The sequence below is a fragment of the Hymenobacter translucens genome (assembly GCF_020685205.1).
In the GTDB taxonomy this organism is placed as follows: domain Bacteria; phylum Bacteroidota; class Bacteroidia; order Cytophagales; family Hymenobacteraceae; genus Hymenobacter; species Hymenobacter translucens.
This window is the reverse complement of the sequence record NZ_JAJERB010000007.1, coordinates 1-56252: the sequence shown is the minus strand read 5'-3', so window position 1 is coordinate 56252 and position 56252 is coordinate 1. Positions and strand designations below refer to the sequence as shown.

The window sequence follows — 56252 nt, the reverse complement described above, 5'->3', positions numbered from 1 at the left end:
GCACTTCGTCTTTGAGGTTAAGCGGCACTTTCTGGTCGATCAGGAAGTCGCTGAGCTTCTTTTTGCCTTTCAGGCCGATGGGCATAAACCAGTCGCCTTCCTGCCAGCGGCGCACCGTGAGCGGAAACTGCAGGCGGTCGGCGTCCAGCGCGGCCACGTTCTTGCCCCGGGGTAGGTCGAACCCTTCGGCAGCAGCTTCCTCGGCCCGCAGGCGCAGCCCGTCGGCGTCCAGTTCCGCCTGCCCGGCCATCAGCTGATGGGTTCCGAAGCCGGTCAGGCGACGGGGCGTAATCACCAGCTCGTCGCGGTCCTTGACCAGCAAATGGGTCGGCGACTCAAACTTCCGTCCGGCCGGCGCCTTGAACGCCGCTACAATGTCCTTGACGACCAGATACGAGAAGTTGAATGGCCGCAGCAGCTCGTGCAAAACCAGCGCGGTGGCGGCCGTGCCCTGCAGGGTGGCGATGTTGAGGTAGGTGGCTTCCTCGGCGGTACGGCGGGCCTGGGCGGCCGTGTCGGCCACGTAGCGGCGCAGGATTTCCTCGGCCCCGCCTACCCGCTCGGCGGTCAGCTGCAGGCTATGGTCGAGGCTGGGGTTGATGTCGCGCAGCACGGGCAGCACTTCCAGGCGGAGGCGGTTGCGCTGGTAGGTAGGACTGTCATTGGAGGCATCCTCGCGCCAGACGAGGCGCTCTTCCACGAGGTAGTCAAACAGATCGGGCTTGCCGATGCCCAGCAGGGGCCGGACCAGGTTGGCGTTCTTGGGCCGGATGCCGTGAAAACCGGCCAGCCCGGTACCATGGGTGAGGTTGAGCAGCATGGTTTCGGCCGCGTCGCGCTGGTGGTGGGCGGTGGCAGTGTAGTCGAGGCCCTGGGTCTGGCGGATTCGCTCAAACCACTCGTAGCGCAGGGCCCGGGCCGCCATCTGGGTAGAAATGCCTTCCTGCTCGGCAAATGCCTTGGTCTGGAAGAATTCGGCGAAGTAGGGCACGTTGTACTTCTTGGCCAGCTTGCGTACGAATTCCTCGTCGGCATCGGCTTCCTCGCCGCGCAGCCCGAAATGGCAGTGGGCAATGGCAAACTGCGCGCCCAGGCGGTGCAGCACGTCGGCCAGCACCACCGAGTCCATGCCCCCGCTTACGGCTACCAGCAACTGGTCGGTGGCCAGGTTGAAAAGCTCGTTTTCTTCGATGTATTGGCGGACGCGGTCAAGCATTTGTTGGTAGGAGTTAGGAGTTGGAAGCTGCTGCGCAGGAGCTAGGAGAAGGAGGCGGGAGGTTGGGGAAAGTCAGTTCCCCTCCTTAGTTAAGGAGGGGTGCCCGAAGGGCGGGGTGGTTGGCGTCGTTGCTTATAAAGGCGGTCATCCTGAGCCTGCGAAGAACCTTATAAGGTGTGAACGAGTCGTTTTTGCGAGTATCGTTCTTCGGTGCTAGGGTCCTTCGGCTTGCGCCGTACGCCAGATTAAGGATGACAGCTAAATAACGGCAACATAACGGCAGTTAAAAACCATTCTAACTCCCAGCTTCTAACTCCTGACTCCTCTCTAAAGGCACTATGCTGCAAAGATGGGCGTTACCAGCGGGCCTTCCGTACCTTTGCCCTGAAATGCCTTTTCCGAAGCTTCTTTTTTTCTTCCTGATCGTACTCTTGCCCGCCTGGGCCGGCGCCCAGCAGCGCCCGGCGGCCCGCAGCCAGCCGGCCCCGCCGCCCAAGGGCCAGCGCGTGGAGCTGCTCGGCTCCCAGGAGCTGGTCGGCGGGGTGTTCAACGGGGTGCAGATCCGCAAGCTGATCGGGGCCGTGAGCTTCCGGCAGGGCAATACGCTGCTGTACTGCGACTCGGCCTACCAGTACACCGAGCGCAACGCCATCGAGGCGTTCAGCAACGTGCGCATCGTCGACAACGACACGGTGACCATCACCGGGGACCGGGGCTACTACGACGGCGACACCCGCAAGGCCCGCATGACCGGCAACGTGACCATGCGCGACCCGCGCATGACACTTACCACCCAGCTGCTCGACTACGACCTGAACAAGAACCTGGCCTACTACAGCAGCGGCGGCCACCTCACCGACCCCGAGAACACGCTCGACAGCCAGTTCGGCTACTACAATACCTCGTCCAAGGTATTCAGCTTCAAGCGCGACGTGCACGTGGTCACCAAGGACTACGACATCACCGGCGACACGCTGCAGTACAATACCATCAGCAAGGTCGTGTACTTCTTCGGGCCTACCCGCATCAAAGGGAAACAGGGCACGCTCTACGCCGAAAACGGCCAGTACAACACCCTCACGCGGGTTTCCAACTTTAAGCGCAACGCTAAGATCGAGACGCCCAACTACCTGCTCGGCGGTGACCAGCTCGTGTACGACGAGGGCCGGCAGTACGGCGTAGCCACCGGGCACGTGTCGATGACCTCGAAAAAAGACAACATTGTGATTCGGGGCGACGCCGGGCGCTACTGGCGCGGTTTAGGCCGGGCCAAGGTGTACGGCTCCCCGGTGATGCGCAACATCTCCGACAAGGATACCCTCTACCTGGCCGCCGATACGCTGACCAGCGTGGAAGGCAACACCGCCAAGAACAGCGCTGGCGTCATCTACGCCTACAAGCACGTGCGCATCTTCCGCGCCGACCTGCAGGGGCGCTGCGACTCGCTGACGTACAACCGGTTGGATTCCATCATCTACCTCAACCAGGGGCCGATTCTGTGGAACAACAAAAACCAGCTCACGGCCGACAGCATGGAAATCCGGCAGCGGCGCAGCAAGATCGACCAGATGCGGCTGTACGCCAACTCGTTTATCGTGGGCCAGGATACCCTGCTGAACTTCAACCAGGTGAAGGGCCGCAACATGGTGGCCTACTTCCAGGAGAGCAAGCTGAAAAAAGTTGACGTGCTTGGCAACTCCGAGAGCCTGTACTTTGCTCTTGAAGGCGACACGGCCCTCACCGGCCTGAACAAAGCCGTCAGCGCGAACATGGCCCTGCGCTTTGCCGACAACAAGCTCCAGACGATATCCTTCCTGACCAACCCCGACGCCAGCTTTATTCCGCCCCACGAGCTTACCGCCGATGCCAAGCAGCTCAAGGGCTTCCGGTGGCGCCTCGCGGAACGCCCGACCCGCCGGGCCGTGTTGGGCAAGCAGTTTACCCCGCCCGCCAAACCCAAGCCCAAGGGGAAAGCCAAACCCAGGCCGGAAACGAAAGCAAAAGGCAGGTCGGCGGCCAAGGCAAAGCCCAAACCGGCTGCCGCTCAGCCGAAAGCGTCCGCCCGGCCCGCTACTGCCCGCTAGCGCCTCCTTACTTTGATTCGGCCTCGCAATCCGTTACCTTTGCGCCCCTTATGCTCCTTGTTCGCCCTACCTTTTTTCTTCTGTTGCTGAGCACCTTGCTGCTGGCCTCCTGCAGCGGCTACCAGAAGCTGCTGAAGAGCACCGATGCCAACAAGAAGTACGCGGCTGCTCTGCAGTACTACGAGAAGGGCGACTTTGTACGGGCCGGGACTCTGCTCGAAGACGTGTTGCCCCTCCTCAAAGGCCGCCCTGAGGCTGAAAAGGCGCAGTTCTACTTTGCCAACACCAACTACAAGCAGCGCAACTACACGCTGAGCTCCTACTACTTCCAGTCGTTCTACGACACCTACCCCAACTCCCAGTACGCGGAGGAGGCCATGTTTCTGCACGCCAAGTCGCTGTTTCTGGACTCCCCGGGTTTTGAGCTCGATCAAACCAACACCTACACGGCCCTGGAGTCGATTCAGGAGTTTTTGAACCGCTACTCCAGCAGCAACTTCCGCCCCGAGGCCGAGAAGATGTCGACGGAGCTGACCAAGAAGCTGGAAAGCAAGGCCTTCGAAAGTGCCCGGCTCTACTACCAGCTGCGGTACTACCAGTCGGCGGTGGTGGCCCTGAACGGCTTCCAGCAGCAGTACCCGGCCTCCGTGTATAACGAGCAGGCCGACTTCCTCAAGGTGCAGGCCCAGTACAACCTGGCCCGCGAAAGCGTGGAGGAAAGGCAGCGGGAGCGGTACCTCGAAACCATTGCCTACTACCAGCACTTTCTGGATACCTATCCGCAAAGCAAAAACCTGAAAGAAGCCGAGCAGATGTACATCGACAGCCGCGCGCAGGTCGAGAAGATGAAGCCCGCTTCGGCGTCGAACTAACGTAAGTAGAAGCCGGAAACGTTAAATTGCCAGCCTGATGCCCGGGTAGCCCCGGCCGGAAGCAGCTAGTTAAAAGCCGGCACTCACCCATTTAATCAAGTCAACCAGATGAAAAATCCGAGCAGCGTACCCGCTTCCATCGTGACCCGCAACATGTCGGAGTTTGCCAATACCACCGGCAACGTGTACGAGTCCATTGCCATCATCTCGAAGCGCGCCAACCAGATTTCCGTTAAGATCAAGGAAGAGCTGAATGGCAAGCTGGCCGAGTTTGCTACCACGGTCGACAACCTGGAGGAGGTGTTCGAAAACCGGGAGCAGATCGAGATTTCCAAGCACTACGAGCGGCTGCCCAAGCCCACCAACCTCGCCATCGAGGAGTTCCTGGAAGGCAAGGTAACATTCCACACCCCCGCCGAGGAAGGCGTGGTGACCAGCGTACGGGCCGTCGAATAGCCGGCTGCTATGCCGCTGCAAGGCCGTAAGATTCTTTTGGGCGTGTGCGGCAGCATTGCCGCCTACAAGTCAGCCCAGCTGGTGCGGCTGTTAATCAAGGCCGGGGCCGAGGTGCAAGTCATTCTGACTGCCTCGGCCTCGGCCTTTGTTACGCCCCTGACCCTGGGCACGCTCTCGAAAAAGCCGGTGCTGAGCGGCTTTCTGCGCGATGAGGCCGCCGGGGAGTGGCACAACCACGTGGACCTGGGCCTCTGGGGCGAGGTACTACTGATTGCCCCGGCCAGCGCCAACACTATCGCTCAGCTCGCCAACGGGCACTGCCCCAACCTGCTGGCGGCGGTGTACCTCTCGGCCCGTTGCCCCGTGTTTCTGGCCCCGGCCATGGACCTGGACATGTATGCCCACCCGGCCGTGACGCAAAACCTGGAGCGGCTGCGCTCCTTTGGCAACCACGTGCTGCCCTCGCCTCCCGGTGAGCTGGCCAGCGGCCTGTCCGGCCCCGGCCGAATGCTCGAGCCGGAGGACATTGTCGTAGCGCTGGAAAGCTTTTTTGAAGAATTAAGAATTAAGAATTAAGAATTGGGTTTCATTAACTATCCGGTTACCGGTGTGTTTACTCTGGTATTTTGAATAAAGAGAAGCTGCTTATTGCGAAGCAATAGAAACAGTCGGAAGCAGCCAGTGTCAATTCTTAATTGCTAATTTTTAAATCTTAATTAAGAAATGAAAGTTCTCATTACCGCCGGGCCTACCTACGAGCCCATCGACCCGGTCCGGTTTATCGGCAACCACAGCACCGGCAAGATGGGCTACGCCCTGGCCGAGGAGTTTGCCGCCCAGGGCGCCCAGGTTACGCTGGTGAGCGGGCCCACGAACCTGCCCGACCCGACAACTGCCAGTATCCAAACCATCCGGGTGGAAACGGCCGACCAGATGTACGCTGCCGCCCGGGAAGCCGCACCGGCTGCCGACGTGTGGGTGTTTGCCGCGGCCGTGGCCGACTACAAGCCCCGGAACGTGGCCGAGCAGAAAATCAAGAAGGACGGAGATACGCTGACCCTGGAGCTGGTCAAGAACGTCGACATTGCCCGGGCGCTGGGCGAGATCAAGCGCGCTGAACAATTTTCGGTGGGTTTTGCGTTGGAGACAAACAACGAAGTGGCCCACGCCCAGGACAAGCTCCGGCGGAAAAACTTCGACCTAATTGTGCTCAACTCCCTGCGCGTCCCGGGAGCCGGCTTCCGCCACGACACCAACAAAGTGACGCTGCTGGATGCCGGGGGCCAAATGACTAACTTTGAGTTGAAGCCCAAAGCCGATGTGGCCCGCGACATTGTCCGAACCGTTCTTGCCCGCCTTTCCCGTGAAGCGTAACTATACTTTTTTGGCCCTGCTGCTGCTTTTGCTGCTTGCCCTGCCCGGGCGCGCCCAGGAGCTGCAGGCCGAAGTCACCATTACCACCGACAACGTAACCGTGTCGGACCGGCAGCTGATTCAGCAGATGAAAAACGACATGCAGTCGTTTCTGAACACCCGCACCTGGACCAACCTCACCTACAAGCCCGAGGAAAGAATCCGGTGCCGGCTTTTCGTAAGCATCCAGAAGATTCCTCAGAATGGCACCTACGAGTGCATTACCCGCATCGTGACCACCCGTCCGGTGTACGGTACCGGCTACGAAACGAATCTGATGTCGTTTGCCGACAAGGGCTGGGTGTTCAACTACACGCCCCAGCAGCCGCTCGACTACTCCGAAAACGCGTTTGTCTCCAATCTGTCGTCGCTGCTGAGCTTCTACGCCTACGTCATCATCGGCATGGACCAGGACAGCTTCTCCCGCCTGGGCGGCAACGCCTACTTCGACCGGGCCCGCAACATTCTGTCGACGGCGGGCTCGCAAAGCCAGGAAAACGACCAGGGCTGGAAGGACACCGGCGACACCCGCAGCCGGTACGCGCTGCTCACCAATCTGCAGGACCCGCAGCTGGAGGGCGTCCGGACCGGGGCCTACGGCTACTACCGCCAGGGGATGGACGTCTTTATCACCAAGCCGGAAGAAGCACGGGCCAGCGTATTTACCGCCTTGCAGGGCGTGCAGCAGGTTGCCATCCGCCGCCCGGCTACGGTGCTTGTGCGCTCGTTCTTCGATGCCAAGGCCGACGAAATTGCCAACATCTTCCGCACCAGCCCAGACGCGGAGCAAAAGCAGAAAGTAGTGTCGATGCTCAGTGAGGTGGACCCCACCAACTCGGCCAAGTACCAGGCTATTCTGAAGTAATTAGTAAATGATAATTAGTAATTAAGAATTGGTTTTCGGGCTGGCATTGGTAATAAAAAACTGCTGTTTTTAAGCCGGAAATTTAATTATTTGGTTCTGCCTGTTGTTTGTTATTCGTGTGCGCGTGCCTTCGTTATGTTATTTGGTCGTGCCCAATTCTTAATTACTAATTCTTGATTATTAATTAAAACGAAAGTGCTTGTAGATCTTCGCATCCAGAATTACGCCCTGATTGAGCAGCTCGAGCTTCGGCCTTCCGCGCTGCTGAATATCATTACCGGCGAAACCGGCGCCGGCAAATCCATCATGCTCGGCGCCATCGGTCTGCTGCTCGGCAACCGCGCCGATTCCCGCATGCTCTTCAAGACCGACCGCAAGTGCATTATCGAAGGTCAGTTCAACATCGCCAGCTACCAGCTGCAGGACATCTTTGAGTCGGAAGACCTCGACTACGACGCCTCCTGCATCCTGCGCCGGGAAATCAGCCCTACGGGCAAGTCGCGCGCGTTTGTAAACGACACGCCCGTGACGCTGGAAACGTTGCGGAAGATCGGGGCTAACCTGATGGACATTCACTCCCAGCACGACACGCTGCTGCTGGGCGACGCCGTATTCCAGCTGAACCTGCTCGACCTCTACGCCGGTCTCGTGCCCACGCGTGCCCAGTACAGCAACGCGTACCGCTCGTACCGCAAGCTGGAGGCCGACCTGAAAACCCTGGAAAACCAGGTGGCCCAGGCCAACAAGGAGCTCGACTACCACAGCTTCCTGCTCACCGAGCTGGAGGAAGCCCGCCTCGACAACGAGGATCAGGAAACGCTCGAGCAGGAAGTAAAGCAGCTCGAGCACGCCGAAGAAATCAAGTATAAGCTCACCCAGGCCCTGCAAAGCCTGAGCGAGAGCGAGTACTGCGCCACCGGCAGCATGAAGGAAGCCGCCACCATGCTGGGCCAGATTTCGGCCTACGCCGACTCGTTCAAGACCCTAAAGGACCGACTCGACAGCTGCCTGATCGAGCTGCACGACATTGCCGACGAGGTGGAAACCGCCGAGCGGCGCACCGAGGGCGACCCGGCCCGCATCGATGAGCTACAGGGCCGCCTGAACGTGCTTTACAACTTGCAGCGCAAGCACCAGGTGCGCGACGTACCCGCCCTGCTCACCGTGCGCGACGGGCTGCGCCAGAAGGTGGGGTCGGTGCTGAATCTGGACAAGGAAATTACCCGCCTCCGCAAGGATACCGACGGGGCCCTGGCCACGGTGAAGCGGCAGGCTGCCAAGCTTACCGAAAGCCGCCTGAAGTCGTTTCCGAAGTTTGAAAAGGAGCTGGCTTCGTTGCTGGCTGATCTGGGCATGCCGCATTCCCGCATTGTGGTGCAGCACACCGTCAGTCAGCCTACCGCCAGCGGTACCGATGTGGTTAGCATCCTGTTCACGGCTAACAAAGGCGCCCAGCCCCAGACGTTGAGCAAGGCCGCGTCGGGTGGAGAATTCTCCCGCCTGATGCTGTGCATCAAGTATATGCTGGCCGATAAAACTGCTCTGCCCACCATCGTTTTCGACGAAATCGATACCGGCATCAGCGGGGAAATCGCCGTAAAGGTGGGCCGGATGATGCAGCAGATGGCCAAAAAGCACCAGCTCGTGGCCATTTCTCACCTGCCTCAGATGGCCGCCGCCGGCGACTCCCACTACTTCGTGTACAAGGAAGACCGGGAAGACCGCACCGTGAGCCGCATCCGGGAGCTGAGCACCGAAGAGCGCATCCGCGAAATTGCCCATATGATTGCAGGTGCCAACCCCAGTGAGAATGCCTTCCAGAGTGCCCGCGAGCTGCTGGCCATGCGCGGCGAGTCGGTAGCCGCGTAGGGGTGGGGTTGTAGTTTTTGGTTTTAAGTTTTGGGTTATTTGTAAACTTGGGTCGCCGTAGCCGCGCAATTGAGTTGCTGCTGTAACCAGGTTGTTAGAACAAGTCAACGGCTAACGACGACGCTAACAACTGATAACCAAAAACGAACAACCAAAAACTAATGGCTAACAACTTACTCGCTGGCAAGGTCGGCATCATCTCCGGCGCTCTTGATGAACGCTCCATTGCCTGGAAGGTGGCGCAGAAAGCCTATGCTGAAGGCGCGCGCTTCGTGCTCACCAATGCTCCCCTGGCGATGCGCATGGGGGAAATCAACAAGCTGTCGGAAGAGTGTGAGGCCCCTATTGTCCCGGCCGACGCGACATCGATGGACGATCTGGAAAAGCTGTTCAGCGGTACGCAGGAGCACTTTGGCGGTAAAATCGACTTCGTGCTGCACAGCATCGGCATGAGCACCAACATCCGTAAGGGCAAGCACTACGGCGAGCTGAACTACGAGTGGTTCCAGAAGACGCTGGACGTGTCGGCGCTGTCGCTCCACCGGATGCTGGCCGTGGCCGAAAAGCAGGATGCCTTCAACGAATGGGGCTCAGTAGTAGCGCTGTCCTACATTGCCGCCCAGCGCGCCTTTCTCGACTACACCGATATGTCGCAGGCGAAAGCAGTGCTCGAAAGCATTGCCCGCAGCTACGGGCAGCGCCTGGGTAAGCTCAAGAAAGTACGCGTTAATACCGTCTCGCAGTCGCCTACTAAAACGTCGGCGGGCACCGGCATCAGCGGCTTCAACGCATTCTATGAGTATGCCGAGCGGATGTCGCCCCTGGGCAATGCTCCCGCCGAAGCCTGCGCCGATTACTGCATCAGCCTGTTCTCCGACCTGACCCGCTTCGTGACCATGCAAAACCTTATGCACGACGGCGGCTTCAGCACCACCGGTATTTCCGAGGAGATGGTAGAAGCCATTACCCAGGTTAGCGGCGGTAGCGAAGCATAAGCAGCTAGGTTATTCCTCAGCCAAAGAGCCCGGCCATCTGGTCGGGCTTTTTTTGTTGACCTGGTTCAGGCTCCGCTAATACCCCCTCGAAAGATCCACCACGTTCTCCAGCGGCTCGCCGGCGAGCAGGTGCCCCAGGTTGCGCAGCAGCATTTCCCCTTTGCCATCGTCTTCGTGGGGCTGTCCGCCGGCCGAGTGCTGGGTGAGTAGTACGTTGGGCATCGTCCAGAGCGGATTGTCGGCGGGTAGGGGCTCAACGGCGGTTACGTCGAGCACAGCCCCGCCGAGGTGGCCGCTTTGCAGCGCGGCAATGAGAGCCGGCTCGTCGGTGGTGGTACCCCGGCCCACGCTGGCGTACACGCTGCCGGCCGGCATGGCCTCAATCAGCTCTCTGGAAAAAAAGCCCGGCGCGGTGCCCGGCAGGCAGTTGATGACCAGGTCGGCGGAGGGCAGCGCGGCCAGCAGCTCCTCCCGGGAGTGCAGCTGGGCCGCGGGGTTGGTCCGGGCCAGCAGCTGCACCCGGCAGCGGAAGCCGCCGAGTTGCTCGCGCACGGCCAGCCCGATGGAGCCGGCTCCCAGGATAATCACCTGCTTGCCCAGCATCAGCCGCATAGTGGCCCGAACCGGCTGGCCAACCCACTGCTGCCGGCTTTGCAGCACGGCCAGCTCGGGAATGTTACGGTAAAGAGCCAGAATCCCGGCCACGATAGTCTCGGCGCAGGGCCAGGCAAAGTAGTCCCCCATGTTGGCAACGGGAAACGTCGGGCGCAGGTGGCAGTAGGGCTCGAAGCCCGACGAGTCAATCTGCCAGAACCTGAGGGCCGGCAGCTGCTCGTCAAACCAGTGAGCGGGCGGATTGCCCAGCAGCAGCTCGGCGCGGCGGAAAGCGGCCTGCTGCCCGGACTCGGGCAGCTCGGTGCGGAAAACGGCTTCTACGCCCGGGGGCAGGTGCTGGCGAAGGTAAGCGCGGAGGGGCTCGGAGAGGGCGGTGTAAACAAACAGGAGCATGGACGGCAACGTGGGGCGAATGGTACGCTATACGTAGCCCGGGGTGGTGGGCCGGCAAAAAATCCGCCAGCCAGCAGAAAGCAGGCCGGACGTGGCAACGTTCCCGGCATCGTTACCGCAGAAAAAAACCTTCTGCCGGTACGGAAGCCCGGCTTTTGTTTGGATATTCCTTGCCCGGGCGTTCTTCCGGCGCCCGGCGCTACCCACAAATTCCAATCTGCTGATGCTGCCTTTCCTGTTCAAAAAAGCCTGGCCCCTGAGTTTGCTGCTGCTGCTGGCCTTTGCCGGTCCCCCGCCCAAAAAGATCAAGCTTTACCTCATCGGCGACTCCACCATTGCCCAGAAAGTAAAGCAGACATTTCCGGAAACCGGCTGGGGAATGCCGCTGCCCACGTTTTTCGACTCCACGGTGGTGGTCGACAACCGCGCCCAGAACGGGCGCAGCACCCGCACCTTTCTGGCCGAGAACCGCTGGCAGCCGATTGTCGACGCTCTCCAGGAAGGCGACTACGTGATGATTCAGTTCGGCCACAACGACGAGGCCAAGGACAAGGCGGACCGCTACACGTCCCCGGAAGACTACCGCAAGAACCTGGTGAAGTTCGTGACCGAGACGCGGGGCAAAAAAGCCAACCCGGTGCTGATTACCCCGGTTACGCGGCGCAAGTTTGATAAAGAAGGCAAGATCATGGAAACCCACGTGGCGTACTCGGCCGTGACGGCAGAAGTGGCCCAGGCGTACAAGGTACCGCTTATCGACCTCGACAAGATGAGCCGGGAGCTGCTGCAGAAATACGGCGTGGAAGGCTCCAAGGCTCTGTTTCTGCAGCTCGAGCCGGGCGACCATCCCAACTACCCTTTCGGCCGCAACGACAACACCCACTTCAGCGAGCTGGGCGCCCGCAGGATGGCGCAGCTGGTAATGAGCCAGGTGGTGGCCCAGAAGCTGCCCCTGGCCGAGCGGATTGCCAAGCCCCTGCCCAAAAATGCCGTTGCCACGCCTTCGGCCGCCAACAGCCAGCCTACTACCCCGTGAGAAACCTTTTGCTTTTGCTGAGTCTGCTCGGGCTTACCTTGTCTCAGGCGTTTGCCACCGACGCTCCGAAGTATGACTTCGTGGTGGCCCAGGACGGCAGCGGGCAGTACCGCACCGTGCAGGAAGCCTTCAACGCCGTGCCCGACTTCCGCAAGAAAGTCACCACCATTCTGGTCAAAAAGGGCGTGTACAAGGAAAAGCTGATTCTGGCCGGCTCTAAAAACCTGGTGAAGCTGGTGGGGGAGGACCGCGACAAAACCATCCTTACCTACGACGACTACAACCAGAAAAAGAACATCTTCGGGGAAGACAAAGGCACGTCGGGCTCGTCGAGCATCTATATCTACGGCTCTGACTTTACGGCGGAGAACATCACCTTCGAGAACTCCTCCGGCCCGGTGGGGCAGGCCGTGGCCGTGTGGGTGGCCGGCGACAAGGCCCGATTCCGCAACTGCCGGTTTCTGGGCTTCCAGGACACACTCTACACCTACGGCTACGGCAGCCGGCAGTACTACCTGAACTGCTACATCGAGGGCACCACGGACTTCATCTTCGGCTCCAGCACTGCCTGGTTTGAGGGCTGCACCATCTTCAGCAAAAAGGGCGGCTCGTTCGTGACCGCCGCCTCCACGCCCGATACCGCGCGCTTCGGCTACGTGTTCCGCAACTGTAAGTTGATAGGCGACGCTCCCGCCGCGAGCTACGACCTGGGCCGGCCCTGGCGGCCCTACGCCAAAACGGTGTTCCTGCAGTGCGAGCTGGGCGCCCATATCAGGCCCGGCGGCTGGGACCATTGGGGCAAGGAAACCAACAAGCAGACCGCCTACTACGCCGAGTACCAGAACCGCGGCAAAGGCTACACGCCCCGGCAGCGCGTGCCCTGGTCCCACCAGCTCACCGACGCCGACGCCCGCCAGTACACCCTTGCCAACGTGTTCCACGGCTGGGACCCCACGAAAGATTAGCTAACGGGCATGAGCTGGTTCCCCTCCTTGGATAAGGAAGGGTACCCGCAGACCGGAGTGGTTGACGCCGTTGTTTAGCCAGATCGTCAGCCTTCAGCGAAAGTGCGCCCAGCAATGGACGCTGCTGCTGCAGAAAGGGTAGGGGCAGCAGTGTCTGCGGATAACCTTCCGGAGGAGGTCGCGTTGAATGAACCCGCCCCATTGGGCGCTTTTCCACTCTAGCTAATTCCTTTCCCATGACGGAGAACCGCACCCTCGAAACCCTGCTCGATACGCAACAGAAGAAGCTGGCCTTCTTTCAGAACCTGGTCCTGCTGGCCGCCGCCGACCGGCAGATTGACGGCGCTGAAAGTGAGTTTCTGCTTCAGATTGGCAACCGCCTGGGGCTGAGGCCTCATGACGTGATGCCCATTGCCGACAACCTGGCCGTGCTGAGCTTTATCGTGCCCCAGGAAGGCCTTCAGCGCACTATGGAGCTGCAGACGCTGGTGCAGATGATGCTGCAGGACGGCGACATTGACCCCCGCGAGTACGGCCTCTGCCTGGAGTATGCCAACCGCATCGGCTACAGCAAGGACATCCTCGACGACATGGTCAGCCAGCTGGCCGGGGCTGGTCCTTCCCGCGGCATGCCGCCAACGGTAAGCTAGCCGGTGCTGCCAGCTATACGCCTGACCTGTGTGCGGCAGCGGAAAGCAAGCCGACAGGTCAGGCCCGCAGCCAGCGCGTCATTTGCGGGTAGGCTTCGGTGGTGGTCAAACCCATCCAAACCAGCAAAGGCAGGCCGATGTAGGTGCCCTGTTGAAAGTTGCTCACAAACCAGTCGGCGGCGCCCCGGTAGCCGGCCGGATGGAAAACGACGTTGGCCGGTAGCTTCAGGGCCATGCACGCGGCGTAGCACCACCCGTGGACGGCCATTTCGTCGCCTTCCTTTTCGGGTTGGTTCTCAGTGATGTGCCCGCCGACGAGGTGCCGCTCGGCGGCGGGCGTCACGGCTACGTGCCCGGCCTCGTGCAGAATGTCGCCGGGGTAGAGCAGCCGGCTACGGTCCACGACCAGCTCACCCTGCTCGATGAGCAGGCCAGGCAGAAACGTGGGCTCCGGCAGCGGGGCCTCCCGCACCGTCAGGCCGATGTCCTGAACGAATGCCAGGAGCTGGTCGATGAGGGCAGTGGCTGTGGCGGCGGAACCGGAGGCAGGCATAGCATAGCAACTTGGTAGAGGCGCTAAGCTAGCGTATTTGCGTTGGGCCCGGGCTGCTTTGCTCAGGCGGATGTTTTGGTCGGTACTAACTCTTCTTGTATGCCCCGCTCTGCTCCCAACTCCCTGCTTTTGCACGACCTGCCCACCCAAGCGCCGGAGTCGATGTCCAAGGCAGAAGGACTAAAGGCTACCGAATACCTGCGCACGGAAATCGACGAGCTGCAGGCCCGGCTCTACGCCGAAAACCGCCGTAGCGTCCTCGTCGTGCTGCAGGGCATGGACGCCAGCGGCAAGGACGGGCTGATCCGGCGGGTGTTTCAGGGCCTTAACCCGCAGGGAATCCGGGTGCATGCCTTCAAGGAGCCCACCGACGAAGAGCTGGCGCACGACTTCCTGTGGCGCGTACACGCCCAAGTCCCGCGCCGGGGCATGATTCAGGTGTTCAACCGCTCCCACTACGAGGACGTGCTCATCACCCGCGTGCTGGGACTCGTGGACGCCGCCGAAGCCCGCCGGCGCTTCACCGACATCAATGCCTTTGAGCGGGCGTTGCAGAATGCCGGGACTACCCTGCTCAAGTTCTACCTGCACGTGTCGGAGGCCGAGCAGCGCCGACGGCTGGAAGAACGGGTTTCGGACCCGAGCAAGCAGTGGAAGTACGAAGCCGGCGACGAAGCCAAGGCCCGGCAGTGGCCCGCGTACCGGCGCATGTACGAGGCCGTGTTCCGTCACTGCAACCCCGCCAGCTGCCCCTGGCACATCGTGCCGGCCGACCAGAACTGGTACAAGGCCTACTATGTAATCAAAGCCCTGCGCGACACTTTGCTGCACATGAACCCCCAGTACCCGGCATCACCATTGGGCCACAAGCTACCCAAAAAAGGGTTGGAGCTGGCCCGCATTCGGGCTACGCCCGCCGCAAAGCCTGTTTGATAAGCCGAAACGGCGCGAGCAGGTATAGGAAATAGGAATACGTTAGAGTAGCCGTCCCCTCCGCTAACTAGGTCAAGCGTGCGAGCCGGCCGGCTCACACGCACAACTTGGCAAAGCAGCCTGCTTAGCCTCAGCGTAACCTGGACCGCTATAAATACCACCGCAAATACAAAACGGCAGCACAATCGGCAAAGCCATCAGGTCCGGCGCAGGCGCAACGAGTGGCAATCTAAATAGGGAGGGACCGGACTGCAGGCGAAAGTCAGAGCGGTAGCGAAGTACCCACGCGCTCCGCTTTGCTCCGGGGCGCTGTCTGTATCTTACCTGTTTCCGGCGGCTCAGGCTTCGTCGGCTGCCACTACCTCGGCCTGGGTTGTGGCTTCGTACGTGTCGGCATATTTGAAATCGTCGAGCCAATAGGCGGAGCTGACCACTTCGAGCACCCGCACTGAGGGTTCCTGCTTCAGCGTCTGCAGCTGCCAGATGATGTGGGGCGCCTCAGGGAAGAGGGAGCCGGCCAGCTGGTCGCTGAACAGGCGTCTCAGCAGCGTGTTATCGGGCATGCCCTGGGCCAGCAGACGCAGCAGCGGCGCTTCGGGCTGGGAGTCGAACACGGCCAGGGTAGCGGAATCGGCCGCGGTGAGCTGCACCTGGAACCGCACGGCTTCAGTGCGCGGGAATTTGCCTTTGTAGGCTTCGTGAAGCAGCTGCGTAGCCTTGAAAAAGCCTTGATGCTGCCCCAGCTGCGGGTTTTCTTCCCAGAGCTTTTCAGTCAGCATCTGGTGGGCCAGATTTTCGATCTGACCGCTCGTGAGCTGGTCGTCGAACAGGTAGCCCAGCACCAGTTGCGCGGCCGCGGTGGGCTCCTGGTCGGTGAGGGCCATCAGGCACATGGCTTTCAGCTCGCCCAGCTCGATATCGGCGGGGTTGTCGTAGCTCAGCAGCTCCAGCAGGGCCAGGTAGTCCTGGTTGGTCCAGGAGGCGGGCAGCTCGCTCAGAGTATCGAAGGAAAGACGTTCAACGGTGAAGGATAGCATAGGAGGAGGCTGATGGCCGGCCAGAATCGGCCGGTCGGAAGCGGCAGCAACCGGTCTTCCTGTTCAGCTTACGGCATGGGCCACCAAACACTCATCCGCCCGACAATTAAAACCTGACCGATCCCGCCCCGCACCCCTGTTTCTGGTAGCCCGGCAGACGGAAAGGCAGGGCGCTTGGCTAGGTGTATCCTCGTCTCCTGCGCGCAGAAGGGCTACTGCTGCGTCCGGAGCCAGGTCTGCGTAGCTTCCAGACTGTTGAACAGCTGAATCTCCAACTGGTCACCGATGCGGTGCTTGAGGTCCTCGATGGAAAGTTGCCCGAAAATATCCGGCGACACCACCTGCCCGATGTAGCGCAGGCCCTCGGCAATAATCAGCGGGGTCCAGACCTGCTGAATCCACTCGTTGGCCTCCGTGAAGGTGCCCACCAGGTCGCGGTGGTCGTTGAGCAGGCGGGGGCAGGGGTCCCGGCGAATCATGTCGAGGTAGGTCAGGCCCCCGTCCATCACGGAAGCCAGCGTCTGGCGACCGTACCAGTGAGCATGTACCCAGTTGTCCTTCTGATTACGCTCTACGGTGAGGTATACACTTCCATCTCCCCGTCGCAACGAAACTATCATAACTTTTCCTCAGGTAAGCACCCCGGATTGTGGTCGGGCGAGAGGCTGCAAATAACGGCGCTCCGCCTTATATTGTTTGCCATCCGTTTGAAGGAAGCGTCGAAAAGTCGGGCGCCAGGACCGGCCAGGAAAGCAAGAAAGCGGCGGGCTGCCTTAGAAATTGATCTGGGCCTGCAGCCGGAGCAGCCCGCCCCGCTGCCGGTTATTTTGCTTCTGGAAGTCCTCGAACCGGCGGGAAGAAAGCGTGTACATCGTCACCAGCTCAAAGCTGCTGAATGGCTGCCACTCGACGCCCAGCTCGGCTTCGCGCACGCTGTAGCTGCGGGCGTCCCGCTCGTGCTTTTTACCTCCTTCGTAGTACTGCAGGCGCAGAAACGGGTAAAGCTGCTGCTGCCGGTACTGCAGCCGGTAGTTGAGCAGGATGTAGCCCCCGTGCAGACGCCGGGTTTCGATGCTGTCGGTGGCGGGGTTGAATTCCGGCCCCCGGCCCACGTTGTACTCGGCCTGAATGCCAAAGGGCTGGGGATACAGCACCAGCGTGGCCGCCGCACGCTGGTCGGCGTAGCTTAGGTCGGTGCGGTGCTTTACGCCGGCCGAGAGCTGGTCCCGGTTCACCACGTAGGTGCCGGTATACGCCTGCAGGGCCGGCTCAATAATCTGCTTGCCCAGCACCAGCGGATAAGTCAGGCGGGCTACCACGTGGCGCTGGTTGTTGAGCTCGGGGCGGTTGGCTGTCTGCCCGTTGAATGCCCCGATGCCCAGCACGCCGTAGTCGCCAGAGCCCTTGAGGCCGTCTTTGACTAAAGAGCTGAACCGCTTGCGCACGGCCGTGGGCGCCCAGTAGAAAAAGGCGCCCATGTCCCGCTCGTTGGAAAGGGCGCTGTTCAGGGCGTCGCTGCGGTCGAGGGGCAGACGGTTCTGGCTCGACTGCATGTTTTCGAACCCGTAGGGCACCTTGCTTTGCCCGATGCGCACCCGGAACTGGCTGGCTTTGTCGAGGCCCAGGTCCATGTAGGCGTCGCGAAGCAGGCCGGCGTTCAGGGAGCTGCTGCCGCTGAGGGAGCTGGCGAAGTCCGGCTGGAGGTAGAAATACACCCGCTCGTGCAGCTGCCCGTAGAGGATGATGCGCACCCGCCGCAGCGAAAAGCCCCCGTTCCCGCCCCACGACCGGTCGCACTGCTCACACTGCAGGTCCGGGTTGGTTTGGAACATATTATAGCGCCCCTGCACGTAGCCCCGGATAGAAAAGCTTTCAAACCATTTCCTGTCCTCCGACTCTGCCTGCCTGGTAGAGTCAGACCCCTGGCCGAAAGCCGCGCCGGATGTCAGGAAAAGTAAACCGAGTAACCGTTGCCTCATGAAATTGCTGATGCCCGCGCCGGGCGGGCCATTGGATTTGAGCACAATGTTACTCCACTATTAAGAGAATGTTTCCAGATAGCAGCCGCTGCCCAAAGCAAGCATGCCGCCCGGATTGCTCCAGGCGGCATGGTTTGGGTTTGCTGCCAGTGCCGCAGTAGAGGTTTAACCTCCACCGTAAGGTGGGCCCCGAAAAAGGCTGCGCTACACCCGCGCCAGGCAGTTTCCGATTGACGGCATGTCGATTGTAATGAGCTCTCAACCGTTCCCAGGCCAGATGTCTTTTCTTCTCCACCACGAGCGTATGGGCCCGGGTTTCGGTGTAAGTGGTGAGGGTGTCCAGAAGTGTAAGCGTCAACCTGAATTCAGGGCACTCATGCAAGGCAAACTGCGGACTAATCGCCAAAAACCTGAGTGGCAGCTTATGCTTGCCTGCAGCATATAGGTAAGGAACCTCCACGCACTTACTAAGCTGAAAGCTGATGCAGTTGGGCGAGGCGGCGAGCAGCCGGTTGGAATCTGGTAGCGAATGTAGTCGATGGTCCCGGGGGTAGAAACAAACTAAATCACGCCTGGGCCGGAAAATGCGGTGTCAGGGGCGCAGCTCAGCTTGCCTGACCAGCAGGTTCAGGCGCGGCTGCAGCACCCACACGCCAATCACCGAAAACCAGATCATAAAAAACTCGCCCAGGTACTCGCTCAGGTGCGCTTCCCGCTGCAGCTCCGCCGATTTAAGCGTTTTGGCCGCAAAGCGTAAGCCGTACACAATGCAGGCCATCGAAAGCAGGTGACCCAGCAGCAGAAGCGCAATGGCTATGCCCATTCCCGAATCGTCAGCGGCCTCGGAACGATAGTAATAGTTGTAGCCAACCACGGCCGGCAACAGCAGCATATACACTACGGGTATCCGAAACAGCACCTTAAACCGCCCGAGCTTCAGCCCGGCGTCGGCCGGCACTAACGGATGCAGCTGGGTGGCTATGGCCCAGATCCAGCCCAGCATGCCCAGCGCAAACAGCAGGATCATTACTGGAAAGGCATACAGCATCAGGCGCATGTCAATCAGGACGACGAAGTTGAACAGCAAGGCTGCGCCCCAGGTGAGCAGGAACAGCTGCCAGTGTTTAAGGTGTAGTAGGAAGCGCACGGAGAAAGCGGGTTGAAGGGCCTGAAGAAAGCATCAGCTCCCGCGCTGCAACGCCCGACCGGAAACCTCGTCAATTTCTCGTTTCTTCGGGAGCATCCAACCCCGGCAGCTCCTTTTATTTCGATCATGCAAAAACTGCTTTACCTGGCCCTGGCCTGCGGCCTCACCACCGCGCCCGTGCTGGCCCAGACCACCGAAAAGCTCGACCAGGCCATGCTGGCCAAAATCAAGGACGAGGGCCTGAACCGCTCCAAGGTGATGGAAACCGCCTTTTACCTGACCGACGTGTGCGGCCCCCGCCTCGCCGGCTCCGACGGCCTGGCCCGCGCTAATGAGTGGACCAAAAAGCAGCTTACCGGCTGGGGCCTCGTCAACGCCGCCATCGAGCCCTGGGGTACCTTCGGCCGGGGCTGGGACATCGAGAAGTCGTACGTGGCCATGACCGCGCCCTACTACCATACCCTCATCGGGGCGCCCAAAGCCTGGACGCCCTCCACTAACGGGACGCTCAAAAAGCAGGTCGTGGTGGTGCGCGCGGCTACCGAAGCGGATCTGGAAAAGTACAAGGGCAAGCTGCGCGACAAGATCGTCCTGACCGACGTGGCTTCCCCACCCAAACCCGGCTTCGAGCCCGACGCCCGGCGCTATACCGACGAGGAGCTGCAGAAGCTGGCAGCGGCCCCCGCGGCCCCGGCAACACCGGCCGCACCCGATGCTGAGCGGGTAGCGGCCCGCCGGGCCCAGATTGCCCTGCGTACCAAGATGGCCGAGCTGTATATGAGCGAAGGCGCGGCCGCTGTGCTTAGCGCCCGGGCTGGCTCCAATGGCACGTTCTTCACCTCGAACGGCGCCTCGTACGCCGCCGATGCCAAGCCCGTGCTGCCCGAGCTGGAAATGGCCTCCGAAGACCAGCTTCGCCTGATCCGCCTCGCCGACGCCGGTATCCCTGTCGAAATCGAGCTGGAAACCCGCACCCGGTTTCAGGACAAGGACCTGAAGGGCTACAACGTGGTAGCTGAAATTCCCGGCACCGACCGCAAGCTCAAAAGCGAAGTAGTGATGCTCGGCGCCCACCTCGACTCCTGGCACGCTGCAACCGGCGCCACCGATAATGCCGCCGGCTGCGCTGTGATGATGGAAGCCGTTCGCATCCTGAAGGCCACCGGCGCCAAGCCCCGCCGCACCATTCGCATCGCGCTGTGGGGTGAGGAGGAGCAGGGCCTGCACGGCTCCCGCAACTACGTAAAAAACCACTTCGCCGATCCGGCGACTATGAAGCTGCTGCCCGAGCATGAGAAGCTGGCCGCCTACTTCAATCTCGACAACGGAGCCGGCAAAATCCGGGGCATCTACGCCCAGGGCAACGAGGCGGTGGTACCCGTATTCAGCCAGTGGCTGCAGCCTTTTGCCGATATGGGCGCTACCACGGTAACTCCGCGCAATACCGGCGGCACCGACCACCTGGCCTTCGACGCGGTAGGTTTGCCCGGCTTCCAGTTTATTCAGGACCCGCTCGACTACAACACCCGCACCCACCACACCAACATGGACACCTACGAGCGGCTGCCTGCCGACGACCTCAAGCAGGCTTCGGTAGTAGTGGCTTCCTTTGTGTACCAGGCCGCCATGCGCGACCAGAAACTGCCTCGCAAAGCCCTGCCGGTGGCCAAGCCCGCCGAGGTGCGGTAACGCATTCTCTTATAAACAAACGGTCCCGCTTCCTGTGTAGGAAGCGGGACCGTTTGTTTTGTGACCCACCGAGCCGGACCTAGAAATACTCCGTGATGGTAGCGTCGATTCCCACGCCGAAGCCCCGGATTTTCTCCCACCCGTTCAGGCTGTTGTCGGTGACGAAGAGCGGGCCGTCCATTAGGCTGCTGCTGAGCTGCAAGGTGCCCGGGCCCAGGTCCTTTACCATCTCCAGCGCTACCACGATGTCGCCCTTGGCCCAGACGTTATAGGGGCGCAGGTCCACTACCAGCCGGTCCTCGATCTGGCCTTTTAGCACCCGCACGTATACCGGTTTGGTCAGCAAGCTTTTTACGGGCTGGTCTTTCTGCACCTGGTACACGTTCACACGGTAGAACAGGCTGTCGTAGGTGCACTCCGCTACGTGAAACGATACCTGCTCCACGGCCGATAAACGCTTAAGCCGCATGCCCTGCCCGATCTGGTTGCCCAGCCGGTTGATGACGAAGGCGGCCGTGACATTGTTGGAAGAACTGGAGTTGCCGACTACCCGGCGCCGGGTTTTGCCGGGCCGGACCCTGACCTCGGCGAGGCGGGTGGGGGCGGGTTGCAGCCGTACCTTGCCGCCACTCTGCTGGAGCTGTCGGCGCAGGTCGGCAATGCGAATGGTGAGCGGGGCGTAGCCGAGCAGGGAGATGCGCAGAGAGTCGTTTTCGAAGCCGGCCGCAAGGTCAAGCGAAAAGCGCCCCTGGTCATCGGCCACGGTGCCCAGGGGCTGGCGCAGCACCCCCACGCTGGCATAGCTGATGGGCGCCTGGGTGCTTTGGTCGACAACCTGACCGGCCAGACGGCCGGACTGAGCCCGCGCCAACGCCGGGAAGATCAGCAGGGCAAGCAGGAGAAAGGTGCGCTGGAGCGCCGTAGCAAAGTGGGAAGAAGGCATACAAGGAATTGCAGAAAGCAGGAAGATGCCCCGACTGCCCAAAACGATGCCCGATGAGGTCAGCATTTTTTGCCGGCTGCTGTTGGTATCGGGGGTGCCCCTGCTTTCACCGGTGTTAGCTCAGCGTATCCCGGAACAGGCGCAGGGTCCGCTCCCAGGCCAGCTTCGCGGCTTCGGGGTTGTAGCGGGCGGGGGAGGAGTCGTTGTTGAAGGCGTGGTTGGCTCCCTCGTAGAGGTACTGCTCGTACGTGATGCCCGCTGCCTTCAGTGCCGCCTCGTAGGCCGGGGCCCCGGCATTCACCCGTTCATCCAGTCCGGCGTAGTGCAGCATCACCCGGGCTTTAATCTGGGGCACCTCCTCGGCCTTGGGCTGGGAGCCGTAGTACGCCACGGCGACCTGCATCTTGGGGTCATTCACGGCCAGCCGGTTGGCCATGGCCCCGCCCCAGCAAAAGCCCACGCAGCCGGTGCGGCCGTTGCTGTCTTTGCGCTGCCGCAGGTACTCGAGGGCCAGCAGGTAGTTGTGCAGGTTCTGCTTGACGTCGAGCTTGCCGATCAGCGTGCGGCCTTCGTCCTCGTTGGCCGGCGTGCCGCCGAAAGGCGACAGGGCATCCACGCCCAACGCCAGATACCCGGCCTTGGCCACGCGGCGCGTCACGTCCTTGATGTGGGGCGTCAGCCCCCGGTTTTCGTGGATGACGATGACGGCGCCCCGCTTTTTCCGGCCTTTCGGGTGCGCCAGGTAGCCGCGCATCGTGGCCCCGTCGCCAGGCCAGGTTACTTCTTCAATGACCAGGTCTTTGTCGTCTTCCTCGATGGTAGCCGCGCTGGCGTAGCCTGGGTCCAGCACCGACAACGCCGACATGGCCAGCGCCGCGCCTCCGGTCAGCTTGATCAGCTTTTCCATAAACTCTTTGCGGGTGAGCGGCTTGTGCGTGTACTCGTCGAACAGATTGATGATGCGCTGGTCCATATCAGAAACAAAAGGTGGAAGTCGGTCAAAGGTAAAAAAACCGGATTGCCGCCCGGGGCGGGGCCGGGCTGGTTTACCGGGAAAGTAGCTCTGCTGCCTGATGAAGAACGGTTCTTCAGCCTGCCCGCCGGGAAAACTACAACCCAGGGCTTTCGGATAAGTTAATTACAGTATTGACCTATTCTAATGATAAGCTGTGCCGGCGCTTTGCCCCTAAGGCAGAGTTGCTTAATTTCACGTGATGAAGTACCGTTTATTCGTACTGTTGACTTTGGTTCAGCTGCTGAGCCTGTTGGCGCCGTCGGCAGGACTGGCTCAGAGCCCCCAGACGGCTGGTCTGGAGGCGGCCCTGGCCCGCGCCACCGCGGATACCACCCGGGTGCTGCTGCTGGCCGACATCAGCGCGTCCTACCGTTTTTCCCGCTACGACTCCGTTTTGTCGAACGCTCAGCGCGGCCTGCGCCTGGCCCGGCGCATCGGTTACCTGAAAGGGGAGGGGCGCTGCCTGTCCCGGCTCGGCATCCTGCTCAGTGAGCGGGGCAACCTGCCCGATGCCCTCCGCACCGACCTCGACGCCCTGCAGCTCAACGAGCAAAGCCACGACCTTGAAGGCAAGGCCCGCACCCTCAACCAGCTCGGACTGCTGTATCAGGCCCTGGAAGACTACCGGCCGGCCCTGCGCTACTTTTTTCAGGCCAAATCGATTTACGAAGACCGTAAGATTGGCGACGACTCCCAGCTCATCAGCGTGCTGGCCAACCTGGGCGCTACCTACGAAGGCCGCGGCCAGCTCGATTCGGCCGCCTACTTCCTGAACCGCGCCTGGGAGCTTACAGCCAAGTCCCGTACCGTCGACCAGAGCCCCTGGGGCGACCCGGCTCCCTATGTGCTCCGGGAGCTTGGCCTGCTCGAAGCCGTACACGGCCGGGAAGAGTCGGCCCTGCGCTACTACCGCCGCAGCGCCGCCGCCGCCATCCCGGAGCACGACCTGCGCAGCGGGTGCCGGGCCTACCAGTACATGGCGGAGCTTTACCAGGACCACCACCAGACCGATTCCAGCATTTACTACGCCCGCAAGGCGCTGGCGGTGGGCCGGGCCCTGCCGTTCATGATCGGGGTAGTGCGGACCAGCGACCTGCTGGCTGATGCTTTCCAGGCCCAGGGCCAGCACGACAGCACCCTGAAGTACATGCACATCATGCTGATGGCCCAGGACAGCCTCTACAACCCCCAGCGCATCAAGAAGCTCGACGCCATTGGCTTTGCCGAGCAGCAGCGCCTGCGTCAGCTGCAGGAAGAGCAGGCCACGTTCGAAGCCAAAGTCCGGATGGGCATCCTGCTGGCGGGCCTCGGCGTGCTGGTGCTGATTGCGTTGCTGCTGTACCGCACCATCCGCCTGCAGCGCAGCGCCAACCGCAAGCTCCACACCCTGAATGAGCAGGTAACCCAGCAGAAAGAAGAGCTGCGCGTGCAGCGCGACCGGCTGGCCCAGATGCTGCAGGAACTGAAAGCTGCCCAGAGCCAACTGGTGCTCCGCGAAAAGATGGCTTCCCTGGGCGAGTTGATGGCCGGGGTAGCCCACGAGATTCAGGACCCGATGCAGGCGATTCGCAACTTTGCCGGCATCAGCGAAGGGCTGTGCCAGGAGCTGCGGGAAGAAATGACAAAAGGGGTTTTCGACACCGACGACCAGGAGATTCTCGACGAGATGCTGCAAAACCTGATTCAGTACCAGGCCAAGATCGAGCAGCACAGTCAGCGCGCCGACTCCATTGTGCGAAGCATGGTGGAATACTCCGGCACGGGCCCCGGCCCCCGGCAGCACACCGACCTCAACACGCTGGCCGACGACTACCTGCGCCTGGCTCACCATAACCTGCGCATCAAGCACCGCCACTTCGACGCGGCCCTCGAGCCCAAGCTCGACCCTACCCTGGGCCCGATTGAAGTGCCCCGTCAGGAGCTGGGCCGGGCCCTGCTGCACCTGTTCACCAACGCCCTGATAGCTGTGCAGCAGCGAAGCCTGTTAGGCGAAGAGGACTACACCCCCCAGGTCACGGTAACAACCCGCCGCCAGGACAGGCACGTTGAAATCCGGGTGCTGGACAATGGCATCGGGATTGCGCCCGAAGCGCAGGCGAGTCTTTTTCAGCGGTTCTTTACTTCCGATGCCACTGCCGAAGGCACCAGCCTGGGTTTGTCGGAAAGCCACGACATTGTAACTAACAGTCTGGGCGGCAAGCTGACGGTCACCAGCAAAGCGGGACAGTACACTGAGTTTGTCATCACCCTGCCGCTGACGGCCGAGGTGGATACGGTAGCCGCCGCCGGCTAATTCCAGTTTAGTTTGCTTCCCGGTTCACCGAGTCCATGGAGAAAGCCGGCACGCAGATCGACCAGTATTCCACTTCCGCATCAAACGGGTTCGAGTAGCGCACCCGGGCCCCGGCCTTGATCAGCAGCGACTCTCCTGGTCCCAGCTCCACTACGTCGCCATCAACTTCGAACCGCTTGCGGCCCCGTACCACGATGGTGATTTCGTCGAATTCCGGGCGCTGGTGAGGCTCACTCCAGGCGGGAGGGGCTACCATGTGGGCCACGCTGTAGGCCCCGGTACGGGTGCTAGCCAGGCCAATGTGCTCTTCGATCAGCTTGCCATCGGTGGTGGGTACGCGGAAGGGAGCTTGTTGGCGGAAGTAGTTTTTTTCGGGCATACGGCAAAAGGAATTTAGTTTTTGGTGGCCGGCGGACATTCCCCTTTGGTAGAGGAAGTCACCCCGGCATTCTGGGCCGAGCAGCTGTTGCCATAGGTTTTGCCGTCGCAGCCGCAGACCGGGTCGTATTGCATGGTGCAGATACCGTCCGGGTTGATCCGGGCCGGATCGATGCAGGCTGTAGTGGTAGTCGCGGGCTTGGTGCAGCCGAGCGCCAGCAGGAAAAGCAGGCTGGGCCAGCTGGCGGAAAGAGGCAGATTCGGCATGAGCGGAAAGGAAAGAGTAAAACGAGAGAAGCCGGACTGCCGGAAAAATGACCAGGTCAGGCCCTGTACCAAAGTACGCGCCATGGCGGAGAAAGGTCAAAGGAGTTCCGTATATTCCGCTGAATCTATTTTTTCGCTTCCTTGTAAAACCCCGCTTCATTGCCACCGTATAGGCAGGCAGATCGGCCAATGCGGATGAGCTTTTGAGCATCTCCCGGGCCTTTGCCAGTTGTGGCAGGGCCGGCCTTCGTACTGTTCCTCCTTTCTTTCACACTTACCCTCTCCAAACACCATGTCGTATCACGAAGAAGACAACTCCGGAAAAATTCTCCTCGCTGCTCTTGCCGGTGCCGGCGCCGGTATCATTGCCGGGATGCTGATGGCTCCGGACAAAGGTGCTGCTACCCGCGAAAACCTGCGCAGCGCGGCTACCCGCTACAGCGGCACGCTGGGTGAGCAGCTCTCTAAGTACGGTGAGGAGCTCGATACCAAGTTTAAAGGCTACATGGAAAAGCTCGAAGACATGGGCGTAACCGTACCCGGCTCTTCGCTCAACATGAAGGGCGACTGGAACCAGGCCAAAGGCAAGCTGCGCCAGCAGTACGGCCAGCTCACCGATGAGGACCTGGAGTACACCGAAGGCAAGGGCGACGAGCTCGTTGGCCGCCTCCAGGAAAAGCTGGGCAAAGGCAAGCGCGAAATCGTAAAGATGCTCAATGAGCTGTAGGCCTTAGGCTCTTACCATCAGCAAAGCCCTTTCTCGCAAGAGAAAGGGCTTTTTGCTAACCCTTCCCCGTTTGTCATCGTTACTAGCGGAGCCGCCCTGTGGGCTTCTTCCTTACCATAACGCTTATTACCCACTCCCATGAAAGACAACAATGGAAAAGTGATTCTGTCGCTGCTGGCCGGTGCCGCTGCTGGCGTAGTAGCCGGTTTGCTGCTCGCTCCCGAAACCGGCGAAGAAACCCGTAAAGGGCTTAAAAAATCATCCTCCAAGTGGACCGATGAGCTTGGCAAGCTGCTCAAGGACGGTCTGGCGAAGTTCAGCGAGATGCAGGCCGGTGGAGCTGGCACCGGTGGCAGCGCCGACCAGGACCGCAGTGCCGCCGATGACCTGCTTAACTCGATGGCCAGCAGCGAGCAAACCACCGACGCCGATACCGGCGCCAACGACACCGGCGTAGCCGGTAAATCGGCCGCCAAGCCCCGGGGTGGGCGCAAGAGCGCCGCTGCCGGCAATGACGCCGCCGGCCCGGATAGCGGCATGGACGGCGGCGACGCTATTTCCGGCTCAGGCGACACGGCGTACGGCCGCAGCCTCTAAAATTTTTGCTGAAAGTTGTAACCTGCTTTTAGATACCCCGTTTAAGAAGCTATAAACCGGCTTAAAAGAAGATCGGAGAAGGAATAAGAAGCAAAATTGCCGACAATAGGAGCTTCTGGCAGGAATTGGTTTAAGAGCCTGTCAGCAAAATCAGATTCGTCCATCGCACACTTCTTCTTGTTTACCCGATCAGAATGGTAAGCCAGTTTTAAAAAGGAAAGCCTCCCGCACCATATTGCGGGAGGCTTTCTGATTTTACGGCCGGGTGTAAAAACGGCTATTCCTCGCCGGCCGCGTCCTTGTCAGCTTTGGTCGTTTCCAGCTTTTCAGGCTTCATCTGCGGGAAGAAGAGCACGTCCTGAATGGAATTGGAATTGGTCATGATCATGCTCAGGCGGTCGATGCCGATGCCCAGGCCCGCCGTGGGCGGCATGCCGTACTCCAGGGCCCGCAGGAAATCTTCATCCAGCACCATGGCCTCGGTGTCGCCGCGCTTGGCCAGCTCCAGCTGCTCCTCAAAGCGCATCCGCTGGTCAATCGGGTCGTTGAGCTCCGAGAAGGCGTTGCAGATTTCCTTGCCGTTGCAGATGGCTTCGAAACGCTCCACCATGCCCGGCTTGGAGCGGTGCTTCTTGGCCAGCGGCGACATCTCCACCGGGTAGTCAGTAATAAAGGTGGGCTGGATTAGCTTGCCTTCGCACAGCTCCCCGAACAGCTCGTCAATGATTTTGGCTTTGCCCATGCTGGGGTCCAGCGGTACGTGCAGGGTTTTGGCGGTTTCGCGTAGCGCGGCCTCGTCCATCTCCGAGATATCAACGCCGGAGAAGTGCTGAATAGCCTCGAACATGGTGAAGCGCTGCCAGGGCCGCTGGAAGTTGATCAGGTTGTCGCCCACCTGCACCTCGGTCTTGCCGTGCAGCTGCAGGGCCACGCGCTCTACCATCTCCTCTACCAGATCCATCATCCAGTAGTAGTCCTTGTAGGCCACGTAGAGCTCCATCTGGGTGAACTCCGGGTTATGGAAGCGCGACATGCCCTCGTTGCGGAAGTCCTTGCTGAACTCGTACACCCCGTCGAAGCCGCCCACAATCAGACGCTTCAGGTACAGCTCGTTGGCGATGCGCAGGTAGAGCGTCATGTCGAGCGTGTTGTGGTGGGTTTTGAACGGACGGGCGGAGGCGCCCCCGTACAACGGCTGCAGGATGGGCGTTTCCACCTCCAGGTAGCCTTTGTCGTTGAGGTAGTTGCGCATGGCCTGCACCAGCTGGGTGCGCTTGATGAATGCTTCCCGCACGTGCGGGTTTACCACCAAGTCCACGTACCGCTGCCGGTACCGCTGCTCAGGGTCGGTAAAGGCGTCGTAGGTGGTTTTGTTGCCTTGTTCATCCACCGTTTCCTTGACCACCGGCAGGGGCCGCAGCGACTTGGAAAGGAACGTCAGCTCCTTGACGTGAATGGACGTTTCGCCCACCATCGTCTTGAACACGTGTCCTTTCACGCCCACGAAGTCGCCCAGGTCAATGAGCTTCTTGAATACCGTGTTGTAAAGCTCCTTGTCTTCGCCGGGGCAGATTTCGTCGCGGTTGATGTACAGCTGAATGCGGCCCGATGCATCCTGCAGCTCAGCAAACGAAGCCTTGCCCTTCACCCGCACCGACATCAGACGGCCCGCCAGGCTTACTTCCTGGAAGTTATTGAGCTCGGGGTGGTAGTTGTCAAGAATTTCCTGGGCGTAGAACGTCACGTCGAACAGCTCGGAAGGGTAGGGTTGCACACCGGCTTTTTCCAGTTCAACTAGTTTATTACGGCGTATCTGCTCCTGTTCGCTAAGATGGTGCATGGGGAAGGCTTAAAGTAGGACGGCGTCAATGCCGGAAAACCAAGCTGCAAAACTAGTCCGAATCAGGGATTTTGCCGCTTATAAAACACCACGTGTGCCCATCCGGCTGGAAGAGGATAAAACAAAAGCGCCGTTCAATCCGAACGGCGCTTTGCGAATAGTAAGTCGTGATACGGGCAGAGCTGCTTACGCTGCCATGCTCAGGCTCGTCGAAGTAGAGCCACCCGTGAGCAGCGGCTCGATGCGGGTGCGCAGGCGCTCCTCCACAAAGCTATGCTGCAGGTGCTTCGGCAGCTCGGCTACCATCTGCTGATACCGCTCCACGCCCATGGCCTTGGCCACGTAGCTTTCGTGGATACCATTCAGATAGCTCACGATGTTGAGCAGCGACTGGTGGAACAGCTTAAAGTCGATTTCAGCCTCCACGTACCGCTCAATCTCCCGGCTGGTCTGGGAGATGCGCAGGCGTCCCAGCAGGTCGAAGATGGTGGTGTAGCCCAGGCGCCAGGTAATCTGCTGCCAGTGCTGCGCCGTCCACTTGTCCAGCACGTTGCCCGTCTTCTGGCTGCGCAGGGCCGTGTTCGGATTAGCCTGCACCTGCTGACGGGTCCATTGCGCCTTCTGCTTGCGGGTCGTACGCAGAAACTGTCCGATCTGAGCCTGGGCATCAATGGCCTTGCTGGCAATGTGCAGGCCGGCTTTGTACCCGGCCAGTGGCAGGCGGTGGAAGCTGAAGTCTCCGTAGGAGCCGGCGGCGTAGAACGACACCGGACGTGGGTAAGCATTCTTTACTACCAAGCGGCCAGCTTCGCGGTGCAGCAAGGCCGGGTTGCTCGAGCGGATACCCGTAGTCGTCAGGAAAGCCTGCAAACCGGAAAGGATGGAGTGGTAGGCCTGCGGGAACGTCCAGTGCAGGGCGTTGCGCAGGTAATCTTCATCGCCCAGCTCGGCCGTGGCCCGCAGGGCATATTCAGTGCTCCAGCAGGCGTGCAGCTGGCGCGTTACGGCTTGCACCGTCTCCTCCGTCAGCTCGGCCTCGTGGGCCCGGAAAAAGGGCACGTGCTGCAGGCCGCCGGTGGCGTCGTCGTTTTCCTGGATGTGATAGTTGATGGCAAAGAAGTAGTTGAGAAAAACCTGCGCCGGAATGGATTTCCGCCACGTTTCCTCGGCCTGCTTTTGCTCGTCCGTAACCAGGGGAAAAATGTTGTTCTCAGTTGTCGTCTTCATGTCAGGTTAACATCATTACCCAGGCGTGAGTTGCATCTAGGTTGGGAAATTGTATGGTAATTTAGTAAATAATAGCACTGAAGATCAAGTAGTTGAATGATTTTTGGTGTCGCATATTGCTAATATTATTAGTTGATTGAAAATGAGTGATTTATACATTGCAGGACAAGAAAAAGCCCCGCTGCCAGGGGCAGTGGGGCTTCTCCTATTTTTCAGTTCGGCAGAGTTTAAATCTGATCCTTGATGACGGCTACGGCTTCACGCAGGGTGATATCCTTTTTCAGGTTCTTCGTGAAGCGGGAAGCGCGGTTGATTTTCACTGAGTCCGAGCCCAGCTGCTTGAGGTCCAGGGCCAGCGGGGCAATTGCCATAGGCTGAGCGGCCTTCTGAACAGCCTCGTACTTATCGGATTCAGCTTTGGCCTTCTCCTGGTCAGCCCGGAACGTAGCCAGCTTCAGCGACTCCAGCGTATCGTCCTTCCGCTTGCGCATGCGCTGCACGCTTTCACCCACCAACCGGAAAGCCGGGCTAGAAGCTACCCGGGCCTGACTGGCGCTCCGGAGCTTATCGAGCGGCAGCGAGGGCTGGTCCCAGGTGCGGTACCGGGCCGGGCTGATTTCATCCCATTTCAGCGGGTAGTCCGACTCCTTCTCGCCCTGATCGAGGTAGCTGTAGGCATCGGGCAGAATGATATCCGGAACCACGCCTTTGAACTGCGTCGAGCCCCCATTGATGCGGTAGAACTTCTGAGTTGTCAGCTTCAGCGAGCCGAAGGGCTTGATGCTGTTGAATTCAGCCGGAAGTGCGTCGTCGAGGTCGATAATGCGCTGCACCGTGCCTTTGCCATACGTGCTGGCTGAGCCCATTACCACGCCGCGCTTGTAATCCTGAATGGCAGCGGCCAGAATCTCGGAAGCTGAGGCGCTGTACTTGTTTACCAGCACTACCAGCGGGCCCGAATACTGTACGCGCGGGTCACGGTCATTCATGATGGTAGGAGAGCCCTGGCTTGAGCGAACCTGCACAATGGGGCCGCTGTCGATGAACAGGCCAGCCATTTCCACAGCATCCTGCAGGGAGCCACCACCGTTCGAGCGCAAGTCGAATACGATGCCGTCTACCTTCTCCTGGGTTAGCTTCTCTAGCTCCTTCTTCACGTCCTGGGCGCTGCTGCGGCCCCCGTTGTCGTTGAAGTCGGCATAGAAGGTAGGCAGGCGCAGATAGCCGATCTTCTTACCGTTCTCGTTGATGGTGGCCGATTGAGCAAAGGTTTCCTCGATCACAACCACGTCGCGGATAATGGAAATGACTTTCGTGCTGCCGTCCGGCTTTTTAACCGTCAGGCGAACTTCCGTGCCTTTCTTGCCTTTGATGAGCGCAACTGCTTTGTCGAGGCGCAGACCTTCCACCGAAACCGGCTCGGCCGCTCCCTGGGCTACGCGGCTGATAATGTCGCCGGCTTTGAGTTCGCCCTGACGGTACGAGGCACTGCCGGGAATAATGTCGGTAACCTTGATCTGTCCGTCTTTTTCCTGCAGCGAGGCTCCGATACCCTCAAAACGGCCGGTCATGGCAACGTCGAAGTTTTCCTTGTCGCGCGGAGCGTAGTATTCGGTGTGGGGGTCATACGTATTGGCAATGACGTTGGCGTACATAGCCGCCCGCTCATTGGCATCCGTCTGCTTAAGATCCTTGAACTGCTCGTCGAAATACTTCAACACCCGCTTGCGGGCTTCGACCTCCATCTCGGCCGGGCTGCGCATGGGCTCCGACGTATTAGCGGCAGAGGGCGTAACGCCGGTCGAAGCCAGCGGCTTCACTTTCTTCTTGGCCTGCTCGTCCATCAGCTCCGATACGCGCAGCATCGTCTGATACTTCAGGTACTTGCGCCAGTCCTCGCGCTGCGCGGCTTTATCGGCGGCAAAAACCATTTTGTCGGGGTCGGTTTCAAACGACTCCTCTACTGTGAAATCGAAAGGCTTCGACAACAGATCACGGTACAGCACCTGCGCGTCCTCAATGCGCTGCAGCAGGAGCTTGGCACTCAAATCGGGAAACTCGCGGCTACCGCGCTTCACCTGATCGTCAATATCAGTCTGGTACTTCTTGAGCTGAGCAATATCAGACTGCAACAGGAATTTCTTGTTGTAGTCGATGCGCTTCAGCGTGAGTTCAAAGACCCGCTTAGAGAAATTGTCGTCAATCCGCTCGGGCTGATAGTGAGCTGAACTCAGCACCTGGAGCATGGCCCGGGTCAGGATTTCGTCTTTTTGCGGAACCGGAGTATCACTGCGCTGGAACAGCCGGTAGGAAGCCAGCACGAACACAGCCAGCACCAACGAGGCATATAAGCCTATTTTCAGTCGGGGGGAAGACATGGACAGGAGGTAAGATGAAGGAAAGTCAGTAATTGAGAAGCCGGCCCGGCAGCGCTGCTACTTCGGCCCACTGAAATGAAAACGCCGGCTCAAGGTAAATAAGTGCCCTCTCGTAAGGCTCATACGCATCTTATAAGACGGCGGATTGGCAAATCTCGTTGCACGCGCTACCGATATATCTTACAAGGATCAGACCGAACAGCGCCAAAAACAGATTTGGCAGGCCGGTACTGATTCAGCCAGCCGGAAGGTATAAAATATACGCATAAGTGGCGGTGTATAGACAAAAAAAGGCCCTTTTCAGATCGAAAAGGGCCTTTTGAAAAGCTAGTTAAAAACTAGTAGCGACGAACCTTGTCGCCGTTGCTGCGACGGAACTCGTCTTCGAAGTACTTGGCGTCGTCGTCGTTACGGGGTTTAACGCCCATTACGATGCCGCCGTTCTTGATGTCGGACTCATACTCACGAGCATGCTCCTCGGGAATGCCCGAGCCTACCAGGGCGCCTACCAGGCCACCCGTCAGACCACCGGCACCGGCACCAGCCAGAGCGGCAGCAATCGGGCCGGCGATGATCAGGCCCAGACCGGGCAGGGCTACCGACGTGCCGATGGCAGCAATAGCACCGATGATGGCACCAGCCGTACCACCGATGGCCGAGCCAACGCCGGCACCTTCCATGGCCTTGTCGCCGAGGTCGGTATCAGCCGTGTGGCTGCCGAAGTGATTTTTGCGGGTGTCATCCGACATCAGCAGGTTGACGTCGTCCTTGCCGTAGCCGCGCGAAGAAAGCGACTGGTAGGCGCGCTCGGCACTGTCACGGTCGCGGAAAGAGCTGGTGAGCATACCGCCCGAAGTGCTGCCGCCCGAGCCATACGAGCTGCCGGAAGTAGAACCAAGGTTGCTTGAGCCGCTGTTTACACCGGCCGAGCCGGCAGAGCCCATGGAGCCCGAGCCGCTGCCCGAGGTAGAACCGGCGTTAGAGCCCATTGCACCCGAGCCGGCGTGAGAAGAATCGCTGCCGTAACCGGCGTTAGAGCCCGTACCGGAGTTAGTGGCGCCTAAGTTCGAGTTGCTGTTGGCATTGCCCATGCCGGTGTTGTTGGTTTCCATAGGGTGGTTGTGTTAAGGTTGAAAAGAAAGGAAGCTTACTTCTGCCAAAGGAAGCCAGGTCAATGGCCGTCTGCTTTGGTTTGGATAGCTAAACGGTAGCCTTCCAATGGGGGTTACAGAAAATTCGCTTTCTTCCTATATTCCTTAATTCAACTACGACTCGGAACCAGCATACTGCTCGTGGTTGGCAGGCTCCTGCCAGAACGCCCGGCAGTCTCTTCTCAGGCCTTTCAGAAACTCCGGATCCTGCTTCAGCACCCGCCACTCGCCGAATCCGAGCCGCTCACACAGCTTGTAAAAGGCGTCGCCCTGACCTTTGGAGCCTTCTACCTTCACCAGACTACTTAGAATCGGTCGGCCGGCCTGGTGCTCGGTTTCGGAAATTTCGGCGAGAATCTCATTCAGCCGGGACTTCTCATGGGAGATTTCCAGGTTCAGGCCTAGCTCTGCCTCCTGTACCAGGTTCAGATAGCTAATCGTGCCTACCTGGTTGCGGGCAAAACGAATCAAATGGCTGCGTACTCGGCCGATCATGTTATTGAGGGAATTTGGGGTGCCGAAATTACTAAAAAAAGCCCGCTGTATCCACTTTTTAAGGGATGCAGCGGGCTGGCAGCCAGAGAAAATAATGCCGAAGCGGAAAAACCTTACTTCCGGGCTTTCCGGCGGGCCATTTCTTTTTGAATAAGCAGGAACTCCCGGCTGCTCTGGCCGGCAATGGCCGTATTCTCGTCGGCCCGGCGCAGCAGATACGGCATTACCGACTCCACAGGGCCGTAGGGGACATATTTAGCGGTGTTGTACCCGGCGTTGGCCAGGTTGTAACTGAGGTTGTCGCTCATGCCGTAGAGCTGGGCAAACCAGATGCGGGGGTCGCCCGGCCGCAGGTTGTGCTTTTGCATCAGCTGGGTCAGCAGCAGGGAGCTGGCCTCGTTGTGGGTGCCGGCGCAGATGCTGATGTGGTCGGCGTGCTCCACACAGAACGCCAGGGCTTCATTGTATAAAGCATCCGAAGCCTCCTTGGTGGGGTTAATAGGATTAGTGTACCCTTTTTCGGCAGCCCGCCGGGCTTCCTTTTCCATGTAGGCGCCCCGCACCAGCTTTCCGCCCAGCTGGTAGCTACCCCGCACGGCGTTTTCGTAGTCGCGCTTCAGAACGTCGAGCCGGTCGTGGCGGTAGAGCTGGTAGGTGTTGTAAACAATGGCAGACTCCTTATTGTAAAGGGCCATCATCTCGTACGAAAGCGCATCAATGGTTTCCTGAAACCAGCTTTCCTCGGCGTCAATAAATACACGCACTCCGTAGCGGTGAGCCGCCTTGCAGATGGCGTCGACGCGGGCCCGGGACCGGTCGTAGCTGGCCTGCTCTTGTGCCGAGAGCTTCTGCCCGGCCTGTACTTTTTCCAGGATGACGCTATCCGCCACTCCGGTCACCTTGAATACGGAAAACGGAATGTGGGTAGAGCGGTGCGCCAGCTCGATGGTAGCCAGAATTTCGTCCCGGGTGTGGTCGAAGCTCTGGTCGTTGCCTTCGCCTTCCACCGAGTAATCGAGGATGGTACCGATGTTGTAGCGCCCTAGCTCCTCAATGACGGGCAGGCACTCGGCAATGGTTTCGCCCCCGCAAAACTGGCTGAAGATGGTGTGCTTGATAGCAAACTTGACGGGCAGATTCCATTTCAGCGCTGTTTTCATCAGCCCCCCGCCGGTCTTTACCAGCAGGTTGCTGTTCATGGCCGCAAACAGGCCATACATTTTACGCAGCTCGGCGTTGGACTTGGAGGCAAAGGCAACGGCAGTATCTTCGAAGGAAACGGGCGGGGCTTGGGTTACGGGCATGCGGATGGGTGATTGGGCGGGAATTTCGGTAAGCGAAGGTAAGCTTTAAACAACGTTTAGGCAGGGGTAGTTACCTTTCTGCTCGCTTTTCCGGCCGGTAAGCCCGGGCTTTTCGCTGCGGGTTCCTGACCAGGCCATTTTTCTCTTTCCCATGGATAGTATTTCCCCCGTTGATAACTACTTCGTGCGCCGGCTGGCCGAGAAAGGGCATCCGCTCGTCATTGCCGGGCCGTGCAGCGCCGAAACCGAGGAGCAGGTGCTGGCCACGGCCCGGGCGCTCAAGGCGCTGGGTGCCATCGACCTGTTCCGGTCCGGTATCTGGAAGCCCCGCACCCGCCCCGGCTCGTTCGAAGGCGTGGGCACGATGGGCCTCCGCTGGCTGCAGCGGGTGCGCGACGAGGTGGGCCTTCCCGTCACGATTGAGGTGGCCACGCCCCGGCACGTGGAAGAGGCACTGGCCCACGGCATCGACGTGTTGTGGATCGGTGCCCGGACTACGGTAAATCCGTTTGCCGTGCAGGAGCTGGCCGACGCCCTGGCCGGTACCGGCGTGCCGGTAATGGTCAAAAATCCGGTCAACCCCGACGTTGCCTTGTGGGCCGGGGCGCTGGAGCGCATGGAGCGGGCCGGAATTCATAACCTGGCCGCCATCCACCGGGGCTTCAGCACCTTTGCCCCGTCGCGCTACCGCAACGCGCCTACCTGGCAGCTGGCCATTGAGCTCAAGACGCGCTTTCCGCACATCCCCCTGATCTGCGACCCGAGCCACATCAGCGGCCGCCGGGACCTGATTCAGCCCGTTTCGCAAAAAGCCCTGGACCTGGACTACGACGGCCTGATCATCGAAACCCACCCCGACCCCGACCAGGCGTGGAGCGACGCGGAGCAGCAGGTGACGCCCCAGCGCCTGGGAGAGATCCTGAGCGAGCTGAAGTACCGGTACCGCTCCAGCGACAATGCGGACTATCTCAACAAAGCCGAGGAGCTGCGCCAGAAGATGGACGTCGCCGACCGGGAGATACTGGAGGCCCTGGCCCGACGCATGGCCCTGGTAGAGGAGCTGGCCGAGTACAAGCGCGAAAACAATGTGAAGATCCTGCAGCTGGACCGCTGGAACGAGATTTTCAAGTCCCGCCCGGAGTGGGCCGGCAAGCTGCGCGTCAACGAGAAATTTGTGGGGGAACTGTACAAGCTCATTCACATCGAAAGCATCCGTAAGCAAACCGAGATTCTCAACCGGCCCGACGAGCAATAGCCCAGAACGCAGAAGTCCCCGGCCGGTCAGCCGGGGACTTCCATAAACAGGCACGCGCAATAGGTAAACTTAGTTGGTAGTACCGCAGAAGATGATGTCTTCCTTGTTGTACACGGCCGAGCAGGCATCGAAGGCTTCATCCCGTAGCTCCAGACGATTATTACTGATGCTATAGGATTGCGTAATTCTCTCCTTGCCGGTCGGGCCGTAGGAAATCAGGTCTGCCCGGGAGTTAGTAAGGATAGAGGTGCCGGTGGCAACCCGGTACGTGGTGCTGCGCGTCAGCGCTCCGTCCTGGTAAAAGTTAACGGTGCCGTTGGGCACAAACTCGATGGTCTGCGTATGTCCCGCCGAGGTTGGAGTAGACTTGCCGCCCCAGCCGCAGTAGCTTTCCTGCCAGGTCCAGCGGCCGGTAAGAGCCCTATTCTCCGGCTCCGGGTCTTCACACGTGGTACAGCTAACGGCACTCAGACCCGTGAGCACAAAAGCAGCACCATAAAAGAGTCTCTGAATCTTCATGGATTAACGTATTAGATGGTTGACGTACAAATAGGGGAGGCCGGGCATATATAGAAAGTTGCATTGCTTTCTGAAAATTACCTTTGACGCCCGGCTGCCGCTTTTCCTGATCAGATTGACTTACTTCTGCTGCTTTGACTAACTCCCTTCTCATTGGGCCGGACGCCCTGCCGGCGCTGGCCAACTGGCTTCGCCAACCGGCCGTGAGCCAAGTGTTTGTGCTGGCCGATGCCACCACCGCCCGGCAATGCTATCCCTTGCTGAAACCCCATCTGCCCGAGACGCACCACGTGATTGAAATACCGGCCGGTGAGGAGTACAAGACGCTTAGCAGCTGCGAATGCGTGTGGAATTCTCTGACCGAGCACCGCGCCGACCGGTTTGCCGTGCTGGTGAACCTGGGTGGGGGGGTGGTTACGGATCTGGGTGGGTTCAGCGCGGCGGTATACAAGCGCGGCATCCGGTTTGCGCAGGTGCCCACTACGCTGCTGGCGCAGGTAGATGCCAGCATCGGGGGCAAAACCGGCATTGACTTTCGCCATTTCAAAAACCAGCTGGGCGTGTTTCAGGAGCCGGCAGCCGTCTTTATCGATCCGCAGTTTCTGGCAACTCTGGACCCGCGCCAGCTGAAGTCGGGATACGCCGAGGTTGTCAAGCACTGGCTGATTGCCGATGCTGCCGCTTTTAATGAGCAGCGGCACCAGGGCTTGTTCGTGGAGGACTGGACGCCGGTAATCCGCGAATCAGTGGCGGCCAAGCAGCAGGTCGTGGCCGCCGACCCGCTGGAGTCCGGCCCGCGGAAGGTGCTCAACTTCGGCCATACCGTGGGCCATGCCCTGGAAAGCTACCTGCTGGCCCTGGCCGGCCGGGAGATTCTGCATGGGGAGGCCGTAGCGGCCGGCATGGTGTGTGAAAGCTGGATTTCCGCGCAGCGGGGCCTGCTGACGGACACCGAGCTGGACCGCATCGAAACGTTCCTGTTCAGCGTCTTCGACAAGATTCAGTTTGTGTCGCTTGAGGCGGACGCCATTGCCGAGCTGGCTTTGCAGGACAAGAAAAACGCCGGCTCCACCATCAACTGCACCCTGCTGCAGGGAATCGGCAACGCCATTTTCGACCAACCCGTGACGGTAGCCGAAATAGCCGCCGCCCTGCGCTACTACCACCGCCTGTGAGTTCTGATTTCATTGTCCTGTCCTGGCCCGGCGGGCCGTTGCGCGGCACGGCCCAGCTGCCCGCATCGAAAAGTGAGAGCAACCGGGCTCTGATTCTGCAGGCGCTGGCCGGGGGCGGGGAGCTGACCAACCTCTCCGACGCCAACGACACGCACCTCATGCAGCGGCTGCTGGCCGACCCGGCCGCCACTTTCTTTGATGCCGAAGATGCCGGGACGGTGATGCGCTTCCTGACGGCCTACCTCGCCATTACGGGCCGTATCGCCACCCTGACCGGCACCGCCCGGATGAAGGAGCGGCCGATTGGCGTGCTGGTGGAAGCCCTGCGTCAGCTCGGCGCCCGCATCGACTACCTCGAACAGGAAGGCTACCCGCCGCTGCAGCTGGCAGGCTTTGCCTCTGCTCAAGTCAACCCGGAAGAAGGAGAGCTGCTGGAGCTGGAAGTGCGGGGCGATATCAGCAGCCAGTACATTTCGGCGCTGATGATGGTTGGCCCCGAGCTGACTCCGGGGCTGCGGCTGCGCCTCACCGGCAAAGTGGGCTCCCGGCCCTACATCCGCATGACCCAGTCGCTGATGCAGCATTTTGGCGCCACCTGCCGCGACCTGGGAGCGGCTATCGAAGTGCGCCCCGGCTCCTACCAGCCGGCCGATTATACGGTTGAGTCAGACTGGTCGGCGGCCAGCTACTGGTACGCGTTGGTGGCGCTGGGCCCGGCGGGCTCCGAAATCTACCTGCCCGGGCTGCGGCGCTATTCCTGGCAGGGCGACCAGGCCGTGGTCGAAATCATGGCCAAGCTGGGCGTGGCTACTGAGTTTACTCCGGATGGCGTACAGCTCACCCAAACCACCGTCGCCGACCAGGTAACGCAGGACTTTGCCGACTGCCCCGACCTGGCGCAGACCATTGCCGTGGTGGCTGCCGCCCTCAGGGTTCCGCTTGCTATGACCGGCCTGGAAAGTCTGCGCATCAAGGAAACCGACCGTATTGTGGCTCTCCAGGTTGAGCTGGCTCGGTTCGGCGCCTCCCTGACAGAAGGAAAAGAAGGTGCTTTTCACGTGGCCGCCGAGCAGTTTCAGGTAGCCGGTCAGCAGGTAGAAACCTACCACGACCACCGGATGGCCATGGCTTTTGCCCCCCTGGCGTTGCTCGGCCCCCTCACGATTCAGGCCCCGCAGGTAGTACGCAAATCCTACCCGCAATTCTGGACGGAGCTGGGGAAAGCCGGGTTTCAGCTGGAGGCCGGCAGCGCCTGATGTATGCTATGCCGCAGTTGAGCAAGGTAGGCGGCGGAATGACGCAGGCGGCTGCCATACCAGCTGAACAGCTCCCCGTCCACAATGTGCACAGTGGCCTGAGGACAGATTTCGCGGAACTCGGCCAGGTGCTTTTCAGCGAAAGGGTAGGGCTCCGAGGACAACAGAATATGGCGGGGCTGAACCAGCGCCAGCTGCTCGGCCGTAACCTCAGGGTAGCGGCTCAGCCCGGCAAAAGCATTCGTAAACCCTGCCCGGGTCAGCAGATCATCAATAAAAGTGCCCGTCGCGGCAACCATATAGGGTTTGCGCCAGATAAAGTAGGCCGCAGTACCCAAAGCCGGACCCGCTTCCAGGACGCTGAAGGAAGAAGAAATAGCGGCGGCCAGCGTATCAGCGGCATCTTTACGACCCGTAACTAGTCCCACCCGCCGGATCATGTCGACTGACTCGGCTAGGGTAGCAATGTCGCTCATCCAGACCGGGTACTTCCCAGCTAGCTGCTCGATGCCCGCCTGGTAGTTTTCCTCCTTGTTGCCGATAATCAGGTCTGGCCGCAGCGCGTCAATCGTATCAAAATTGAAGTTCTTGGTGCCCCCGACTACCGCCGCTGACTTACGCGCCTCTGCCGGATGGATGCAGAATTTAGTAACCCCGACAACCTGCTCCCCGAGCCCCAGGTCATACAGCAGCTCGGTCTGGGAGGGCACCAGCGAAACAATGCGCCGCGGTGGAAAGGGCACGGCCACCCGCCGGTTCATCTGGTCGGTGACCGTGAGGGGCGGAAACACAGGGGGAAGGTTCATTGGCAGTTGGGCGCGGGCCTGCGCGTCTGATTGGGTTGATTCAGCTCGTTGGTGAAAAGCAAAAGCCCTCTACCGGTTCGGGGTAAAGGGCCTTGGCGTGCTTGAAGGAGCTGCGCGGGTTGAGCACAAGGCAGCTGAACGGCTTTATTTGAAGTAGCGGAAATCGTGCTTGTCTTCGATGCGCAGCAGCGTCTCGTAGATCAGGCGGGTAACGTTTTCCACGTCCTCGGCGTGCACGGTTTCCACGGTGGTGTGCATGTACTTCAGGGGCAGCGAAATCAGGGCCGAAGCTACGCCGGCGCCTGAATAAGCAAAAGCGTCGGTATCAGTGCCGGTAGCCCGGGTGGCCGAAGCGCGCTGGAAAGGAATCTCCGTTTCCTGAGCTGTTCTGATAATCAGGTCGCGCAGGTTGTTCTGCACCGCCGGGCCGTAGGTGATAACCGGCCCTTTGCCGCAGTGCAGGTCTCCGCTGACCTTTTTCTCATACATCGGCGACTGGGTGTCGTGCGTTACGTCGGTGACGATGGCCACGTTGGGATTGATGCGGTGGGCCACCATTTCAGCGCCGCGCAGGCCGATTTCCTCCTGGACGGCATTCACGATGTACAGGCCGAAGGGCAGGGTCTTGCCGTTTTCCTTGAGCATGCGGGCTACCTCGGCAATCATGAAGCCGCCCATGCGGTTGTCGAGGGCCCGGCCCACGTAGAACTTCTCGTTCATCACCATGAACTCGTCCTCAAAGGTGACAACCGAGCCCACGTAGATGCCCATTTCCTCTACTTCCTTGGCCGAGGAAGCGCCGCAGTCCAGGAACACCGTTTCGATGGTCGGGGCCTTGTCCTGCTCCACCTTGCGCACGTGGATGGCCGGCCAGCCGAACACCGCTTTCACGATGCCCTTGTCGGTGTGAATGTTGACGCGCTTGGACGGCGCCACCAGCGGGTCGGAGCCGCCGTTGCGCCGCAGATAGATGTAGCCCTCCTTGGTGATGTAGTTGACGAAGTAGCTGATTTCGTCGGCGTGGGCTTCAATGACGACCTTGTACTCTGCCTGCGGGTTAATCACGCCAACTACTGTGCCGTACGTGTCGACGAAGTACTCGTCGATGTAGGGCTTCAGGTACGCAAGCCACAGTTGCTGGCCTTCCTTCTCAAAGCCGGTCGGGGAAGCATTATTCAGGTATTTCTGGAGAAAGTCGAACGATTCTTGGCGCATAGGGTGCGGTAGTGTTTGGGAATTTGTAAGGCGGAAAAGCCGGCTGGGCCGGGTTCCGCCAGCCCTCTTGAGAAAATATGCTGCGAGGAGCGTAAAGGTTGCTTGTCAACCCGGCCGCGCGGGTTCGCAATGTGAGCCGCCGTGACTCCATCTTGTCCGGACAGGTACGTTTTTCTAAATGAAAATGGTTTAGCCTCCCGGTGCAGGATTCTCGTTACTACCGGGGCGGCCCTGCCGAACGGAAAGGTGGGCGGCCTGGCGAACAGGCAGCAAAAATGGCCCTGGTGCCCGCCAAACGACCGGGACCGATACGCTGGTGTTCCGTTTACAGCGGAATATTGCCGTGCTTCTTACGGGGCAGGGTATCTACTTTATTTTCCAGCATCTTGAAGGCCCGGATCAGCTTTTGCCGGGTCTGGGACGGCAGAATTACTTCGTCCACAAAGCCCCGGTGGGCGGCGCGGTAAGGCGTGGCAAATTTCTGCTTGTACTCCTCCACTTTCTCCGCCAGCTTGGCTTCGGGGTCGGCAGCAGCAGCAATTTCCCGCTTAAAGATGATTTCAGCTGCCCCCTTGGCTCCCATTACGGCAATTTCGGCGGTGGGCCAGGCGTAGTTCAGGTCGGCCCCGATGTGCTTGGAGTTCATTACATCGTACGCGCCGCCGTAGGCTTTGCGGGTAATGACGGTAATGCGCGGCACGGTGGCTTCGCAGAAGGCGTAAAGCAGCTTGGCCCCGTTGGTGATGATGCCGCGCCACTCTTGGTCGGTGCCGGGCAAAAAGCCGGGCACGTCCTCGAGCACCAGCAGCGGCACGTTGAAACAGTCGCAGAAGCGCACGAACCGGGCTGCTTTGGTGCTGGCGTTGATGTCGAGCACCCCGGCCAGCACCGCGGGCTGGTTGCCCACGATGCCGATGCTGCGACCACCCAGGCGGGCAAAACCGACGACGATGTTCTCGCCAAAGTTCTGATGAACCTCAAAAAACGAGTTCTCGTCGATGATGCCGTCAATGACTTCGCGGATGTCGTAGGGCTGGTTGGGGTTTTCGGGAATGATGGTGTCAAGCACGGGCCGCAGCTCGTCGCCCTGGGCTTCGTAGGGCAGGAGGGGAGCAGTTTCCTCGCAGTTCTGCGGCACGTAGCTCAGCAGCTGCTTGATGTGGTTGATGCAGGTTACTTCGTTGGCGCAGCTGAAGTGCGTAACGCCGCTTTTGGTGCTGTGGGTACTGGCTCCACCGAGCTCCTCGCTCGATACGTTTTCGTGGGTCACGGTTTTTACCACGTTCGGGCCGGTTACGAACATGTAGCTCGTGTTTTCCACCATCAGCACGAAGTCGGTAATGGCCGGGGAGTACACGGCGCCGCCGGCGCAGGGTCCCATAATAGCGGAAATCTGCGGGATGACGCCCGAGGCCAGCGTGTTCTTGTAGAAGATGTCGGCGTAGCCGCCCAGGCTCACCACGCCTTCCTGAATCCGGGCTCCGCCCGAGTCGTTGAGGCCGATAACCGGGGCGCCGTTCTTCATGGCCAGGTCCATAATCTTGACGATCTTCTCGGCGTGAGTTTCACTCAGCGAGCCGCCAAACACCGTGAAGTCCTGGGAAAAAACGTACACCAACCGGCCGTGCACCGTGCCGTAGCCAGTCACCACGCCGTCGCCGAGGTAGTATTCCTTGTCGAGCCCGAAGTCCTTGGATCGGTGCATCACGAACTTGCCGGTTTCCTCAAACGAGCCCTCGTCCAGCAAGAGGTCGATTCGTTCGCGGGCGGTCAGCTTGCCTTTTTTATGCTGGGCGTCGATTCGGTCCTGCCCGCCCCCGAGCAGGGCTTCGGCGTTTTTGCGTTCCAGGATTTCCAGGGGACTGAGGTTGGCGTCGGCGTGCGGATCGGACATGCGGGGGAGGTGGGATGGAAGAAATGGGACAGGATGCCAAAGGTAACCGAAGCCCACAAAAAAAGCCGCACCAAAATTGGGGCGACTTATTCCGGGGCCGGAACAGCATGCCGGCGTTGCGGGTACTGGCCTGCAAGCTAAAAAGCCGGCTCTGCGTGTGCAGAGCCGGCTTTTAGATAATCAGCAGGGCGTATTACTTGCCCTTTTCCGTGTCCGGCGACTCCGGCGCCTCTTCGGGACGCTCGTCGCTGGCGAGGTTGGTGGCTTCACCGCTCTTGGAAACAGCGAAGGTCAGCTCTTCCTTACCATCCTCGAAGTCGGCCGTGATAACGTCACCCTGGGCCACTTCGGCTTTCAGGATTTCCTCGGCAATCGGGTCTTCGATGTACTTCTGAATAGCCCGGTTCAGCGGACGTGCGCCGTATTTCGGGTCGTAGCCTTTTTCGGCCACGAAGTCCTTGGCTTTGTCGGTCAGCTCAACCTTGTAGCCCAGCGTCTGGATGCGCGACAGCAGCTTCGACAGCGAAATGTCGATGATCCGGTGAATGTCGTGCTTCTCCAGCGAGTTGAACACGATTACGTCGTCCAAACGGTTGAGGAACTCGGGCGAGAAGGTCTTGCGCAGGGCATTGGTGATGGTGCCCTTGGTCAGCTCATCCATGTTCTCGGTCCGGGCCTTGGTGCCGAAGCCAATACCGGCGCCGAAGTCCGCCAGGTCGCGGGCTCCGATGTTGGAGGTCATGATGATGATGGTGTTGCGGAAGTCCACCTTGCGGCCCAGTCCATCGGTCAGGATACCGTCGTCAAGCACCTGCAGGAGCAGGTTGTACACGTCGGGGTGAGCCTTTTCAATCTCGTCGAGCAAAATCACTGAGTAGGGCTTGCGGCGGATTTTCTCCGTCAGCTGACCGCCCTCTTCGTAGCCCACGTAGCCGGGAGGCGCGCCTACCAGACGGGATACGCTGAATTTCTCCATGTACTCCGACATGTCAACGCGCACCAGCGCATCTTCCTTGTCGAAGAGGTAGGTGGCCAGCACCTTGGCCAGCTCGGTTTTACCTACGCCGGTCGGGCCCAGGAACACAAACGAACCGATGGGCTTCTTAGGGTCTTTCAAACCTACGCGGGTGCGCTGAATGGCCTTTACGAGCTGGGCAATAGCCTTGTCCTGGCCGATAACCTTGCCCTTCAGCTCCTCGCCCATGCTGAGCAGCTTGGCGCTTTCGTTCTGCGCGACGCGGTTCACCGGAATGCCGGTCATCATGGCAATAACCTCGGCCACGTTTTCCTCCTTCACGGTGTAGCGCTTCTTCTTGGTCTCGTCCTCCCAGTTCTTTTTGGCCTGGTCGAGCTGCTCCAGAAGCTTCTTTTCCTTGTCGCGGAGCTGAGCGGCTTCCTCATACTTCTGCGACTTGACAACGCGGTTCTTCTCGGTCTTGATGTTCTCGATGCTCTCCTCGAGCTTGAGAATATCCTCCGGTACCACGATGTTGTTGATGTGCACGCGGGCGCCGGCCTCATCGAGAATGTCGATGGCCTTGTCCGGCAGGAACCGGTCGCTCATGTACCGGTCCGACAGCTTCACGCAGGCCTCAATGGCCTTGTCGGTGTACACCACATGGTGGTGGTCCTGGTACTTGTCCTTGATGTTGTGCAGGATTTCAATCGTCTCCTCGGGCGTGGTGGGGTCCACCATTACCATCTGGAAACGACGGGCCAGGGCGCCGTCCTTCTCAATGTACTGACGATACTCATCGAGCGTAGTAGCCCCGATGCATTGAATCTCGCCGCGGGCCAGGGCCGGCTTGAACATGTTCGAAGCGTCGAGCGAGCCCGAAGCACCGCCGGCACCCACAATCGTGTGCAACTCGTCGATGAAAAGAATCACGTCGGGCGACTTTTCCAGCTCGTTCATCACGGCCTTCATCCGCTCCTCAAACTGACCGCGGTACTTGGTACCGGCTACCAGCGAGGCAAGGTCGAGGGTAACGACGCGCTTGCCGAACAGCACCCGGCTAACCTTTTTCTGAATGATGCGCAGGGCGAGGCCTTCGGCAATTGCCGTCTTACCAACACCGGGCTCACCAATCAGGATGGGGTTGTTCTTTTTCCGGCGCGACAGGATCTGGGCTACACGCTCAATCTCTTTTTCCCGACCCACGATGGGGTCGAGCTTGTCGTCTTCGGCCAACTTGGTTAGGTCGCGGCCAAAGTTGTCGAGAACGGGCGTGCGCGACTTTTCGCCGGGCTTCTTGGCGGCCGAGCTGCTGCCCGCGCCACCGCGGCCGGCGCTGCCGCCAAAGAGTTTGTCGTTGTCGTCGTCGTCAGTGTCGGGGGCGCGGTCGGTGGGGGCAGTGTTGCCGTGGTAGTCCAGCGAGTCGCGAACGGCTTCGTAGTTCACGTTAAATTTGCTGAGGATCTGTGATGAAATATTGTCTTCGTCGCGCAAGATCGACAGCAGCAGGTGCTCCGTGCCGATGATTTCGCTTTTAAAGATTTTCGCCTCCAAGTAGGTTATTTTCAAAACCTTCTCGGTTTGTTTGGTCAGCGGAATTGAGCCAGTAATGCTGGTTCCCTGCGTAGCCGTGTTACGCGTAGCCTGCTCAAGGGCATATTTCAGCTCTTCTACCGAAACGCCCAATTTCTTGAGCAGCCCGATAGCCGTGCCTTCCCCTTCGCGAATCATGCCCAGCAATAAGTGTTCGGTACCGATATAATCGTGTCCGAGCCGGATGGCTTCTTCCCGGCTCAAGGAAATGACTTCCTTGACTCGATTTGAGAATTTAGCTTCCATGCAGATAAAGTAGTGAAGAAAAACGGAACCCCGCAATTAGGGTTGCGGATTGGGCCGAGGTAATCTGAAAACAGACTGAGTCGGGCGAAGGTTCGTGGCAGTACGAGGGTTAAATCAGAAAGCTGCCGGCCCGCGGACCCTGCGTAAACAGCAGGTCCAGGACGCTCAATCCGGGGGCAAAATGTAGGCCAAAGGTCTGGGCGTAGGGCCGGACGCGGCCGGATTCGGACGTCCTGTCAGGGTCGGGGGCGAAGTCACCTTTCGGTGTCAGCCAGTCACGCCGGTCGCGCACGGCTGAGTCGGGGTAGAAAGCATGGTAAGCGGCAGTGAGCTCCACCGGAGTCCGCAGCCGCAGGCACCGCAGCAGCAGGTGCAGCAAAGCCAGATTAAGATCGAAGAGGCGGGAAGGCTTCTGTACGTAAATGTCGTGGAGATAGTCGGCGTAATACTCAAAATACGGGCTGCCGCCGTAAGCGGTTTGCAACGTGCGCCAGTGCCGGTGAATCCAGTTCTGCCGGTAGTCGATTTCGATAGCGGCGGTGCTGACTTTTTCACTGCGGTTGCCATCCACCACCGGCACCGTGAGGGGCTTTACGCCCTGAGCCGTCAGGATCAGGCAGCGGTTGCGGTAGGTTTGCTTGCGGTAGTGCTCGTGCTGCTCCAGCCACAGCGCGTCGGCGCCGAGCAGCTCGGCAAAGAAGGCAGCGGGTGGATTGTACTGACTCTCAAACAGGACGGGCATTGGGGGAGGGTGAAATTGGGCGCATATCTGACGTAAAGCCGCCGCCACATTCGGTATCACGCGTTACTACGCTGACCCTGCCGGGCCGGGCGCCGTTGCATGATAAGGCCGAAATTTGAATTTCCCGCCGCTCTGCCCACCCGTTGGATAACGGTTTCCCTATCTGCTCTTGCGGTTCTTGCTATTTTTGCTTTGCCAATTTGACATTATGCGCCTGCTGCTCGGACTGATTCTGCTTTTAACTTCCCTGACCGGCCGGGCCGGCTCACCGGCGCTCCAGCTGGATGTGGCCCGCTTTCGCAGCGAGGACGTCGCCGCCAAGGGCGCGGTGCTGGAAATCTACGCTACCATCTCCGGTCAGCAGCTTACCTACCTGCGCCGGGGCACCAAAGCCTATCAGGCCGCCGCTACCCTGACCTTACAGGTGCTGAAGCCGGACGGAAAGCCGGCCTGGCAGGAAACGGTGGTGCTCAAGCCCCCGGTTCTGCAGGATACCAGCATGCAGATGAAAAACCCGGTCAGCTTTCAGAAGCGCATTGCGCTGCCGGATGGGCAGTACGTTCTGCGGGCCAAGGTTATTGACAACTACAAGCCGGGCTCTTCCAACGTAGTGGAGATGCCGCTGCTGCTGGCAGCACCCGGGAAGGGGCCTTTTCTCAGTGACATTGTGCTGCTGGCCAAGGCGCCGAGCAAAACGCCTATGCAGAGCTCGTTTACCCGGGGCTCGTTTAATCTGGTGCGGGCGCCCGGCGGCCTCTACGCCCGGGGCACCGAGCACCTGTACTTTTATGGTGAAATCTATGGTCTCACCCCCGACCAGCCGGTGGAGCTGCGCTACCGCCTCCGCAATGCCGGCCATACCACGGCGAAAACCGAAACAGTCGTAAAGGCCACTGCCAGGGGCTTCTCGGGCCGGCCGACGCCCATCATCGGGGACCTTGATATCAAGATGCTGCCCACGGGTGACTATATGCTGAAGGTCGAAGTGCTGGACGAGCAGCAGCGCCTGCTCACCACGCTCACCGTGCCCGTGCAGCGCAATGCCACTGAATACGGCCCGGCCGGGGCTGCTCCGGCTCGATGAGTACTCCTGCGGCCAAGTCGTTCGCCTGGTATTTTTATCCACTCCGGTGGCTGCTGCTCGCGTTGGCGCACCTGCCGCTGGGCGTACTGTACGGGGTAGCCGAAGCCGGCTATTTCCTGCTTGCCTACGTAGTTCGATACCGCTGGAAGCTGGTGCTGGACAACCTGGGGCGGTCCTTCCCGGAAAAGACGGACGCCGAGCGGCAGCGGATTGGCAGGAGCTTTTACCGGCACTTTGCCCAGGTGCTGGTCGAAACGCTGAAGCTGGAGTCGTTAGATCCGGCAGAGCTTTGCCGCCGGGTCCGCATCCAGCATCCCGAGCTGATTGCCAGGCATTTTGAAGCCGGCCGCACGGTGCTGGCGCTGGGCTCCCACGCCGGCAACTGGGAGTGGATTCTGCCCCGGGGCGCGGTGGAGTACCCGGGCCGGGTGTACGGCGTGTATAAGCCCCTGTCCAACCTCTTTTTCGAAAGCTTTCTGCTCGGACTGCGCACGCATACCGGCTCGGTGCTGGTGCCGATGCGCGACACGCTGCGCGACCTGGTGCGCCGCCGCAACGAGGGCCGGGTGCTGAGTTTGCTGACCGACCAGGCTGCCGGCCCCGAAGACCGCCCGTACTGGACCACGTTCCTGAATCAGGACACCAGCTTTTATACCGGCGCGGAGCGAATGGCGGCGCAGTTCAACTGTCCGGTGGTGTACGTCAACTGCCGCCGGGTGCGCCGGGGGTACTACGAGCTGACGATTACCGAGCTGCACGACGGTCAGACGACTTTGCCTGCGGGAAGTAACCTCCTGACCGAGGCTTTTGCCCGGCAGCTCGAGCGGGATGTTCAGGCTGCCCCCGCCGAATATCTCTGGACCCACCGCCGCTGGAAGCATAAGAGGTAAGAGGCGCCTGTGCTAGCCTCAGGAATGGACTGGTGCTCAGAATAGCTAAACAAACAGGCGCTGTGCTACGGGGCAGCAGCCGGCCTGAGTAAGAAGTCTGCTAATGCAAAAAAGCCCCAGCCTAAATCCAGGTCGGGGCTTTTAGATAAGCTTTCGGCAGCAGACTGCGGTGCTTCTAAGCTGGCAGCAACTCATTTTCACATGGCTTGCTTCTAAAGCTTAGAGATACTGCTCGATGTCGCCAGCGCCCTGGCGGATGAGCTCAAAGTCGTCGTTGGTGCAGTCGATGATGGTGCTGGGGGTGTTGTTGCCAAAGCCGCCGTCGATAACCAGGTCGACCAGCGCCCGGTATTTCTCGAAGATAAGGTCCGGGTCCGTCACGTACTCATCCAGCGTATTCTCATCTTCCCGCACCGAGGTGCTGAAGATCGGGTTGCCCAACTCCCGGACCAGCTGCAGGATAATCTGGTTGTCGGGCACCCGGATGCCCACCGTCTTGCGGCGTACGCCGCCGATGCGGGGCGCCTTGGGGCTGGCTTCGAAGATAAAGGTAAAGGGGCCGGGCAGTGCTTTCTTCAGCACCTTGTACGTGGGCGTGGTGATGCCGTGGGCGTAGTCGCTGATGTGGGAAAGGTCGTGGCAGATAAAGCTCAGGTTGGCTTTCTCCGGGTTAAAACCCTTGATCCGGCACAGCTTTTCCACCGCCTTGGCATTATGGATATCACAGCCGATGCCATATACGGTATCGGTGGGATAAATAATGATTCCGCCTTTTCGCAGCACCTCCACAGCTTGTAGGATGCGGTTCTGAGGTGGATTTTCGGGGTGAATGCGGAGCAAGGTGGCAGCCATAGGGAAATGGAAAGGTGATACGGAAAAACAAACCAAATACTTTGAGCGGGGCAATGTACTAGGAGCGCCACACAACTACCACTCATTCGTGCTTTTTCGGTTGCGGGTTACCGACGGCCCGGAATTAGGCATAAAAAAAGGGTCCAGCGTGAGCCGGACCCTTTCTACGCGAAAGCGGGAGGTTACTGCTTCAGGAACGAACGCGTTACCACGCCATCCTTGGTCGTCATCCGAACCGAGTAGATGCCGGTAGCCAGGTTGGCAACGTCAAGCGAAACTTCTTCCGAAGCGGCCGTGGTGCCCTGCACGCGCTGGCCCAGGGAGTTGAACACCTCAACGGCGGCACCGCGGCCATCCGCACCCACGCGGATGGTGAGTTTGTTGGTGGCCGGGTTGGGGAACAGGGAAACCGACTTGCCGAAGGCGGCCTCACGCACGGCAGTAACGCCCGTGGTCAGGCGGAAATCGTCGATTGCCAGCAGCCCGTCTGAGCCGATGTCGTTGGTGTCCTTCCAGCGAATCCACATGGTGGTGTTGCTCGGCCAGTTCAGCGTGATGGGCGCCGTGATGGCGACCGAGTTGGCGGCGGCATTGCCGTCCAGGGGGCCGGCGGTGGTGCTGGCAACCTGCAGCTCGCGGATATCAAGGGCGGGAACGGCCGTCCAGGTGCCGGTGCTCAGGCTGGTGGCATCGAGGCTGTACTCAAACATCAGCGACTCCAGCTGGGCCGGGTCAGAGCCGGTGCGCCACTGTTCGGAGCGGCCTGAAATGGTTACCCGGGTTACGGCAGCGCCGGTCGAGTTGGTGAAGGCAGCACCCAGGGCCGGAACCGTTGACCCCGAAGCCAGGCTGCCGAGTGCCCGGTCGGTGTCACCGGCCGTGCCGGCCAGCGGGCCGACGTTGTAGGCGGCTCCGGCGTTGCTGGTAGCCGTCACGACCGTCAGGGGCAGCGGGTCATTGGCCGTGCCGGTGCCGGCAAAGCGGATAGCGGCCCAGCCGGCGGGGAAGGCCGTGCCGGCCGTGCCCATAGCGTCGAAGTTCTGGGTATACGGGGTAGCGGCAATGGCAATAGGCGTTACGGTCTGCGCCTGGGCAGCCGTTACCAATCCAAGGCCCAGCGTGAGGGCGGACAGGCTGCGAAGAAGCGTTTTAGAAGCGTAAGAGTGGTGCATCAGGAAAGGAAAAGGGGGTTGAAAAGGAGAACTCGTACTTTTGGTGCCTAAAGCTACTTCTAACGTTTTGCCTGCCCAAACGGTTAGCCGTTTTTTCGCCTCAGCGTCCCCCTTCCATGTCCCAGCTTTCCCGTACTGAATCCCGCGAACGAGCCACCCGCCGCCGCAACCGCATTGCTGCCGTCACTGCCATCCTGGGCGTGCTGTTCGTGTGCTTCTCGTACTATTTCTACCAGGTTTTCTTTACCCCCAACATTGAAACGAAAGGCAAGCCCACCTACGTGCTGGTGCGCCGGGGGCAGTCGTACAAGGCCGTGATGGATTCCATTGACGCCACCGGGGTCGTGGTCGACAAGCTTTCGTTTCACTTCGTTGCCAAGCTGATGAAGTACGACCGGCTGGTGAAGCCCGGGCGCTACGAACTCAAGGACGGCTACACCAACCGGGAAATGATCAGTGACCTGCGCGCCGGCCGCCAGTCCCCGCTCAAGCTCACGTTCCAGAACATCCGCCTGCGCCAGGATCTGGCCCGCAAGCTCAGCACCGCCATTGAGGCCCGCCCCGGGCAGTTCGATTCGCTGCTCAGCTCCCCTTCATACACCCGCAAGCTGGGTTTCGACACGACCAGCATCCTGTCGATGTTTATTCCCAACACCTACGAGCTGTACTACAACACATCGGCCGAGAACCTCATGCAGCGCATGAAAAAGGAGTACGAGAAGTTCTGGACGCCCGCCCGTGAGGCCAAAGCCAAGGCCCAGAGCCTTACCCGCGCCCAGGTCAGCACGCTGGCCAGCATCGTGGAAGCCGAGCAGCAGCAGCACGCCGACGAGCGGCCCCGGGTGGCGGGCGTGTACCTGAACCGCCTCAAGCGCGGCATGAAGCTCCAGGCCGATCCCACCGTGGTGTATGCCAACGGCGACTTTGGCATCAAGCGGGTGCTGAACGTGCACCTGCGAAAAGACTCGCCCTACAACACGTATATGTACAACGGCCTGCCACCCGGCCCCATCAACCTGCCCAGCATTGCCAGCATCGATGCCGTGCTAAACCCGGAGCAGCACAGCTACCTGTACTTCTGCGCCAAAGAAGACTTCAGCGGCTACCACGCCTTTGCCCGCAACGAGCAGGAGCACCTGGTGAATGCCCGCCGGTACCAGGCCGCGCTGAGCCGCGCCGGGATTATGAAGTAAATGGGAGCAAAGTGTTCCGCGTCGCTGATGGGAACGATGGGCTGATCCAAGCGCAGGCTCACGCATTTTCCACATTCAACCATGAGCACACTATCGTATTCTACCCATTAACCCATTAACCAAAATGTATTCCTCCGACATTCAGATCCGGGTCCGCTACGCCGAAACCGACCAGATGGGCTACGTCTACCACGGCAACTACGCCGCCTATTTCGAAGTCGCCCGTACCGAGTCGTTCCGGCAGCTTAACATCAGCTACAAGGATCTGGAAGCTACCGGCGTGGGCATGCCGGTAGGGGAGCTGCGCACCAAGTTCCGGCGCCCCGCCCGCTACGACGACCTGCTGACCGTGCGCCTGTTGTTGAAGCAGCCTGCCGAGGGGTCCCGGGTGCTGTTTGAATACGAAATCTACAACGAGGCCCGGGAGCTGCTCACCGAAGGCCACACGCTGATGGTGTTCGTGAGTACCGCTACCGGGCGTCCCGTCCCTATTCCAGAGGAAATCCAGGCCAAGCTCGCGCCGTATTTTACCGATGATGACCTGGCGGGCCCGCTTTCTCCGGGTACGCCCCGCTTGCCCGTGAATGCCCCCGCCCCGGCAGCGTTCGGAAAGAAGTAGCCGTACCAGGCCAGGCCTAATTCTCCGACCCGGCCTGCTGTTCAAGCGCGGATGTTATGCTCTTTACCGTTTAAAGCAACTTTATGATGCGTGTGCCCGTCCGCCGATACCATTTGCCCGACGTGCGCAAGCGGCGTTCCTACCGCCGCTTCATCGTGTGGCTCAAGGGGCTGGAGTTTCACAACGGGCAGGCCTCGGTGTACGACGTGGTGGACCGGATGATTCATGAGCTCAAGCTGGACAGCATTACCAAGCGGGCCAGCTACATGGCGTTCAACTTTACCATCGCCATCTTTCCCACCATCATCTTTCTGTTCACGCTGATTCCGTACATCCCGGTTCCCAACCTGAACGTGGACATCCTGCAGTTTCTCGGCGACCTGATGCCCCGGGAGATGTACGCGGCTACGGCCGGCACCATCGAGGACATCGTAAACATTCCGCACGGGGGCCTGCTCTCGTTTGGTTTTGGAACTGCGCTGGTGCTCAGCTCCAATGGCATCATGGCCCTGCTTGATGCCTTTGAGAAAAAGTATCCTTCGTTTAAGCGGCGTACCTACGTGCGCAAGCGCGTTATTGCCACGCTGCTCACCATCGTGCTGTCCCTGGTGCTGCTGTTCTCGATTACGGGTATCTTCTTTGGCACCTACATCATTGATGCGCTGGTTTTCCACGAAATCGTGCCTGAGGCTTTCAACAACGAGCTCATCAGCCTGCTCAAGTACGGCTCCGTTATCGGGCTGTTTCTGCTTACCACCTGCCTGATTTACTACTACGTGCCCCCCGTGCACGACAAGTGGCCGTTTGTGTCGACCGGAGCGGTGGTGGCGACGCTGCTGATTTTCCTGGTTTCCTTCCTTTTTATCCTGTACGTCAAGATTTTCGACTCCTACAACCATTTCTACGGGTCGGTGGGTACGCTGGTCGGTTTCATGGTGTGGCTCGACTTTGTGTGCATGACCCTGATTATCGGGTTTGAAATAAACGTCAGCATCGACGCCGTCACGGGGCGGCTCCGGGAAGTTAAGTAGCTATTGATCAGGGATACTACATGGCCTGATAATGCCTGGCCGTGGGTTGGCGGTCAGCCCGGAAAAGAAAAGGTGTGAAAAATTAGGGCGGCGGGCTTGCACTGCGCAAATCGTCCTGTTACTTTTGCCGTCCCTAAACCACTCGTTTTAGGACCCAGAGAGGTGGCAGAGTGGTCGAATGCGACGGATTCGAAATCCGTTATACCTGCAAGGGTATCGGGGGTTCGAATCCCCCCCTCTCTGCTTGAAAGGCTTTTCTTTGGGAAGGCCTTTTTAGTTTTTTCAGTACGCGTACCCTTTTACTCTCACAGAGAGCTGGCAGAGTGGTCGATTGCGGCGGTCTTGAAAACCGTTGAGGGTTAAACCTCCGGGGGTTCGAATCCCTCGCTCTCTACAAAAAGCCCCGTTTCCACGAAGGAAATGGGGCTTTTTTGAGTTTCTGCGGGGACACTCCGGGGCAATCCTTAATCCCACTCCAGATTCCCTGTTGAACATCCCTTTCGCGAGACAGAGAATGAAATGAGTGGCACGTTAAGCTCCCGCTCCGGGATAAAGCCTGCTCGTGAAGCAAATTATTGGTCTTGCAGAGTACCGTCTCTGGCGCCGATACTTGTGGAGAATCCGGGGCTTAAGGACCTTACAGCCGATGCCCTAAAGCATGGCGCCTGGCATTGCCGCTAAGTTGCATTTTGATACGACCCCACATGGCAACGCCCCCGGAGCCAGGGTCCGGAGGCGTTGCATTAATTAACTATATAAACCAAGTCAGACGCGCCGACCAGCGGCAGCAAACAATTTCTCTCAGCCATACTACCACACTACTCCACCACCAAGCGGCGTACCTGGGTACCGCTGCGCACCAGGTACACGCCCGTAGCCAGCCCCATGGGCAACGTCAGATGGGCTGAGCCGGCCGCGTCCGCGGTGGCTCTGCCTACAGGGCGGCCCAGGGCATCAAGCACCGTGACGGCAGCGTACGGAGCCGCACCCGCGAGCCGAGCAGAGCCCTTGGCTGGGTTCGGCGACAACGTCAGAACCTGAGTGGCACCTCGGGTCGTAGCCAGGGTTGTTGACACCGGCAGCCCGGCTAGGAAGTTGCTCGTGCCGCTCGCACCGCTGCCAAAGCTGATGCTGCCGAACGTAGCCGGCGGACTCACGGAGCCCACAACGTACACGCGGCTGCTGCTCACGGTGAGGCCCCGGCCCCGGTCGTTGCCCATGCCCCCGGCGCTGGTCGCCCAGCCGTTGGCAAAGGAGCTGGTGGCCGGGGTGCTGCCCGTACTCGTGTCCACATACTTGGCCAGGAACATTTCATCGCCCCCCGCCCCGGGTAGCGACTGCCCGGCTATTCTGGTGTTTGTGCTGCTGATAAACACGCCGGTCACGTACACGCTCGTGCCGCTCACGGCGATTCCGAGGCCCAGGTCACCGCCCGTACCTCCACCACTGGTGGCCCACGCATTGGCGAAAGAGCTGGTCGCCGGGGTGCTTCCCGTACTGGTATCTATATACTTAGCCACGAATATGTCCAGACTGCCGGCCCCGGTCAGCGCCTGCCCGGCAAAACTGACAAAGCCGTTGCTGGAAAAGGTGCCGGTCACGTACACGTTCCTGCCGCTCACGGCGATGCGCTGGCCCAGTTCGGCGCCCGTGCCGCCGCCGCTGGTGGCCCAGCCGTTGGCAAAGGAGCTCGTAGCCGGGGTACTCCCGGTGCTCGTGTCCACGTACTTAGCCACGAAGACGTCCTGGCCACCATCGCCAGCCAGCGCCTGCCCGGCAATGGTGGCAAAGGTGTTAGTGGTAAAGTCGCCGGTCACGTACACGCCCGTGCCGCTCACGGCGATGCCGCGGCCTACATCACCGCCTATGCCGCCGGCGCTGGTAGCCCAGCCATTAGCAAAGGAGCTGGTAGCCGGGGTGCTGCCCGTGCTCGTATCTATATACTTGGCTACAAACACATCCTGGGCGCCCGCCCCGGCCAGCGCCTGCCCGGCGATGGTGGTGAAGGTGTTGCTGGCAAAGGTGCCGGTCACGTACACGCCGTTACCGCTTACGGCAATGTCGGTGCTGACGTCGGTGCCCGTGCCGCCGGCGCTGGTAACCCAGCCGTTGGCGAAGGAGCTGGTAGCCAGGGTACTCCCGGTGCTCGTGTCCACATATTTGGCTACAAATATGTCAAAGCCACCTTCACCGGCTAGTGTCTGCCCGGCCATAAGAGCAAAGGTGTTGCTGGTGAAGGTGCCGGTCACGTACACGTTGGTGCCGCTCACGGCGATGCTCCGGCCTTCATCATTGTCCGGGCCGCCGCCGCTGGTAGCCCAGGTAAAGTCCTGGGCCGTGGCATCCCACTTGGCCACGAACACATCGGTGCTG

The 56252-nt window shown here is 60.0% G+C and carries 49 protein-coding genes, 2 tRNA genes and 1 pseudogene (1 of these 52 running past the window's edge); 26 read left to right on the top strand and 26 right to left on the bottom strand.

Annotated features, from left to right (window positions below; translation table 11 throughout):
- On the bottom strand, positions 1–1216 hold the 5' portion of the coding sequence (tilS, locus tag LJY25_RS15510) for a tRNA lysidine(34) synthetase TilS (protein WP_227609270.1). 113 nt of this gene lie to the left of the window's left edge; the window shows 1216 of its 1329 coding nt (coding positions 1–1216); the start codon lies at positions 1214–1216; the stop codon falls past the left edge of the window.
- 389 nt (positions 1217–1605) lie between these two features.
- On the opposite strand from tilS, the gene LJY25_RS15505 reads away from it, so the two are divergent.
- The 8 genes from LJY25_RS15505 to LJY25_RS15470 all read left to right on the top strand — a co-directional run bounded on the left by LJY25_RS15505 (position 1606) and on the right by LJY25_RS15470 (position 9770).
- The gene (locus LJY25_RS15505; protein ID WP_227609269.1) at positions 1606–3300 is read left to right on the top strand and encodes an OstA-like protein; all 1695 of its coding nucleotides are present in this window, start codon (positions 1606–1608) and stop codon (positions 3298–3300) included.
- A gap of 50 nt (positions 3301–3350) precedes the next feature.
- On the top strand, positions 3351–4172 hold the full coding sequence (locus LJY25_RS15500) for an outer membrane protein assembly factor BamD (protein WP_227609268.1): 822 nt from the start codon (positions 3351–3353) through the stop codon (positions 4170–4172).
- A 108-nt stretch (positions 4173–4280) separates the two neighbouring features.
- A complete protein-coding gene (locus LJY25_RS15495; protein ID WP_227609267.1) occupies positions 4281–4628 on the top strand; it encodes a DNA-directed RNA polymerase subunit omega in 348 nt (115 codons plus the stop codon).
- 9 nt (positions 4629–4637) lie between these two features.
- A complete protein-coding gene (locus LJY25_RS15490) occupies positions 4638–5204 on the top strand; it encodes a flavoprotein (protein WP_394799974.1) in 567 nt (188 codons plus the stop codon).
- A gap of 147 nt (positions 5205–5351) precedes the next feature.
- A complete protein-coding gene (locus LJY25_RS15485) occupies positions 5352–6002 on the top strand; it encodes a phosphopantothenoylcysteine decarboxylase (protein WP_227609266.1) in 651 nt (216 codons plus the stop codon).
- The gene (gene porD / locus LJY25_RS15480; protein WP_227609265.1) at positions 5992–6906 is read left to right on the top strand and encodes a type IX secretion system protein PorD; all 915 of its coding nucleotides are present in this window, start codon (positions 5992–5994) and stop codon (positions 6904–6906) included. Before LJY25_RS15485 ends, porD begins: the two co-directional genes overlap by 11 nt.
- Before the next feature lie 195 nt (positions 6907–7101).
- Complete coding sequence (recN, locus tag LJY25_RS15475; RefSeq protein ID WP_227609264.1) at positions 7102–8775, top strand: DNA repair protein RecN; 1674 nt, start codon at positions 7102–7104, stop codon at positions 8773–8775.
- A 161-nt stretch (positions 8776–8936) separates the two neighbouring features.
- Entirely contained in the window at positions 8937–9770 is an 834-nt protein-coding gene (locus LJY25_RS15470; protein ID WP_227609263.1) for an enoyl-ACP reductase FabI, read from the top strand.
- Between the two features lie 75 nt (positions 9771–9845).
- Here the strand turns inward: LJY25_RS15470 and LJY25_RS15465 are convergent, their stop codons facing one another.
- Positions 9846–10778: a D-2-hydroxyacid dehydrogenase gene (locus tag LJY25_RS15465; protein WP_227609262.1), complete on the bottom strand. Its 933-nt coding sequence runs from the start codon at positions 10776–10778 to the stop codon at positions 9846–9848.
- Positions 10779–11001: 223 nt separating this feature from the next.
- Here LJY25_RS15465 and LJY25_RS15460 point away from each other — a divergent pair, with 223 nt between their 5' ends.
- The 3 genes from LJY25_RS15460 to LJY25_RS15450 all read left to right on the top strand — a co-directional run bounded on the left by LJY25_RS15460 (position 11002) and on the right by LJY25_RS15450 (position 13429).
- On the top strand, positions 11002–11814 hold the full coding sequence (locus LJY25_RS15460) for a rhamnogalacturonan acetylesterase (protein ID WP_227609261.1): 813 nt from the start codon (positions 11002–11004) through the stop codon (positions 11812–11814).
- The gene (locus LJY25_RS15455) at positions 11811–12779 is read left to right on the top strand and encodes a pectinesterase family protein (RefSeq protein ID WP_227609260.1); all 969 of its coding nucleotides are present in this window, start codon (positions 11811–11813) and stop codon (positions 12777–12779) included. Before LJY25_RS15460 ends, LJY25_RS15455 begins: the two co-directional genes overlap by 4 nt.
- A 236-nt stretch (positions 12780–13015) precedes the next feature.
- The gene (locus LJY25_RS15450; RefSeq protein WP_227609259.1) at positions 13016–13429 is read left to right on the top strand and encodes a hypothetical protein; all 414 of its coding nucleotides are present in this window, start codon (positions 13016–13018) and stop codon (positions 13427–13429) included.
- A 58-nt stretch (positions 13430–13487) separates the two neighbouring features.
- Here the strand turns inward: LJY25_RS15450 and LJY25_RS15445 are convergent, their stop codons facing one another.
- A complete protein-coding gene (locus LJY25_RS15445) occupies positions 13488–13982 on the bottom strand; it encodes a hypothetical protein (RefSeq protein ID WP_227609258.1) in 495 nt (164 codons plus the stop codon).
- Between the two features lie 99 nt (positions 13983–14081).
- On the opposite strand from LJY25_RS15445, the gene LJY25_RS15440 reads away from it, so the two are divergent.
- A complete protein-coding gene (locus LJY25_RS15440; RefSeq protein ID WP_227609257.1) occupies positions 14082–14915 on the top strand; it encodes a PPK2 family polyphosphate kinase in 834 nt (277 codons plus the stop codon).
- Positions 14916–15253: 338 nt separating this feature from the next.
- Here the strand turns inward: LJY25_RS15440 and LJY25_RS15435 are convergent, their stop codons facing one another.
- The 4 genes from LJY25_RS15435 to LJY25_RS15420 form a co-directional block, all read right to left on the bottom strand.
- On the bottom strand, positions 15254–15952 hold the full coding sequence (locus tag LJY25_RS15435; RefSeq protein WP_227609256.1) for a hypothetical protein: 699 nt from the start codon (positions 15950–15952) through the stop codon (positions 15254–15256).
- Between the two features lie 212 nt (positions 15953–16164).
- Positions 16165–16572 carry a hypothetical protein gene (locus LJY25_RS15430; RefSeq protein WP_227609255.1) on the bottom strand — a complete coding sequence of 136 codons (408 nt, stop codon included), beginning with the start codon at positions 16570–16572 and terminating at the stop codon, positions 16165–16167.
- Between the two features lie 153 nt (positions 16573–16725).
- On the bottom strand, positions 16726–17784 hold the full coding sequence (locus LJY25_RS15425; protein WP_227609254.1) for a porin: 1059 nt from the start codon (positions 17782–17784) through the stop codon (positions 16726–16728).
- Positions 17785–18523: 739 nt separating this feature from the next.
- Positions 18524–19078 carry a hypothetical protein gene (locus LJY25_RS15420; protein ID WP_227609253.1) on the bottom strand — a complete coding sequence of 185 codons (555 nt, stop codon included), beginning with the start codon at positions 19076–19078 and terminating at the stop codon, positions 18524–18526.
- A 126-nt stretch (positions 19079–19204) separates the two neighbouring features.
- Between LJY25_RS15420 and LJY25_RS15415 the strand changes: the two genes are divergently transcribed.
- The gene (locus tag LJY25_RS15415) at positions 19205–20767 is read left to right on the top strand and encodes a M28 family metallopeptidase (protein WP_227609252.1); all 1563 of its coding nucleotides are present in this window, start codon (positions 19205–19207) and stop codon (positions 20765–20767) included.
- Positions 20768–20846: 79 nt separating this feature from the next.
- On the opposite strand, the gene LJY25_RS15410 is transcribed toward LJY25_RS15415, so the two are convergent.
- Together LJY25_RS15410 and LJY25_RS15405 are read right to left on the bottom strand one after the other, a co-directional pair.
- A complete protein-coding gene (locus LJY25_RS15410; protein WP_227609251.1) occupies positions 20847–21710 on the bottom strand; it encodes a carboxypeptidase-like regulatory domain-containing protein in 864 nt (287 codons plus the stop codon).
- A 115-nt stretch (positions 21711–21825) separates the two neighbouring features.
- The gene (locus LJY25_RS15405; protein WP_227609250.1) at positions 21826–22683 is read right to left on the bottom strand and encodes a dienelactone hydrolase family protein; all 858 of its coding nucleotides are present in this window, start codon (positions 22681–22683) and stop codon (positions 21826–21828) included.
- 241 nt (positions 22684–22924) lie between these two features.
- On the opposite strand from LJY25_RS15405, the gene LJY25_RS15400 reads away from it, so the two are divergent.
- Positions 22925–25018 (top strand): tetratricopeptide repeat-containing sensor histidine kinase, encoded by a 2094-nt coding sequence (locus LJY25_RS15400; RefSeq protein WP_227609249.1) that lies wholly within the window; start codon positions 22925–22927, stop codon positions 25016–25018.
- Positions 25019–25025: 7 nt separating this feature from the next.
- Here LJY25_RS15400 and LJY25_RS15395 read toward each other — a convergent pair whose 3' ends face one another.
- Positions 25026–25397, bottom strand: a complete 372-nt coding sequence (locus tag LJY25_RS15395) for a cupin domain-containing protein (protein ID WP_227609248.1) — start codon at positions 25395–25397, stop codon at positions 25026–25028.
- Between the two features lie 14 nt (positions 25398–25411).
- Positions 25412–25663, bottom strand: coding sequence for a Kazal-type serine protease inhibitor domain-containing protein (locus LJY25_RS15390; RefSeq protein WP_227609247.1), 252 nt, complete (start codon positions 25661–25663; stop codon positions 25412–25414).
- Positions 25664–25955: 292 nt separating this feature from the next.
- Here LJY25_RS15390 and LJY25_RS21400 point away from each other — a divergent pair, with 292 nt between their 5' ends.
- Both LJY25_RS21400 and LJY25_RS15380 read left to right on the top strand, forming a co-directional pair.
- Positions 25956–26390 (top strand): CsbD family protein, encoded by a 435-nt coding sequence (locus LJY25_RS21400; protein WP_317206605.1) that lies wholly within the window; start codon positions 25956–25958, stop codon positions 26388–26390.
- Positions 26391–26528: 138 nt separating this feature from the next.
- The gene (locus LJY25_RS15380; protein WP_227609246.1) at positions 26529–26987 is read left to right on the top strand and encodes a YtxH domain-containing protein; all 459 of its coding nucleotides are present in this window, start codon (positions 26529–26531) and stop codon (positions 26985–26987) included.
- 277 nt (positions 26988–27264) lie between these two features.
- Here LJY25_RS15380 and lysS read toward each other — a convergent pair whose 3' ends face one another.
- The 6 genes from lysS to LJY25_RS15350 all read right to left on the bottom strand — a co-directional run bounded on the left by lysS (position 27265) and on the right by LJY25_RS15350 (position 35382).
- On the bottom strand, positions 27265–28827 hold the full coding sequence (gene lysS, locus LJY25_RS15375; protein ID WP_227609245.1) for a lysine--tRNA ligase: 1563 nt from the start codon (positions 28825–28827) through the stop codon (positions 27265–27267).
- A gap of 186 nt (positions 28828–29013) precedes the next feature.
- The gene (locus LJY25_RS15370) at positions 29014–30054 is read right to left on the bottom strand and encodes a hypothetical protein (protein ID WP_227609244.1); all 1041 of its coding nucleotides are present in this window, start codon (positions 30052–30054) and stop codon (positions 29014–29016) included.
- 227 nt (positions 30055–30281) lie between these two features.
- Positions 30282–32432 carry a carboxy terminal-processing peptidase gene (locus LJY25_RS15365; RefSeq protein WP_227609243.1) on the bottom strand — a complete coding sequence of 717 codons (2151 nt, stop codon included), beginning with the start codon at positions 32430–32432 and terminating at the stop codon, positions 30282–30284.
- A gap of 338 nt (positions 32433–32770) precedes the next feature.
- Entirely contained in the window at positions 32771–33544 is a 774-nt protein-coding gene (locus LJY25_RS15360; protein ID WP_317206604.1) for a hypothetical protein, read from the bottom strand.
- Positions 33545–33697: 153 nt separating this feature from the next.
- Complete coding sequence (locus LJY25_RS15355; protein WP_227609242.1) at positions 33698–34078, bottom strand: hypothetical protein; 381 nt, start codon at positions 34076–34078, stop codon at positions 33698–33700.
- A 113-nt stretch (positions 34079–34191) separates the two neighbouring features.
- Complete coding sequence (locus LJY25_RS15350) at positions 34192–35382, bottom strand: proline dehydrogenase family protein (RefSeq protein ID WP_227609241.1); 1191 nt, start codon at positions 35380–35382, stop codon at positions 34192–34194.
- Between the two features lie 151 nt (positions 35383–35533).
- Between LJY25_RS15350 and LJY25_RS15345 the strand changes: the two genes are divergently transcribed.
- Positions 35534–36637: a chorismate mutase gene (locus LJY25_RS15345; protein WP_227609240.1), complete on the top strand. Its 1104-nt coding sequence runs from the start codon at positions 35534–35536 to the stop codon at positions 36635–36637.
- Positions 36638–36706: 69 nt separating this feature from the next.
- On the opposite strand, the gene LJY25_RS15340 is transcribed toward LJY25_RS15345, so the two are convergent.
- Positions 36707–37156: a hypothetical protein gene (locus LJY25_RS15340; protein WP_227609239.1), complete on the bottom strand. Its 450-nt coding sequence runs from the start codon at positions 37154–37156 to the stop codon at positions 36707–36709.
- A 134-nt stretch (positions 37157–37290) separates the two neighbouring features.
- Between LJY25_RS15340 and aroB the strand changes: the two genes are divergently transcribed.
- Positions 37291–38331 carry a 3-dehydroquinate synthase gene (gene aroB, locus LJY25_RS15335; RefSeq protein WP_227609238.1) on the top strand — a complete coding sequence of 347 codons (1041 nt, stop codon included), beginning with the start codon at positions 37291–37293 and terminating at the stop codon, positions 38329–38331.
- Positions 38328–39587: a 3-phosphoshikimate 1-carboxyvinyltransferase gene (locus tag LJY25_RS15330; RefSeq protein WP_227609237.1), complete on the top strand. Its 1260-nt coding sequence runs from the start codon at positions 38328–38330 to the stop codon at positions 39585–39587. Before aroB ends, LJY25_RS15330 begins: the two co-directional genes overlap by 4 nt.
- On the opposite strand, the gene LJY25_RS15325 is transcribed toward LJY25_RS15330, so the two are convergent.
- The 5 genes from LJY25_RS15325 to LJY25_RS15305 all read right to left on the bottom strand — a co-directional run bounded on the left by LJY25_RS15325 (position 39563) and on the right by LJY25_RS15305 (position 47038).
- Complete coding sequence (locus LJY25_RS15325; RefSeq protein WP_227609236.1) at positions 39563–40393, bottom strand: ABC transporter substrate-binding protein; 831 nt, start codon at positions 40391–40393, stop codon at positions 39563–39565. The genes LJY25_RS15330 and LJY25_RS15325 overlap by 25 nt on opposite strands.
- Positions 40394–40537: 144 nt before the next feature.
- Positions 40538–41608, bottom strand: a complete 1071-nt coding sequence (locus LJY25_RS15320; RefSeq protein ID WP_227609235.1) for a M42 family metallopeptidase — start codon at positions 41606–41608, stop codon at positions 40538–40540.
- 325 nt (positions 41609–41933) lie between these two features.
- Positions 41934–43502, bottom strand: a complete 1569-nt coding sequence (locus tag LJY25_RS15315; RefSeq protein ID WP_227609234.1) for an acyl-CoA carboxylase subunit beta — start codon at positions 43500–43502, stop codon at positions 41934–41936.
- 193 nt (positions 43503–43695) lie between these two features.
- Positions 43696–46296 (bottom strand): ATP-dependent Clp protease ATP-binding subunit, encoded by a 2601-nt coding sequence (locus LJY25_RS15310; RefSeq protein WP_227609233.1) that lies wholly within the window; start codon positions 46294–46296, stop codon positions 43696–43698.
- Between the two features lie 109 nt (positions 46297–46405).
- On the bottom strand, positions 46406–47038 hold the full coding sequence (locus LJY25_RS15305; RefSeq protein WP_227609232.1) for a WbqC family protein: 633 nt from the start codon (positions 47036–47038) through the stop codon (positions 46406–46408).
- A 208-nt stretch (positions 47039–47246) separates the two neighbouring features.
- Between LJY25_RS15305 and LJY25_RS15300 the strand changes: the two genes are divergently transcribed.
- Together LJY25_RS15300 and LJY25_RS15295 are read left to right on the top strand one after the other, a co-directional pair.
- Complete coding sequence (locus LJY25_RS15300; RefSeq protein ID WP_227609231.1) at positions 47247–48122, top strand: hypothetical protein; 876 nt, start codon at positions 47247–47249, stop codon at positions 48120–48122.
- Positions 48119–49012, top strand: coding sequence for a lysophospholipid acyltransferase family protein (locus tag LJY25_RS15295; RefSeq protein WP_227609230.1), 894 nt, complete (start codon positions 48119–48121; stop codon positions 49010–49012). The genes LJY25_RS15300 and LJY25_RS15295 overlap by 4 nt, the downstream gene beginning before the upstream one ends.
- A gap of 219 nt (positions 49013–49231) precedes the next feature.
- On the opposite strand, the gene LJY25_RS15290 is transcribed toward LJY25_RS15295, so the two are convergent.
- Entirely contained in the window at positions 49232–49864 is a 633-nt protein-coding gene (locus LJY25_RS15290; protein WP_227609229.1) for an L-threonylcarbamoyladenylate synthase, read from the bottom strand.
- A 182-nt stretch (positions 49865–50046) separates the two neighbouring features.
- Positions 50047–51036, bottom strand: a complete 990-nt coding sequence (locus LJY25_RS15285) for a T9SS type A sorting domain-containing protein (protein ID WP_227609228.1) — start codon at positions 51034–51036, stop codon at positions 50047–50049.
- Between the two features lie 116 nt (positions 51037–51152).
- On the opposite strand from LJY25_RS15285, the gene mltG reads away from it, so the two are divergent.
- The 5 genes from mltG to LJY25_RS15260 all read left to right on the top strand — a co-directional run bounded on the left by mltG (position 51153) and on the right by LJY25_RS15260 (position 54273).
- Complete coding sequence (gene mltG / locus LJY25_RS15280) at positions 51153–52229, top strand: endolytic transglycosylase MltG (protein WP_227609227.1); 1077 nt, start codon at positions 51153–51155, stop codon at positions 52227–52229.
- A gap of 124 nt (positions 52230–52353) precedes the next feature.
- Positions 52354–52848 carry an acyl-CoA thioesterase gene (locus tag LJY25_RS15275; protein ID WP_227609226.1) on the top strand — a complete coding sequence of 165 codons (495 nt, stop codon included), beginning with the start codon at positions 52354–52356 and terminating at the stop codon, positions 52846–52848.
- A gap of 92 nt (positions 52849–52940) precedes the next feature.
- Positions 52941–53879, top strand: coding sequence for a YihY/virulence factor BrkB family protein (locus LJY25_RS15270; RefSeq protein WP_394799973.1), 939 nt, complete (start codon positions 52941–52943; stop codon positions 53877–53879).
- Positions 53880–54035: 156 nt separating this feature from the next.
- Positions 54036–54122, top strand: a tRNA-Ser gene (locus LJY25_RS15265).
- Positions 54123–54188: 66 nt separating this feature from the next.
- Positions 54189–54273: transfer RNA gene (locus tag LJY25_RS15260), tRNA-Ser, on the top strand.
- A gap of 424 nt (positions 54274–54697) precedes the next feature.
- Here LJY25_RS15260 and LJY25_RS15255 read toward each other — a convergent pair.
- A pseudogene (locus tag LJY25_RS15255) lies at positions 54698–56252 on the bottom strand (T9SS type A sorting domain-containing protein); the annotation flags it as partial.

What these genes read in the sequence shown, in the direction of transcription:
- LJY25_RS15410 (WP_227609251.1), bottom strand. Translation starts at nt 21,710, where the DNA reads ATGCCTTCTTCCCACTTTGCTACGGCGCTCCAGCGCACCTTTCTCCTG.
- LJY25_RS15295 (WP_227609230.1), top strand. Translation starts at nt 48,119, where the DNA reads ATGAGTACTCCTGCGGCCAAGTCGTTCGCCTGGTATTTTTATCCACTC.
- LJY25_RS15505 (WP_227609269.1), top strand. Translation starts at nt 1,606, where the DNA reads ATGCCTTTTCCGAAGCTTCTTTTTTTCTTCCTGATCGTACTCTTGCCC.
- LJY25_RS15395 (WP_227609248.1), bottom strand. Translation starts at nt 25,397, where the DNA reads ATGCCCGAAAAAAACTACTTCCGCCAACAAGCTCCCTTCCGCGTACCC.
- LJY25_RS15490 (WP_394799974.1), top strand. Translation starts at nt 4,638, where the DNA reads ATGCCGCTGCAAGGCCGTAAGATTCTTTTGGGCGTGTGCGGCAGCATT.
- LJY25_RS15315 (WP_227609234.1), bottom strand. Translation starts at nt 43,502, where the DNA reads ATGTCCGATCCGCACGCCGACGCCAACCTCAGTCCCCTGGAAATCCTG.
- LJY25_RS15355 (WP_227609242.1), bottom strand. Translation starts at nt 34,078, where the DNA reads ATGATCGGCCGAGTACGCAGCCATTTGATTCGTTTTGCCCGCAACCAG.
- LJY25_RS15310 (WP_227609233.1), bottom strand. Translation starts at nt 46,296, where the DNA reads ATGGAAGCTAAATTCTCAAATCGAGTCAAGGAAGTCATTTCCTTGAGC.
- LJY25_RS15495 (WP_227609267.1), top strand. Translation starts at nt 4,281, where the DNA reads ATGAAAAATCCGAGCAGCGTACCCGCTTCCATCGTGACCCGCAACATG.
- LJY25_RS15380 (WP_227609246.1), top strand. Translation starts at nt 26,529, where the DNA reads ATGAAAGACAACAATGGAAAAGTGATTCTGTCGCTGCTGGCCGGTGCC.
- LJY25_RS15350 (WP_227609241.1), bottom strand. Translation starts at nt 35,382, where the DNA reads ATGCCCGTAACCCAAGCCCCGCCCGTTTCCTTCGAAGATACTGCCGTT.
- LJY25_RS15340 (WP_227609239.1), bottom strand. Translation starts at nt 37,156, where the DNA reads ATGAAGATTCAGAGACTCTTTTATGGTGCTGCTTTTGTGCTCACGGGT.
- LJY25_RS15470 (WP_227609263.1), top strand. Translation starts at nt 8,937, where the DNA reads ATGGCTAACAACTTACTCGCTGGCAAGGTCGGCATCATCTCCGGCGCT.
- LJY25_RS15405 (WP_227609250.1), bottom strand. Translation starts at nt 22,683, where the DNA reads ATGGACCAGCGCATCATCAATCTGTTCGACGAGTACACGCACAAGCCG.
- LJY25_RS15500 (WP_227609268.1), top strand. Translation starts at nt 3,351, where the DNA reads ATGCTCCTTGTTCGCCCTACCTTTTTTCTTCTGTTGCTGAGCACCTTG.
- LJY25_RS21400 (WP_317206605.1), top strand. Translation starts at nt 25,956, where the DNA reads ATGTCGTATCACGAAGAAGACAACTCCGGAAAAATTCTCCTCGCTGCT.
- LJY25_RS15430 (WP_227609255.1), bottom strand. Translation starts at nt 16,572, where the DNA reads ATGATAGTTTCGTTGCGACGGGGAGATGGAAGTGTATACCTCACCGTA.
- LJY25_RS15370 (WP_227609244.1), bottom strand. Translation starts at nt 30,054, where the DNA reads ATGAAGACGACAACTGAGAACAACATTTTTCCCCTGGTTACGGACGAG.
- LJY25_RS15460 (WP_227609261.1), top strand. Translation starts at nt 11,002, where the DNA reads ATGCTGCCTTTCCTGTTCAAAAAAGCCTGGCCCCTGAGTTTGCTGCTG.
- LJY25_RS15425 (WP_227609254.1), bottom strand. Translation starts at nt 17,784, where the DNA reads ATGTTCCAAACCAACCCGGACCTGCAGTGTGAGCAGTGCGACCGGTCG.
- LJY25_RS15285 (WP_227609228.1), bottom strand. Translation starts at nt 51,036, where the DNA reads ATGCACCACTCTTACGCTTCTAAAACGCTTCTTCGCAGCCTGTCCGCC.
- LJY25_RS15345 (WP_227609240.1), top strand. Translation starts at nt 35,534, where the DNA reads ATGGATAGTATTTCCCCCGTTGATAACTACTTCGTGCGCCGGCTGGCC.
- LJY25_RS15305 (WP_227609232.1), bottom strand. Translation starts at nt 47,038, where the DNA reads ATGCCCGTCCTGTTTGAGAGTCAGTACAATCCACCCGCTGCCTTCTTT.
- LJY25_RS15300 (WP_227609231.1), top strand. Translation starts at nt 47,247, where the DNA reads ATGCGCCTGCTGCTCGGACTGATTCTGCTTTTAACTTCCCTGACCGGC.
- LJY25_RS15445 (WP_227609258.1), bottom strand. Translation starts at nt 13,982, where the DNA reads ATGCCTGCCTCCGGTTCCGCCGCCACAGCCACTGCCCTCATCGACCAG.
- LJY25_RS15465 (WP_227609262.1), bottom strand. Translation starts at nt 10,778, where the DNA reads ATGCTCCTGTTTGTTTACACCGCCCTCTCCGAGCCCCTCCGCGCTTAC.
- LJY25_RS15365 (WP_227609243.1), bottom strand. Translation starts at nt 32,432, where the DNA reads ATGTCTTCCCCCCGACTGAAAATAGGCTTATATGCCTCGTTGGTGCTG.
- LJY25_RS15440 (WP_227609257.1), top strand. Translation starts at nt 14,082, where the DNA reads ATGCCCCGCTCTGCTCCCAACTCCCTGCTTTTGCACGACCTGCCCACC.
- LJY25_RS15275 (WP_227609226.1), top strand. Translation starts at nt 52,354, where the DNA reads ATGTATTCCTCCGACATTCAGATCCGGGTCCGCTACGCCGAAACCGAC.
- LJY25_RS15325 (WP_227609236.1), bottom strand. Translation starts at nt 40,393, where the DNA reads ATGAACCTTCCCCCTGTGTTTCCGCCCCTCACGGTCACCGACCAGATG.
- mltG (WP_227609227.1), top strand. Translation starts at nt 51,153, where the DNA reads ATGTCCCAGCTTTCCCGTACTGAATCCCGCGAACGAGCCACCCGCCGC.
- LJY25_RS15390 (WP_227609247.1), bottom strand. Translation starts at nt 25,663, where the DNA reads ATGCCGAATCTGCCTCTTTCCGCCAGCTGGCCCAGCCTGCTTTTCCTG.
- LJY25_RS15415 (WP_227609252.1), top strand. Translation starts at nt 19,205, where the DNA reads ATGCAAAAACTGCTTTACCTGGCCCTGGCCTGCGGCCTCACCACCGCG.
- LJY25_RS15290 (WP_227609229.1), bottom strand. Translation starts at nt 49,864, where the DNA reads ATGGCTGCCACCTTGCTCCGCATTCACCCCGAAAATCCACCTCAGAAC.
- LJY25_RS15320 (WP_227609235.1), bottom strand. Translation starts at nt 41,608, where the DNA reads ATGCGCCAAGAATCGTTCGACTTTCTCCAGAAATACCTGAATAATGCT.
- LJY25_RS15435 (WP_227609256.1), bottom strand. Translation starts at nt 15,952, where the DNA reads ATGCTATCCTTCACCGTTGAACGTCTTTCCTTCGATACTCTGAGCGAG.
- LJY25_RS15360 (WP_317206604.1), bottom strand. Translation starts at nt 33,544, where the DNA reads ATGGAAACCAACAACACCGGCATGGGCAATGCCAACAGCAACTCGAAC.
- LJY25_RS15400 (WP_227609249.1), top strand. Translation starts at nt 22,925, where the DNA reads ATGAAGTACCGTTTATTCGTACTGTTGACTTTGGTTCAGCTGCTGAGC.
- LJY25_RS15485 (WP_227609266.1), top strand. Translation starts at nt 5,352, where the DNA reads ATGAAAGTTCTCATTACCGCCGGGCCTACCTACGAGCCCATCGACCCG.
- LJY25_RS15450 (WP_227609259.1), top strand. Translation starts at nt 13,016, where the DNA reads ATGACGGAGAACCGCACCCTCGAAACCCTGCTCGATACGCAACAGAAG.
- lysS (WP_227609245.1), bottom strand. Translation starts at nt 28,827, where the DNA reads ATGCACCATCTTAGCGAACAGGAGCAGATACGCCGTAATAAACTAGTT.